General features: G+C 67.5%; 55 protein-coding genes and 1 tRNA gene (1 of these 56 running past the window's edge). 35 read left to right on the top strand and 21 right to left on the bottom strand.

The window, feature by feature from the left end:
* Positions 1–63 precede the first annotated feature (63 nt).
* Positions 64–1,029, top strand: coding sequence for a thioredoxin-disulfide reductase (gene trxB, locus J0A91_RS17235; RefSeq protein WP_069205924.1), 966 nt, complete (start codon positions 64–66; stop codon positions 1,027–1,029).
* 58 nt (positions 1,030–1,087) lie between these two features.
* Here the strand turns inward: trxB and J0A91_RS17230 are convergent, their stop codons facing one another.
* Genes J0A91_RS17230 through J0A91_RS17220 form a run of 3 tightly spaced genes read right to left on the bottom strand, consistent with a single transcriptional unit; the run spans position 1,088 to position 2,821 of the window.
* Entirely contained in the window at positions 1,088–1,861 is a 774-nt protein-coding gene (locus J0A91_RS17230) for a hydrolase 1, exosortase A system-associated (RefSeq protein WP_069207436.1), read from the bottom strand.
* Positions 1,849–2,538 carry a hypothetical protein gene (locus tag J0A91_RS17225; RefSeq protein WP_069205923.1) on the bottom strand — a complete coding sequence of 230 codons (690 nt, stop codon included), beginning with the start codon at positions 2,536–2,538 and terminating at the stop codon, positions 1,849–1,851. The genes J0A91_RS17230 and J0A91_RS17225 overlap by 13 nt, the downstream gene beginning before the upstream one ends.
* Positions 2,539–2,548: 10 nt before the next feature.
* On the bottom strand, positions 2,549–2,821 hold the full coding sequence (locus J0A91_RS17220; protein WP_069205922.1) for an acyl carrier protein: 273 nt from the start codon (positions 2,819–2,821) through the stop codon (positions 2,549–2,551).
* Positions 2,822–2,934: 113 nt separating this feature from the next.
* Here J0A91_RS17220 and J0A91_RS17215 point away from each other — a divergent pair, with 113 nt between their 5' ends.
* From J0A91_RS17215 to J0A91_RS17140, 16 genes are all read left to right on the top strand, one after another.
* Positions 2,935–4,446, top strand: coding sequence for an acyl-CoA ligase (AMP-forming), exosortase A system-associated (locus J0A91_RS17215; protein WP_206365060.1), 1,512 nt, complete (start codon positions 2,935–2,937; stop codon positions 4,444–4,446).
* Complete coding sequence (locus tag J0A91_RS17210; RefSeq protein WP_069205921.1) at positions 4,443–5,702, top strand: pyridoxal-dependent decarboxylase, exosortase A system-associated; 1,260 nt, start codon at positions 4,443–4,445, stop codon at positions 5,700–5,702. The genes J0A91_RS17215 and J0A91_RS17210 overlap by 4 nt, the downstream gene beginning before the upstream one ends.
* A 68-nt stretch (positions 5,703–5,770) precedes the next feature.
* Positions 5,771–6,412: an XrtA/PEP-CTERM system exopolysaccharide export protein gene (locus tag J0A91_RS17205; RefSeq protein ID WP_069205920.1), complete on the top strand. Its 642-nt coding sequence runs from the start codon at positions 5,771–5,773 to the stop codon at positions 6,410–6,412.
* 13 nt (positions 6,413–6,425) lie between these two features.
* Positions 6,426–7,949, top strand: coding sequence for an XrtA system polysaccharide chain length determinant (locus J0A91_RS17200; RefSeq protein ID WP_069205919.1), 1,524 nt, complete (start codon positions 6,426–6,428; stop codon positions 7,947–7,949).
* On the top strand, positions 7,946–8,875 hold the full coding sequence (locus J0A91_RS17195; RefSeq protein ID WP_069205918.1) for a P-loop NTPase family protein: 930 nt from the start codon (positions 7,946–7,948) through the stop codon (positions 8,873–8,875). The genes J0A91_RS17200 and J0A91_RS17195 overlap by 4 nt, the downstream gene beginning before the upstream one ends.
* Positions 8,872–10,473: a hypothetical protein gene (locus tag J0A91_RS17190; protein WP_069205917.1), complete on the top strand. Its 1,602-nt coding sequence runs from the start codon at positions 8,872–8,874 to the stop codon at positions 10,471–10,473. The genes J0A91_RS17195 and J0A91_RS17190 overlap by 4 nt, the downstream gene beginning before the upstream one ends.
* 10 nt (positions 10,474–10,483) lie before the next feature.
* The gene (locus J0A91_RS24895) at positions 10,484–12,178 is read left to right on the top strand and encodes an XrtA/PEP-CTERM system-associated ATPase (protein ID WP_240502056.1); all 1,695 of its coding nucleotides are present in this window, start codon (positions 10,484–10,486) and stop codon (positions 12,176–12,178) included.
* Between the two features lie 8 nt (positions 12,179–12,186).
* Entirely contained in the window at positions 12,187–13,026 is an 840-nt protein-coding gene (locus tag J0A91_RS17180) for an XrtA system polysaccharide deacetylase (protein WP_069205916.1), read from the top strand.
* Positions 13,023–14,096: a FemAB family XrtA/PEP-CTERM system-associated protein gene (locus J0A91_RS17175; RefSeq protein WP_069205915.1), complete on the top strand. Its 1,074-nt coding sequence runs from the start codon at positions 13,023–13,025 to the stop codon at positions 14,094–14,096. Before J0A91_RS17180 ends, J0A91_RS17175 begins: the two co-directional genes overlap by 4 nt.
* Before the next feature lie 3 nt (positions 14,097–14,099).
* A complete protein-coding gene (locus tag J0A91_RS17170; protein WP_069205914.1) occupies positions 14,100–15,302 on the top strand; it encodes a TIGR03087 family PEP-CTERM/XrtA system glycosyltransferase in 1,203 nt (400 codons plus the stop codon).
* On the top strand, positions 15,299–16,837 hold the full coding sequence (gene xrtA / locus J0A91_RS17165) for an exosortase A (protein WP_069205913.1): 1,539 nt from the start codon (positions 15,299–15,301) through the stop codon (positions 16,835–16,837). Before J0A91_RS17170 ends, xrtA begins: the two co-directional genes overlap by 4 nt.
* Positions 16,838–18,733, top strand: coding sequence for an XrtA/PEP-CTERM system amidotransferase (locus J0A91_RS17160; RefSeq protein ID WP_069205912.1), 1,896 nt, complete (start codon positions 16,838–16,840; stop codon positions 18,731–18,733).
* A gap of 50 nt (positions 18,734–18,783) precedes the next feature.
* Positions 18,784–19,323 carry a peptide deformylase gene (gene def, locus J0A91_RS17155; protein WP_069205911.1) on the top strand — a complete coding sequence of 180 codons (540 nt, stop codon included), beginning with the start codon at positions 18,784–18,786 and terminating at the stop codon, positions 19,321–19,323.
* Positions 19,324–19,624: 301 nt separating this feature from the next.
* Positions 19,625–20,950 (top strand): DNA recombination protein RmuC, encoded by a 1,326-nt coding sequence (locus J0A91_RS17150; protein ID WP_420852836.1) that lies wholly within the window; start codon positions 19,625–19,627, stop codon positions 20,948–20,950.
* 1 nt (position 20,951) lies between these two features.
* Complete coding sequence (locus J0A91_RS17145) at positions 20,952–21,257, top strand: AAA family ATPase (RefSeq protein ID WP_206364921.1); 306 nt, start codon at positions 20,952–20,954, stop codon at positions 21,255–21,257.
* A 134-nt stretch (positions 21,258–21,391) separates the two neighbouring features.
* Positions 21,392–21,700 (top strand): AAA family ATPase, encoded by a 309-nt coding sequence (locus tag J0A91_RS17140; RefSeq protein ID WP_206364920.1) that lies wholly within the window; start codon positions 21,392–21,394, stop codon positions 21,698–21,700.
* Positions 21,701–21,736: 36 nt separating this feature from the next.
* Here J0A91_RS17140 and J0A91_RS17135 read toward each other — a convergent pair whose 3' ends face one another.
* The 3 genes from J0A91_RS17135 to J0A91_RS17125 all read right to left on the bottom strand — a co-directional run bounded on the left by J0A91_RS17135 (position 21,737) and on the right by J0A91_RS17125 (position 26,169).
* Positions 21,737–22,261, bottom strand: coding sequence for a GAF domain-containing protein (locus J0A91_RS17135; protein WP_069205909.1), 525 nt, complete (start codon positions 22,259–22,261; stop codon positions 21,737–21,739).
* A 49-nt stretch (positions 22,262–22,310) separates the two neighbouring features.
* Positions 22,311–25,763 (bottom strand): transcription-repair coupling factor, encoded by a 3,453-nt coding sequence (gene mfd, locus J0A91_RS17130; protein ID WP_069205908.1) that lies wholly within the window; start codon positions 25,761–25,763, stop codon positions 22,311–22,313.
* 139 nt (positions 25,764–25,902) lie between these two features.
* Complete coding sequence (locus J0A91_RS17125; protein ID WP_069205907.1) at positions 25,903–26,169, bottom strand: FAD assembly factor SdhE; 267 nt, start codon at positions 26,167–26,169, stop codon at positions 25,903–25,905.
* Between the two features lie 147 nt (positions 26,170–26,316).
* Between J0A91_RS17125 and recG the strand changes: the two genes are divergently transcribed.
* From recG to J0A91_RS17105, 4 genes are all read left to right on the top strand, one after another.
* Positions 26,317–28,374: an ATP-dependent DNA helicase RecG gene (gene recG / locus J0A91_RS17120; RefSeq protein ID WP_069205906.1), complete on the top strand. Its 2,058-nt coding sequence runs from the start codon at positions 26,317–26,319 to the stop codon at positions 28,372–28,374.
* Between the two features lie 14 nt (positions 28,375–28,388).
* Positions 28,389–28,952, top strand: a complete 564-nt coding sequence (locus tag J0A91_RS17115; protein ID WP_240502055.1) for a DOMON-like domain-containing protein — start codon at positions 28,389–28,391, stop codon at positions 28,950–28,952.
* A 55-nt stretch (positions 28,953–29,007) separates the two neighbouring features.
* On the top strand, positions 29,008–30,210 hold the full coding sequence (locus tag J0A91_RS17110; RefSeq protein ID WP_069205904.1) for an exo-beta-N-acetylmuramidase NamZ family protein: 1,203 nt from the start codon (positions 29,008–29,010) through the stop codon (positions 30,208–30,210).
* Positions 30,211–30,327: 117 nt separating this feature from the next.
* Positions 30,328–30,471 carry a hypothetical protein gene (locus J0A91_RS17105; RefSeq protein WP_165388231.1) on the top strand — a complete coding sequence of 48 codons (144 nt, stop codon included), beginning with the start codon at positions 30,328–30,330 and terminating at the stop codon, positions 30,469–30,471.
* Between the two features lie 225 nt (positions 30,472–30,696).
* On the opposite strand, the gene J0A91_RS17100 is transcribed toward J0A91_RS17105, so the two are convergent.
* Both J0A91_RS17100 and J0A91_RS17095 read right to left on the bottom strand, forming a co-directional pair.
* Complete coding sequence (locus tag J0A91_RS17100) at positions 30,697–31,254, bottom strand: CHAP domain-containing protein (RefSeq protein WP_069205903.1); 558 nt, start codon at positions 31,252–31,254, stop codon at positions 30,697–30,699.
* A gap of 98 nt (positions 31,255–31,352) precedes the next feature.
* Positions 31,353–32,192 (bottom strand): methyltransferase domain-containing protein, encoded by an 840-nt coding sequence (locus J0A91_RS17095; protein ID WP_240502054.1) that lies wholly within the window; start codon positions 32,190–32,192, stop codon positions 31,353–31,355.
* Positions 32,193–32,234: 42 nt separating this feature from the next.
* On the opposite strand from J0A91_RS17095, the gene J0A91_RS17090 reads away from it, so the two are divergent.
* The 5 genes from J0A91_RS17090 (at position 32,235) to J0A91_RS17070 (ending at position 34,636) form a co-directional block, all read left to right on the top strand.
* Positions 32,235–32,960, top strand: a complete 726-nt coding sequence (locus tag J0A91_RS17090) for a ComF family protein (protein ID WP_069205902.1) — start codon at positions 32,235–32,237, stop codon at positions 32,958–32,960.
* Between the two features lie 35 nt (positions 32,961–32,995).
* Positions 32,996–33,253 (top strand): glutaredoxin 3, encoded by a 258-nt coding sequence (grxC, locus tag J0A91_RS17085; protein ID WP_069205901.1) that lies wholly within the window; start codon positions 32,996–32,998, stop codon positions 33,251–33,253.
* Entirely contained in the window at positions 33,250–34,071 is an 822-nt protein-coding gene (locus J0A91_RS17080) for a carbon-nitrogen hydrolase family protein (RefSeq protein ID WP_069205900.1), read from the top strand. The genes grxC and J0A91_RS17080 overlap by 4 nt, the downstream gene beginning before the upstream one ends.
* Positions 34,068–34,514 carry a DUF1178 family protein gene (locus J0A91_RS17075; RefSeq protein WP_069205899.1) on the top strand — a complete coding sequence of 149 codons (447 nt, stop codon included), beginning with the start codon at positions 34,068–34,070 and terminating at the stop codon, positions 34,512–34,514. Before J0A91_RS17080 ends, J0A91_RS17075 begins: the two co-directional genes overlap by 4 nt.
* Before the next feature lie 45 nt (positions 34,515–34,559).
* Positions 34,560–34,636, top strand: a tRNA-Arg gene (locus J0A91_RS17070).
* A 51-nt stretch (positions 34,637–34,687) separates the two neighbouring features.
* On the opposite strand, the gene J0A91_RS17065 is transcribed toward J0A91_RS17070, so the two are convergent.
* The 3 genes from J0A91_RS17065 to J0A91_RS17055 form a co-directional block, all read right to left on the bottom strand.
* Complete coding sequence (locus tag J0A91_RS17065; protein WP_069205898.1) at positions 34,688–35,323, bottom strand: hypothetical protein; 636 nt, start codon at positions 35,321–35,323, stop codon at positions 34,688–34,690.
* Positions 35,324–35,447: 124 nt separating this feature from the next.
* A complete protein-coding gene (locus J0A91_RS17060; protein ID WP_069205897.1) occupies positions 35,448–35,729 on the bottom strand; it encodes an SWIB/MDM2 domain-containing protein in 282 nt (93 codons plus the stop codon).
* 212 nt (positions 35,730–35,941) lie between these two features.
* Complete coding sequence (locus tag J0A91_RS17055; protein ID WP_069205896.1) at positions 35,942–38,419, bottom strand: TonB-dependent receptor; 2,478 nt, start codon at positions 38,417–38,419, stop codon at positions 35,942–35,944.
* 226 nt (positions 38,420–38,645) lie between these two features.
* Between J0A91_RS17055 and folE the strand changes: the two genes are divergently transcribed.
* The 3 genes from folE to J0A91_RS17040 all read left to right on the top strand — a co-directional run bounded on the left by folE (position 38,646) and on the right by J0A91_RS17040 (position 40,418).
* Positions 38,646–39,272: a GTP cyclohydrolase I FolE gene (folE, locus tag J0A91_RS17050; RefSeq protein ID WP_069205895.1), complete on the top strand. Its 627-nt coding sequence runs from the start codon at positions 38,646–38,648 to the stop codon at positions 39,270–39,272.
* Positions 39,273–39,277: 5 nt separating this feature from the next.
* Positions 39,278–40,042, top strand: a complete 765-nt coding sequence (locus J0A91_RS17045; protein ID WP_069205894.1) for an SDR family oxidoreductase — start codon at positions 39,278–39,280, stop codon at positions 40,040–40,042.
* A gap of 61 nt (positions 40,043–40,103) precedes the next feature.
* Positions 40,104–40,418 (top strand): dihydroneopterin aldolase, encoded by a 315-nt coding sequence (locus tag J0A91_RS17040; protein ID WP_069207433.1) that lies wholly within the window; start codon positions 40,104–40,106, stop codon positions 40,416–40,418.
* A gap of 34 nt (positions 40,419–40,452) precedes the next feature.
* On the opposite strand, the gene leuA is transcribed toward J0A91_RS17040, so the two are convergent.
* The 7 genes from leuA to miaA form a co-directional block, all read right to left on the bottom strand.
* Positions 40,453–42,114: a 2-isopropylmalate synthase gene (gene leuA, locus J0A91_RS17035; RefSeq protein WP_069205893.1), complete on the bottom strand. Its 1,662-nt coding sequence runs from the start codon at positions 42,112–42,114 to the stop codon at positions 40,453–40,455.
* Positions 42,115–42,319: 205 nt separating this feature from the next.
* Entirely contained in the window at positions 42,320–42,940 is a 621-nt protein-coding gene (locus J0A91_RS17030; RefSeq protein ID WP_069205892.1) for a TMEM175 family protein, read from the bottom strand.
* Positions 42,937–43,563 (bottom strand): YceI family protein, encoded by a 627-nt coding sequence (locus J0A91_RS17025; RefSeq protein ID WP_069205891.1) that lies wholly within the window; start codon positions 43,561–43,563, stop codon positions 42,937–42,939. Before J0A91_RS17025 ends, J0A91_RS17030 begins: the two co-directional genes overlap by 4 nt.
* A 190-nt stretch (positions 43,564–43,753) precedes the next feature.
* Positions 43,754–44,773 carry a ketol-acid reductoisomerase gene (gene ilvC, locus J0A91_RS17020; protein WP_069205890.1) on the bottom strand — a complete coding sequence of 340 codons (1,020 nt, stop codon included), beginning with the start codon at positions 44,771–44,773 and terminating at the stop codon, positions 43,754–43,756.
* 133 nt (positions 44,774–44,906) lie between these two features.
* The gene (gene ilvN / locus J0A91_RS17015; protein ID WP_069205889.1) at positions 44,907–45,422 is read right to left on the bottom strand and encodes an acetolactate synthase small subunit; all 516 of its coding nucleotides are present in this window, start codon (positions 45,420–45,422) and stop codon (positions 44,907–44,909) included.
* 101 nt (positions 45,423–45,523) lie between these two features.
* Entirely contained in the window at positions 45,524–47,281 is a 1,758-nt protein-coding gene (gene ilvB, locus J0A91_RS17010; RefSeq protein WP_069205888.1) for a biosynthetic-type acetolactate synthase large subunit, read from the bottom strand.
* Between the two features lie 81 nt (positions 47,282–47,362).
* Positions 47,363–48,283, bottom strand: a complete 921-nt coding sequence (gene miaA / locus J0A91_RS17005; protein ID WP_069205887.1) for a tRNA (adenosine(37)-N6)-dimethylallyltransferase MiaA — start codon at positions 48,281–48,283, stop codon at positions 47,363–47,365.
* Between the two features lie 105 nt (positions 48,284–48,388).
* On the opposite strand from miaA, the gene serB reads away from it, so the two are divergent.
* Together serB and J0A91_RS16995 are read left to right on the top strand one after the other, a co-directional pair.
* The gene (serB, locus tag J0A91_RS17000) at positions 48,389–49,270 is read left to right on the top strand and encodes a phosphoserine phosphatase SerB (protein ID WP_069205886.1); all 882 of its coding nucleotides are present in this window, start codon (positions 48,389–48,391) and stop codon (positions 49,268–49,270) included.
* A 47-nt stretch (positions 49,271–49,317) separates the two neighbouring features.
* The gene (locus J0A91_RS16995) at positions 49,318–50,589 is read left to right on the top strand and encodes an MFS transporter (RefSeq protein ID WP_069205885.1); all 1,272 of its coding nucleotides are present in this window, start codon (positions 49,318–49,320) and stop codon (positions 50,587–50,589) included.
* Between the two features lies 1 nt (position 50,590).
* Here J0A91_RS16995 and J0A91_RS16990 read toward each other — a convergent pair whose 3' ends face one another.
* From J0A91_RS16990 to J0A91_RS16980, 3 genes are all read right to left on the bottom strand, one after another.
* Positions 50,591–50,989, bottom strand: coding sequence for a cupredoxin domain-containing protein (locus J0A91_RS16990; RefSeq protein ID WP_069205884.1), 399 nt, complete (start codon positions 50,987–50,989; stop codon positions 50,591–50,593).
* Positions 50,990–51,667: 678 nt separating this feature from the next.
* Complete coding sequence (gene rsmD / locus J0A91_RS16985; protein WP_069205883.1) at positions 51,668–52,204, bottom strand: 16S rRNA (guanine(966)-N(2))-methyltransferase RsmD; 537 nt, start codon at positions 52,202–52,204, stop codon at positions 51,668–51,670.
* Positions 52,204–53,406, bottom strand: coding sequence for a pseudouridine synthase (locus J0A91_RS16980; protein WP_069207432.1), 1,203 nt, complete (start codon positions 53,404–53,406; stop codon positions 52,204–52,206). The genes rsmD and J0A91_RS16980 overlap by 1 nt, the downstream gene beginning before the upstream one ends.
* 251 nt (positions 53,407–53,657) lie before the next feature.
* Between J0A91_RS16980 and J0A91_RS16975 the strand changes: the two genes are divergently transcribed.
* From J0A91_RS16975 to J0A91_RS16960, 4 genes are all read left to right on the top strand, one after another.
* Positions 53,658–54,086: a response regulator gene (locus tag J0A91_RS16975; protein WP_069205882.1), complete on the top strand. Its 429-nt coding sequence runs from the start codon at positions 53,658–53,660 to the stop codon at positions 54,084–54,086.
* 107 nt (positions 54,087–54,193) lie between these two features.
* Positions 54,194–54,946, top strand: coding sequence for a hypothetical protein (locus tag J0A91_RS16970; protein ID WP_069205881.1), 753 nt, complete (start codon positions 54,194–54,196; stop codon positions 54,944–54,946).
* Positions 54,943–56,121, top strand: coding sequence for a M48 family metallopeptidase (locus tag J0A91_RS16965; RefSeq protein ID WP_069205880.1), 1,179 nt, complete (start codon positions 54,943–54,945; stop codon positions 56,119–56,121). Before J0A91_RS16970 ends, J0A91_RS16965 begins: the two co-directional genes overlap by 4 nt.
* An 11-nt stretch (positions 56,122–56,132) precedes the next feature.
* A protein-coding gene (locus J0A91_RS16960) for a hypothetical protein (RefSeq protein ID WP_069207431.1) crosses the window boundary here: on the top strand, positions 56,133–56,254 show its 5' end (the start). It continues 508 nt past the right edge of the window; 122 of the gene's 630 nt are visible here — the first part of the coding sequence; its start codon is at positions 56,133–56,135; its stop codon lies beyond the right edge, outside the window.

Raw genomic sequence — 56,254 nt, 5'->3', positions numbered from 1 at the left:
ATCCGGGCCGCTTGCCCCATAGAAGCGCGCCCGAGACGCCCCGTCGCCAAGCTGGAAGCCGATATGACCACGCATACCACCCGCATGTTGATCCTCGGTTCCGGGCCGGCGGGCCTCACCGCCGCCATCTACGGCGCTCGTGCGGGGCTGAAGCCGATTCTCGTGCAGGGCATCCAGCCCGGCGGGCAGCTCATGACGACCACCGATGTCGAGAATTACCCCGGTTTCGCCGACGTGATCCAGGGGCCGTGGCTGATGGAGCAGATGCAGAAGCAGGCCGAGCATGTCGGCACGCAACTCATGTACGACACGATCGTCGAGGTCGATGTCTCGCAGCGCCCGTTCCGGCTGATCGGCGACGGCGGCGATGTCTATGAGGGCGACACGCTCGTCATCGCGACCGGCGCGCAGGCCAAGTGGCTCGGGCTGGACAGCGAGGAAGCGCTCAAGGGCAAGGGCGTCAGCGCGTGCGCGACCTGCGACGGGTTCTTCTATCGCGGCAAGAAGGTCGCGGTGATCGGCGGCGGCAACACTGCGGTCGAGGAGGCTTTGTACCTCACCAACCATTCGCCCGACGTGACGATCATCCACCGCCGCGACCATTTCCGTGCCGAGAAGATCCTCCAGGACCGGCTGTTCGCGCACAAGAACGTGAGCGTGCTGTGGAACAAGGAAGTCGCCGAGTTCGTCGATGGCGGCGGCACGGCGGGCCTGATCGCGTTGGAACTGCGCGACACGGTGACGGGCGAGCTGTCGCGGCTCGACACCGACGGCGGCTTCGTCGCGATCGGCCACCACCCGGCGACCGAGCTGTTCCGTGGCCACGTCGATCTCGACGAGGATCATTACATCAAGGTAGAGACCGGCACTACCAAGACCAACGTGCCCGGCGTGTTCGCCTGCGGTGACGTGATGGACAAGCATTACCGTCAGGCGGTGACGGCCGCCGGCAGCGGCTGCATGGCCGCGCTCGATGCCGAACGCTTCCTCGCGGCGGAGGATTTCAAGGTGGCGGAAGCGGCGGAATAGCGCGCGAAACTTCGTCGCCCGAGACCCCCGCTTGCGTTGGGGCGACGGGTGTTGCGGGTCAGATCGCCTCGAAAATCCGTTCGAACAACCAATCCGCATCGCCTTCGCGCGCGAAGCTGTGCGAGGGGCTGTCGAGCGTTTCGATCGGCGCGGCGAGCGTCGCGGTCTTCATCGCATCGCGAAACGCGAGCGCGGTCGAGTCGCCGTTTGCGAGCAGGATCGTCGCGCGCGCGCCCCAACCCTCCAGCGCGGCGATCAGTCGCGCGGCGAGGCCGTCCTCGCGTGGCGACCGCGCTTGCGTCACTTTGCGCAAGCCCACGACGAGCCTGCGCAGGTTCACCCCGCCGCTGGCCAGCCGGAGCCACTCGCGCGGGTTCTTCACCTTGTCTGCGTAGCGTGCCCGGATCGCGGCGGCGGGCGGCAGATCGTCGGCGTCGTCGATCACCCACGGATTGGCGAGGATCAGCCGGTCGATCCCGGCGCAATGCCCGAACAGCGCGAGCGCGGTCGCGGCGTCGCAATTGCCGAACGCGATGAGACGGCGCACCCCCGTCTCGGCGGTGAAGGTCGCCGCCGCTGCTGCGATATCGGGGGCGGAGGACAGGAAGCCGCCATTTTCGCCGCTTGAATCGCCGACGCCGCGCCGGTCGAAGCGGAACACCGGCACGCCCGCCGCCGCCAGTCGCGCGGCGAGCAACGCCATGCCGCGATGCGCGCCGGCGCGGACTTCATTACCGCCCGAGACGATCAGCAGCCCGGTCTCGCCCGAGGCTTCATCGAGCGTGCCGAGCAGGCGGTCGCCCGCGCAGGGAAACGCGATCAGCCGCCGCATCGCGCGATCCATGCCGCGATATCGTCGGCGAGCAGCGCGGCGAGCGCGGGATCGTTGCCGGGTTCGGCGCGGCGCCAGAGTGGGGCGGCATCCACTTTGCGGTCGGCGGGCTGCGGGTCGCTAACCAGCCGCACCGTGCGCAGCGGTCCGTCCGGCACGGCAACCGCGCCATCGTCGGTCAGGGCATTGAACAGCGGCGGCGCGATACGATTGCCGGCGAGCAGAAGCGGCGGACAATCCGCGCCGGGCTGAACCGGAATCGCCGTGCCGCCGGTCGACGCGGCACGCCGCAATTCGGAGAGCGCCGCCGCGCCGGGAAGCGGCGATAGCCGCCAGCGGCTCTCCAGCCGCGCTTCACCGTCGATCGCGGCGCCGCTGCGCAGTGCGACGCCATGCACGTGCCTGCCGATGTTTCCAGCAGCGGCGGCGAAGGCGGCGCGCCAGTCGTCGAGGCGGGCATCATCGGTCGGCAGCACGCTTTCGCCCTGACCCGGCAGATCGGGCAGCGCGCTCGCCACCTCGCGCGCGGCGAGCGCGCGGCACAACGTCACCACGAACGCGCGCGTGCGGTTGGCTTCTTCGAACAGCGGCATCGCGATCACCACGATCGGGCCGTTCGTCGGCCCGAAGCGCAACATCGCCTCGCGGCCGCCGCGCCAGTCGTAATGGTCGATCAACCGCGCGCGCTCATCGCGGCGCTTTGGCCGCCGCGAACCGGACGAGCGCGCCGAAGGTCTCGAGCATTTCGCCGTCGACTTCGTCGTCTTCGATCAGGATGCCGAGCCGCTCTTCCAGTTCGGTGAGCACGCCCGCGACCGCCATCGAATCGAGTTCCGGCATCGCGCCGAACAGCAACGTGTCGTCGCGCAAGGCGGCCGCGCGCGCTTCGCTCAGCCCCAGCACGTCGCGCAACACCGCGCGCACGGTCGTCTCGATCGTCGAATTATCGTCTGGCAACACTGCAGGCCCATCCTTCCCTTTTCGGCGCGCGTTAGAGAAAGGGCGTGCTTCTGCCAAGGGCCGCGCCTTCGCCCGGGTCTTCACAAGGCGGCGGACTCGGCTATCAGGGCGCGATGATCGCTCTCGATCCCGTGCCTCGCCCGATCGACACGCTGCCGCTCCGCGGGCGGGCGGAGGATGTGGCGCTGGCGTTCAAGAGCGGCGATATCACCTTCGCCGAGCTGGAGCGCCGCACCGGGGGCATCGCGGCCCGGCTTCGGCAGGCGGTCGATGAACCGGGCGCGCGGGTGGCGAGCTGGCTGCCCAAGACGGTGACCGCATGCGTGATGCCGCTCGCCGCGCCGCGTGGCGGGCTGGTGCATGTGCCGGTCAACCCGGTGCTCAAGCGCGCGCAGGTGGCGCATATCCTCGCCGATAGCGGCGCGCGGCTGCTCGTTACGCAGGCGGCGCGCGCTGCCACGCTGGAGCCGGGCGACGTGCCGGGTGATTGCCGGATCGTTCTGGAGGAAGACCTCGCTGGCGACACCGATCCGCTACCGCCATCGCGCGCCGACACCGACGCGCTCGCGGCGATCCTCTACACCTCGGGATCGACCGGGCGGCCCAAGGGGGTGATGCTCAGCCATGCGAACCTGTGGCTGGGGGCGATCAGCGTGGCGCACTACCTCAAAATCACGCCCGCCGATCGCGTGCTGGGCGTGCTGCCGCTGAGTTTCGATTACGGGCAGAACCAGCTGTTTTCGACCTGGGCGGCGGGCGGATCGGTCGCGCCGCTTGATTACCTGACCGCGCGGGACGTGGTGAAAGCGGTCGAGCGGTTCGGCGCGACGACGCTGGCGGGCGTACCGCCGCTATGGGTGCAGTTACTCGATGTCGAATGGCCGGAAGCGACGGCGGCGCGGCTGCGGCGGCTCACCAACTCGGGCGGCGCGCTGACGGTGCCGATCATCGCGGGGCTGCGCGCCAAATTCCCGCAGGCCGATCTCTACCCGATGTATGGCCTCACCGAAGCGTTCCGCTCGACCTACCTCGCGCCCGAACTGGTCGATGCGCACCCGCAAGCGATCGGCCGTGCGATCCCCTTCGCCGAGGTGATGGCGGTGCGCGCCGATGGCAGCCGTGCCGCGCCCGGCGAAGCGGGCGAACTGGTCCATGCCGGGCCGCTGGTGGCGCAAGGGTATTGGCGCGATGCCGAGCGCACCGCCTTGCGCTTCCGGCCCGCGCCCGATTGGGCGGAGAATGGCGGCATGGCGGTTTGGTCGGGCGATACCGTGATGGAGGGCGAGGACGGGTTGTTCCGTTTCGTCGGCCGCGACGACGAGATGATCAAGAGCGCTGGCAACCGCATCAGCCCCACCGAGATCGAGGATGCCGTGTTGCGCGGGCAGGAGGCGGGCGAGGCGGTGGCGATCGGGGTGCCCGACGCGCGGCTCGGGCAGGCGATCGTGGTGGTGGCGCGGGCGCTCGGCGACGCTGCCGTGGCCGAGGCGGCGGTGCGCGCGCGGCTGCGCGCCGAGCTGCCGAGCTTCATGCAGCCCGCGCGCTACGAATGGCGCGATGCGCTGCCGGTCAACGCCAACGGCAAGCTCGACCGCGCATCGCTCCGCCGCGAGGTGACGGCATGAAGCCGATGGGGACGATCCCGGCCGATTTCGCCGGCGCGCCGCTCGTCATCGCCGGGCGCAGCGCGGAGGAATGGGTCGATGTCGCGGGCGACACGCCGCTGTTCGTCTATGATTTCGCCGCCGTCGCGCGGCGGGTGGCGCGCTTCCGGGCGGCGTTCTCCGGCGTCGATCTGCACTATGCGATCAAGGCCAACCCGTTTGCGCCTTTGCTCGCCGCGATGGCGCCGTTGGTCGACGGGTTCGATGTCGCCTCGGCGGGCGAACTCGCGCGCGTGACGAGGCTGAAACGGGGCCATGCGATCAGCTTCGCCGGGCCGGGCAAGCGTCGCGACGAGATCGAGGCGGCGATCCGCGCGGGCATCACGATCAACCTCGAATCCGAAGGCGAGGCGGCCCGCGCGATCGCGATCGGCGACGTGCTCGGGCTGGTCCCGCGTCTCGCCGTGCGGGTGAACCCCGAGATCGAGCTGCGCGGGTCTGGCATGCGGATGGGGGGCAGGGCATCCCCCTTCGGGATCGATTCCGATCGCGCCGCCGCGCTCGCGCGCGAGGTGATCGATTCCGGCGCGGAGTGGTGCGGCTTCCATATCTTTGCGGGATCGCAGGCGCTCGATGAGCAGGCGATCATCGAGACGCAGGCCGAGACGCTGGCGCTGGCGGCACGGCTCAGCGAACAAGTCGGCGTCGTGCCGCCGCTGGTCAACCTCGGTGGCGGGTTCGGCATCCCGTACTTCCCCGGCGAAGTGCCGCTCGATATCGAGGCCATCGGCGCCGCGCTCGTCGAACGGCTCGGTTCGCTGCCGGCCGGGCTCGAGGGCACGCGCTTCGCGATCGAACTCGGCCGCTGGCTGGTCGGCGAGGCGGGCGTGTATCTGACTCGCGTGGTCGATCGCAAACAGAGCCGGGGGGAGACCTTTATCGTTACCGATGGCGGCATGAACCACCAGCTCGCGGCGAGCGGCAATCTCGGCACGGTGGTGCGCCGCAACTATCCGGTCGCGGTCGCCACCGCGCCGGCCCATGCACCGACCGAGGTCGCCAGCGTGGTCGGCCCGTTATGCACCCCGCTCGACCGGCTCGCCGACCACGTCGGAATTCCCGTCGCGCACCCCGGCGATCTGATCGCGGTGTTCATGGCCGGCGCTTACGGACTGTCGGCCAGTCCGGCCGGATTCCTCGGCCACCCCGCGCCGGCGGAAATCCTGGCGGGCGCGCCGGACGTTCCTAACGCAATCTTCACCTCTCCAAAGGCATAGCCCGACCATCGCCGCGGACTTGCACGCCTGACGGAGCGTGCCGGTTGTAGCAGCAGGGAGTTTGGTGGATGCGTACTTCGGGGCTTCTCAAGGGCTGTGTCACGGCTGGCGCGACCGCGCTCGCGCTGAACGGGTGCGCGACGGGCGGCGGCGGGCAATTGCCGCCGGCGGCGTTCGTCGCCACGCAGGAACAGCCGGGCGAGGAATATGTCATCGGCCCGCTCGACCAGCTCAACATCTTCGTGTGGCGCAACCCCGAACTGTCGGCAAAGGTGCAGGTTCGCCCCGACGGCCGCATCACCACGCCGCTCATCAGCGACATGCCCGCTGTCGGCAAGACGCCGGCGATGCTCGCCGACGACATGAAGATCGCGCTGGGCGAATATATCAAAGACCCGGTCGTCTCGGTGATCGTCGAGAATTTCAGCGGCACGTTCAGCCAGCAGGTCCGCATCGTCGGCGCGACCGCCAAGCCGGCGTCGATACCGTACCGCGCCAACATGACATTGCTCGACGCGATGATCGCGGTCGGTGGCCTCAGCGAATATGCCGCCGGCAACCGGGCCAAGCTGATCCGCTACGATCGCGCCACCGGCAAGCAAGTCGAATACAACATCAAGCTGTCCAACCTTCTCAAGAACGGCGATTCGCATGCGAACGTCCGGCTCGAACCGGGCGACGTCATCATCATCCCCGAGAGCATGTTTTGAGAGGGCCGGGCACGTGAACGGTCTTTACGATGAACTGCGGATCGCGATCCACGCGGTCTGGATACGGCGCTGGATCGCGCTCGGCGTGGCATGGGCGGTCGCGATCGTCGGCTGGCTGTTCGTGGCGCAGATCCCGAGCAGCTACGAATCGACCGCGCGCGTGTTCGCGCAGATGCAGACGTTGCTGCCCGCCGCCGTCGGCATCTCGCCGGCGGACCAGCAGAAGAATCTCGACACCGTCCGCCAGACGCTGACCTCGGCCGACAATCTCGAGAAGGTCGTGCGCGGCACCGACCTCGCCAACACCGTCGCCACCGACAAGGACGTGGCGGACCGGGTGGCGGCGCTCCAGCAGGCGGTGAAGATCACGTCCGAGCAGGACAATATCTTCACGATCTCGGTCAGCCAGAAAAGCCCGAAGGTCGCGCGGCAGGTCGTACAGAAATTGCTCGATCAGTTCGTCGAGCAGAACCTCTCGGGCGACAAGGCGGAGACGACACAGACACTCCAGTTCCTCGACCAGCAGCTCGCGCAGAAGCAGAAGCAGCTTTCCGACGCCGAGGCCAAACGCGAGGATTTCCAGAACCGCTATCTCGGCTCGCTGCCCGGCACCGGCTCGGTCGCCGACCGGATGGCGGCGGCGCGCAGCCAGATGGCGCAGGTCGATGGTGATCTCGCCGCCGCGCAATCGGGGCTGGCGGTCATCAACGGTCAGATGGCCGGAACCCCGGCGAGCGTTCCCGGCGCGGGCGGCAGCGCCGGCAGCGCCGGGCCGGCCCGCGCCCGGCTGAACGCGATCCAGGGACAGCTCGCCGATGCGCGCGCGCGCGGCTATACCGAGCAGCATCCCGATGTGATCGCGCTCAAGAGCCAACTCGCCGCCGCACAGGCCGCGGCGCGCAACGAACCTCTGGTCGGTGGATCGGCGGCGGGCGGCGCGTCCAATCCGTTGTATCTCCAGCTTAAGGCCAATCAGGCCGACAAGCAGGCGCAGGTCGCCGCGCTGATGAGCCGCAAACGCCAGCTTCAGGGCGACATCGATACGATCAGCACCAAGCTGACCGGCGATTCGGGCGCGATGCAGCAACAGTCGCAGATCGAGCGCGACTATCAGGTCTTGAAGGACAGTTATGACAAATTGCTGTCCGATCGCGAGGGCGTTCGCCTGCGCGGGCAAGCGCAGTCGCAGACCGATGCGATCAAGTTCAGCGTGCTCGACCAGCCGAGCGCGCCGCGCGTGCCGACCTCGCCCAACCGCCCGCTGCTGCTGACCGGCGTGCTGCTGGCGGCGCTGGTGATGGGGGCGGGCGCCGCGTTCGCGATGACTCAGGTGCAGACAACCTTCCCGACGTCGAAACGGCTCGAAACGGCGACCGGTTTGCCGGTGATCGGCTCGATCGGCGAGACCGTGACGAAGCTCCAGACCGCGCAGCGCCGCCGCCAGCTCGGCTATTTCGGCGGCGGCATGGCGGCGCTGGTGGTCGCGTGGGTGGCGCTGCTCGGCGTCGAGATGCTCCAGCGAGGACTTGCCGCATGAACGACGTGACCTCGCGCAAGCTGGGTGGCTCGCTGATCGAGCGCGCCGCGCAAATCTATGACTTCAATGCAGAGCTGCGCGCGCGCAGCCCGCAACCGCCCGTCACCGCATCGGCACCGCTGCCGCGGGTCGCGCCGGTGGCGGAAGCGCCGCTGGTACCCGACTCCTACGCCGAAGTGTCGCCTCCGGGCGACGTGGCGGTGGTCGATCGCGCGATGCTGACCACCAACGGGCTGCTCGTCCCCGGTGCGCCGGTCGGTGCGCTCGCGGAGGAGTTCCGGCTGGTCAAGCGGCACCTGATGGTGACCGCGCGCACGCTCCGCCAGAAAGACGCGACGCGGGCGCGCACGATCCTGGTCTGCTCGGCCAAGCCCAACGACGGCAAGACCTATTGCGCGCTCAATCTCGCCATCTCGATGGCGGCGGAGCGCGAGGTCGAGGTGATCCTGATCGACGCCGATTTCGCCAAGCCCGACGTGATGAACCGGCTCGGCCTCGCGGATGGGCTGGGGTTGCTCGATGTGCTCGCCGATCCGACGATCGATATCGAAACCTGCGTGGTACGCACCGACATCCCGCAATTGAGCGTGCTGCCCGCCGGCACCAAGTCGCACGACGACACCGAATTGCTGGGCAGCGCACGCACCGCCGCGATCATCTCGGCGTTGCTCGCCGCCGATCCGCGCCGCGTGCTGATCTTCGATTCACCGCCGGTGCTGGCCGCGTCGCCCGCCGCCGTGCTCGCGCATCATGCTGGGCAGACCGTGCTGGTGGTGCGCGCCGACCGCACCGTCGAGAGCGATCTGCGCGAAGCGGTCGCGCTGCTCAGCGGCTGCGAAGACATCCAGTTGCTGCTCAACGCGGTGACCTATGCGCCCGGCGGCCGCCGCTTCGGCAGCTATTACGGGCAGGAGGACTCGAAATGAAGCGGATGCTCCTGACGGGGGCCGCCTGTGCGACGCTGCTTGCCGCGCCCGTCCATGCGCAGGATCGGCACAAGTCGATCTCGCCCTATATCGAACTGAGCCAAGTCGCCGTCGCCGATCTGAGCGGCGACAACGACGTGCTGACCTATTCGACGGTCGCCGCCGGGGTCGACGCCGATCTGCATACCAACCGCGCCGACCTTCAGGTGAGCTATCGCTACGAACGCCGCATCGCGTGGAGCAAGCGTGTCGGTGACAGCGACGTCCACAGCGGCCTCGCACGCGCGGCGGTGAAGATCGCGCCGGGCGTCAGCCTCGACGGCGGCGCGCTCGCCACGCGCTCGCGCTACGACATTCGCGGCGCGGCGCCGGTGAACCTCGCCGGCAATGTCGACAACATCAGCCAGGTCTATTCGGCCTATGCCGGCCCGACGCTCGCGACCAACGCCGGCCCGGTCGCGATCAACGCGGCATATCGCTACGGCTACACCAAGGTCGAATCGCCCGGTTCGACCGGCGTCGCGCCCGGTGCGCAGCGGCTCGACGTGTTCGACAGCGCGCAGAGCCACGTCGCGACCGCGTCCGCCGGCGTGAAGGCGGGCGAGGTTCTGCCGGTCGGCGTGACGGTGAGCGGCGCGTACGAGCGCGACACCGCCACCCAGCTCAGCCAGCGCTACGAGGGCAAATACGGCCGCGGCGACGTGGTGCTGCCGGTCACGCGCACGCTCGCGCTGCGCGGAGGCGTGGGATATGAGAAGATCAAGATCACCCAAAAGGACGCGCTGCTCGACGCGGGCGGCAATCCGGTGATCGACCGCAACGGTCGCTACGTCACCAATCAGGCGTCACCGCGCCGGATCGCCTATGAGACCGACGGGCTGATTTACGACGCCGGCGTGATCTGGCGTCCGTCGCCGCGCACCTTGCTGACCGCCAATGTCGGCAAGCGCTACGGCGGCGTGAGCTATACCGGTTCGTTTTCCTATTCGCCGTCACGTGCCGTAAGCTTCCAGCTTGGCGTATATGACTCGGTGACGACCTTCGGGCGCCAGTTGCAGGACGGCATCTCGCGGTTGCCGACCAGCTTCATCGATCAGCGCGATGCGTTCGGCCAGCAGTTCGGGGGATGCACGTTCGGCAACACCGCAGGTTCGGCGGGCGGGTGCCTCAACGGCGTGTTCCAGTCGATCTCGTCCTCGTCGTATCGCGCGCGCGGCGTCGATGCGATCCTGTCGGCGAACCGGGGTCCGTTCAGCTACGGCATCGGTGCGGGCTATGCCAACCGCAAGTTCTTCGCGCCCGAGGGCGAGCAGTTCACCGTCGATGGCGTCGAAGACGAGAGCGTCTATGCGCAGGCTTTCGCCTCGGTCACGCTCGATCGTGTTTCCAGCATCAGCGCGGACGTGATCGCGAATTACTATAAGAGCGGTATCGCCGGATCGCGCGGCATCTACAGCGAGGGCGCGACGGCGACCTATTACCGAAGCTTCGGCCGGTTGGGGGCGACGGCGACCGCCGGCATCTACAATTTCAGCCAGCAGGGGCTGCGCGACCAGACTTCGGCCCAGGGCCAGGTCGGGATGCGGTATCAATTCTGAGGGTGTTGCCATGTACGACGACCATTATGGATTGAACGGGCGGCCGTTCCAGCTCACGCCTGATCCGCGTTTCTGGTTCGATACCGCCACGCACCGCAAGGCGATGGCCTATCTCGGCTATGGACTGAGCCAGGGCGAGGGCTTCATCGTCATCACCGGCGATGTCGGCGCGGGCAAGACCACGCTGGTCGGGCATCTGATGGCGACGATCGACCGAGACCGCTTGCAGGCGATCAAGATCGTCTCGACCCAGATCGAGGCGGACGACTTGCTTCGCATGGTCGGCAACGGGCTCGATCTCCACACCGACGGGATGACCAAGGCGCAACTGCTCACCGCGATCGAGCGCGGGCTGCACGCCACCGCACGCAGCGGACGGCGCACGTTGCTGATCGTCGACGAAGCACAGGCGCTGCCGGTTTCCGCGCTTGAAGAATTGCGGATGCTGTCGAACTTCCAGGCGGGCGGCCATGCGTTGCTCCAGATCTTCCTGCTCGGCCAGCCCGAGTTCCGGGAGCGGCTGCACGGTTCCGACCGGCTCGAGCAGCTCCGCCAGCGCGTGATCGCGACTCATCACCTCGAACCGATGGAGCGCGAGGAAGTCGCGCCGTACATGAAGCACCGGCTCGGCGTGGTCGGCTGGACTGGCCGTCCGCACTTCACCGACGATGCGTTCGCGGCGCTCTACGCTGGCTCCGATGGCGTGCCGCGCCGGCTCAACCAGCTTGCCGGGCGCGTGCTGCTGTTCGGCGCGATCGAACAGCTCGATACGGTCGACGCGGAGGTGGTGAACACGGTGCTGGCGGACATTTCGAGCGACGCGCCCGAGAAGTCCGAGCCGCTGCCAATCGTCAAGGCGGCCGAGCCGACCACCGCGCCGCGCCCGATCCGGCATCTGCCGTCCGAGGATGCCGAGCCGGATGCCGAGTTGCTCGCCCGCATCGCCTCGCTCGAATCGCGGGTCGAGGAACCCGCCGCGCCTGACCAGTCGCTGATGCAGGCGATCGCCTCGATCGAATCGCGACTGGAGAATGTCTCGGCCGGTCCGCGTGTCGATCGCGGCATCCTCGCGCGGCTGACCTCGCTTGAGGCGCGGGTCGAGACCGCACCGAAGGTCGATCCCGCGCTGGCCGAGCGGCTCGCCTTGGTCGAGGGGCGTACCGACCAGATCGCGGTCGCCGTCTCGGATGTCGATCAGACGGTTCGCGACGAACTGGCCGCGCTCGGTGCCGCAGTCGAGCAGACGGCGGCGCGCCTCCCCGAGATCGATGCGGCGGGCAGCGAACGGCTCGCGGCGCTCGAAGCGCGGATCGACCAGCTTGCCGCGCGCGAGCCCGAGGCGGACCCGGCCATCGCCGCGCTCGAAGCCCGGCTCGATGAGGTCGCGTCGCGCGGACCGCAAAGCGACCCGGCCGTCGCCGATCACCTCGAATCGCTCGAAGCCGCGATGGAGCAGCTCGCCGCCCGGCCGACCGATCTCAACCCGGCACTCCTGGCGCGGCTCGATGCGCTGGAGACCCGGATCGACGAGGCATTGGTCGCGTCAACGGCAGGCGATCCCGCCAGCCGCGCTCGCATCGCCTCGCTTGAGGCGCGCATCGAGGAACAGGACGCCGCACTGCGCCGTGTGCTGACGTTGCTGGTCGATTGGGTCGAGGGTGATGGATCGCACGATACGACGGCGCTCCGCCGCGACCTGCGCTGAGCCGGAGCATGCCCCACGCGCTGTCGGTCGATATCGAGGAATGGTTTCAGGTCGGCGCGTTCGAGCGGGTGATCGACAAGGTCGATTGGGATTCGCTCGAATCGCGGGTTGAGTACAACACGGACGCGGTGCTGGCGCTGTTCGCCGAAACCGGCGTGAAGGCGACGTTCTTCACGCTCGGCTGGGTCGCCGCGCGCCATCCCGCGCTGATCCGCCGGATCGTCGCGGCCGGGCACGAACTGGCGAGCCACGGCTGGGCGCACCAGCGCGTCTTCACGATGCAGCCGGACGTTTTTCGCGCCGATATCGAGCGCGCGCGCAGGACGCTGGAGGATGCTGGCGGCGTGCGCGTCACCGGCTACCGTGCGCCGAGCTTCTCGATCGACGCGCGCACGCCCTGGGCGCATCCGATCCTCGCCGATGCGGGCTATGCCTATTCGTCGAGCGTCGCGCCGCTCAGGCACGATCATTACGGCTGGCCGGAAGCGCCTCGCTACGCCTTCCGCCCCGTCGCCGATTCGCCTCTGATCGAGGTGCCGGTGACGGTCGCCGCGTTCGGCAAGCGCCGCATGGCGACGGGCGGCGGCTTCTTCCGGCTGTTTCCGGCGGCGCTCACCAACCATGCGGTGCGGCAGGTTTCGGCTGAAGGCCAGCCCGCCGTCTTCTACTTCCACCCGTGGGAGATCGACCCCGACCAGCCGCGCATCGCCGCCGCGCCGTTCACGTCGCGGCTGCGCCACTACAGCCGCTTGGGCGCGATGGCGGGCAAATTGCGCGGGCTGATCCGCCGCCACCGTTGGGACCGGATGGATTCGATCGTCGCCGAGATGAAAAGCGCTATGGCGTGACCGTGCCTTTGCTTTCGCCCCTGCTCGGCCTGCGTACCGCCGATCTGAGCGATGCCTCCGAAGCCGCGCGCATCGCCGATTTCGTTCGCGCGCATCCAGCGGGGACGCCGTTCCATCTCCCGGCGTGGAGCCTTGCCGTCGCGCAAGGGTGCGGCCAGCGCAGCCACACGCTGATCGCCGAGCGTGGCGACGGGACGATCGAAGGCGTGTTGCCGATGACGGAGGTTCGCTCGCGCTTGTTCGGGCGCGCTTTGGTCTCGAACGGCTTCGCGGTCGGCGGCGGCATCCTTGCCGACAGCGATACGGCGGCGACCGTGCTGGCCGAAGCGGGTTGGGCGCTGGCGCTGAAACTCGGCTGCCCGAGCCTCGAATTGCGCGGCGGCGGCGTGCCCGAGGGCGACTGGATCGCGGAGGAGGGGGCCTATCTCGGCTTCACTCGCCCGCTCGCCGTCTCGGACGAGGCCGAACTCACCGCCATCCCCCGCAAGCAGCGCGCCGAGGTGCGCAAGGCGCTCGCACTCGATCTCGACGTGACGGTCGGCAGCGGCGCCGAGGATATGAAGGCGCATTACGCCGTCTATGCCGAATCGGTGCGCAACCTCGGCACCCCAGTGTTCCCGGCCAAGCTGTTCCGCAGCGTGCTCGCGACGTTCGGCGACGATGCCGATATCCTGACGATCCGCTCGGCCGGCACGCCGGTCGCGAGCGTGCTGAGCCTGTATCACGCGGGCACGGTCTATCCCTATTGGGGTGGCGGCACGCTTGCGGCGCGCGCGCTTCGCGCCAATGATCGCATGTATTTCGCGCTGATGAGCCATGCCCGCGCGCGCGGCTGCACGCGGTTCGATTTCGGGCGGTCTAAGGTCGGCACCGGGCCGGCGGCGTTCAAGAAGAATTGGGGTTTCGAAGGGGTGCCGCTGCGCTATGCCAAGCGCGTGAAACCCGGCGACACCCCGCGCGAGATCAACCCGCTCAGCCCCAAATATCGGCTGCAAGTCGTCGTGTGGAAGAAACTTCCCCTGGGGATCGCGAACCTGGTCGGTCCGCTCGTCTCCAAGGGCCTTGGCTGATCGATGGGCGACATCCTGTTCCTGGCGCATCGCGTTCCCGATCCGCCCGATCGCGGCGACAAGATCCGTGGGTTCCACATTCTCAAGCATCTATCCGCACACACGCGCACCCACCTCGTCGCCTTCGCCGACGATCCACGCGACCTGAACCGTGCCGGCAGCCTGCCGTGGCTGACGGGCGAGCGCGCGGTGGTGTGGCGGGGCAAACCGCGATGGCGTGCCGCCGCCGAAGCGCTGGTGCGGGGGCGGCCGGTCTCGCTGACGTCGTTCGACGATGCGGCGGTGCGGGCCAAGGTCGATGACCTGCTCGCGCGCTATCCGATCGGCACGATCTACGTGTTCTCGGGGCAGATGGCGCAATATCTGCCGGCCAAGCCCCACCAGCGCGTCGTGATGGATTTCGTCGATATGGATTCGGCCAAGTTCGCCGACTATGCCGCCGCGGCGCACGGCCCGTCGCGCTGGATGATGGCGCGCGAGGCCCGGCTGCTGCAGGCATTCGAGTGTGATGTCGCCGCGCGCGCCGACGCCAGCCTGTTCGTCAGCACCGCCGAGGCCGTACTGTTCCGCAAGGCAACCGGCGCGGCGCGGGTCCAGGCAATCGAGAACGGCATCGACACATCGGTCTTCGATCCCGCCGCCAGCTTCGAGCGCTTCGCGGCGGAGGGCGACCTGATCGTCTTCACCGGCCAGATGGATTATCGCCCCAACATCGACGCGGTGACGTGGTTCGCGAACGATATCCTGCCGCTGATCCGTGCCGCATACCCACAGGCGCGATTCGCCATCGTCGGTCGCGCGCCGTCCGAGGCGGTGAGAGCGCTCGCCAGCCGTCCGGGCGTGATCGTCACCGGCGAGGTCGCCGACGTGCGCGGCTGGCTTGCCGCCGCCGCAGTGGTGGTCGCGCCCTTGAAGCTGGCGCGCGGCATCCAGAACAAGGTGCTGGAGGCGATGGCGATGGCGCGGCCTGTGGTCGCCTCCGCGCCTGCTGCCGAGGGGATCGACCATGCCGGCACGATCCGCGTCGGCACAACCGCCGCCGAGATCGCGCAGGCGACCAGCCTGCTGCTCGACGACAAACCCGCCGCCGCCGGGATCGGCGCAGCCGCGCGCGCGCAGGTGCAGCGCCGCTATAGCTGGGAGGCGTGCCTCGCACCGCTCGATGCGATACTGGCCGATCACCGGACGGAACGCGTCGCGGCATGACCTACGCATTTCCATCTGCCGACTTCGCGCCCGCCACCTCTACGCAAGGGGCGTGGCGTCGCCATCTCGCGGCGCTGGCGGCCGTCGCGGCCATCATCGTCGCGACGTTCTGGCGCGACGTGACGACGCTCGCGCATCTGTGGTGGACGAGCACGACCTTCGGGCATTGCCTGTTCATCGGCCCCGTTCTCGCATGGCTGGTGTGGGCGCGCCGCGCCGATCTCGCCAAACTGACGCCGGTCGGCTGGGCGCCGGGGCTGGCGATCGTCGCATGTGGCGGTCTGGGCTGGCTGCTCGGCGATGCCGGCGGGGTCGCGCTGGCGCGGCAACTCGGGCTGGTGATGATGCTGCAAGGCGCGGTCGTCACCCTGCTCGGGCCGAACGTCGCGCGCGGGCTGCTGTTTCCGCTGTGTTATGCGGTCTTCCTCGTGCCGTTCGGCGAGGGGATGGAAGGGCCGCTCCAGACCGTCACCGTCGCGCTGACGATGCCGATGCTCCACCTGTTCGGCGTGCCGGCGCAGGTCGACGGCGTGCTCATCACCATCCCCAACGGCTATTTCGAAGTTGCCGAGGCGTGTTCGGGCGCCAAGTTCGTGATCGCGATGATCGCCTACGGCACGCTCGTCGCCAACGTGTGCTTCGTGTCGTGGGGCAGGCGGGCGGCCTTCATGGTGATGGCGCTGATCGTGCCCGTCGTCGCCAACGGCATCCGCGCGTTCGCGACGATCTATGCGGCGTATCTCACCTCGGTCGAGGCGGCGACGGGCTTCGACCATATCCTGTACGGCTGGATCTTCTTCGGGCTGGTGATGGCGGCGGTGATCGCGATTGGCTGGCGCTGGTTCGATCGCGCACCCGATGCCCCGGCGTTCGATGCGGCGAAGCTTCAAGGCACGCCGCGCATGCGGCTCGACACGCTGCTCGCGGCGGCGTTGGTGCTGACGACGATCGCGGTGTTCCCCATGTGGAGCGCGGCCATCGCCAATCGCGCGCAAGCCTTGCCCGGCCGTATCGCGCTTCCCGAGGTGCCCGGCTGGCACCGCGTGCCGATGAGCACGCGCGCGCCGTGGGCGCCCAATTATCCGGGTGCCGACCATTATCTGATCGGGCGCTATGCCGATGCGAGCGGCGATCCGGTCGATCTCGCCATCGCGGTTTATGGGTCTCAGCAAGAGGGGAAGGAGATCGTCTCGTTCGGCGTGGGCGCTTTGCGTGAGGATGACGTGTGGGTGCGGATCGAGGATCTGCCCGATCTCGCCGGCGGCTCGGTGATCCACGTCACCGCACCCGGCCCCGTCGAGCGCGAGATCGCGACCTGGTATCGCGTCGGCGACATCGTCACGCACAGCGGCGCACGGCAGAAGCTCGCCACCCTGCAGGCCAAGCTGCTTGGCGGCCCGCAGCGCGCGGTGGCGGTGCATGTCTCGGCCGAGGTGTTGCCGGGCCGCGATCCGCGCGCGGCGATGCAGCGCTTCCTGAAGGCGCTCGGCCCGATCGACGTGGTGGCGGATCGCGCCGCCGGGATGTCCCGTTAGATGTGCGGGATCGCTGGCATCTTCTATCCGGCCATGCCCAAGCCGGTCGATCCGGTGCGGGTGCGCGCGATGACCGACGTGCAGGCGCATCGCGGCCCCGACGGCGGCGATGTGTGGACCGCTCCCGGTGTCGGCCTCGGCCACCGCCGCCTGTCGATCATCGATATCGCCGGCAGTCCGCAGCCGATGCGCAGCGCGGACGGATCGCTGACCGTTACGTACAACGGCGAAATCTATAATTTCGTCGAACTGCGCGCCGAATTGCAGGCCAGGGGTGCGCGTTTCGTCACCTCTGGCGATACCGAGGTGCTGCTGCACGGCTGGGCGGCGTGGGGGCCGGCGCTGCTCGATCGCTTGAACGGCATGTTCGCCTTCGCGATCCACGACGCGGCGCGCGGCTGTCTGTTCCTCGCGCGCGACCGGATGGGGGTGAAGCCCCTCCATTATGCCGAGCTTCCCGATGGTGCGGTGGTGTTCGCCTCCGAACTCAAGGGGCTGCTCGCACACCCGCTGCTGCGCCGCACGCCGCAGATCACCGCGATCGAGGACTATCTCGCGTTCGGTTATGTGCCCGACGACACCTCTATCGTCGCCGGTGTGAAGAAGCTTCCCGCCGGGCATTTCCTGCTGATCGAACGCGGCAAGCCCGTCCCCGCGCCATCGCGCTGGTGGGACGTGGATTTCTCGCGCCGCGCCACCGGCAGCCGCAGGGCGCTGGAGGAGGAACTGGTCGAGCGGATGCGCGCCGCCGTCACGCTGCGGATGGTCGCCGATGTGCCGCTCGGTGCGTTCCTGTCGGGCGGGGTGGACAGCTCGGCGGTGGTCGCGCTGATGGCCGAGGCTTCGCCACGCGCGGTGAAGACCTGCACGATCGGCTTCGACGTGGCCGGGGTGGACGAGCGCGGCTACGCCGACGTGATCGCCAAGCGCTTCGCCACCGAGCATCGCGAGCGGATCGTGTCGGCGGACGATTACGCGCTGATCGACACATTGGTCGCTGCGTTCGACGAACCCTTCGCCGATGCCTCGGCGCTCGCCACCTACCGGGTGTGCGAACTGGCGCGCGAGACGGTGACGGTCGCGCTGTCGGGCGACGGCGCGGACGAAGCGTTCGCGGGGTATCGCCGCTACAAGTTTCAGGCGGCGGAGGAGCGGGTGCGCGCACTATTGCCGGCATCGCTGCGCTCGCGCGTGTTCGGCACGCTCGGCCGGCATTATCCCAAGGCCGATTGGGCGCCGCGCGGCTTTCGCGCCAAGACGACCTTGCTCGCGCTCGCCGAGGATGGCGCCGAGGGCTATGCCCGCTCGGTCGGGGTGACGACGCCGGCGCTTCGCGCGGCTCTGCTCACCGACACCGCCCGCAAGGCGCTCGGCGGGCACCGCGCCGAGGACCGCTACGTCCGCGCGATGCGCGACGCGCCGGCACGCGATGCGCTCGATCGCGCGCAATATGCCGATTTCCAGCATTGGCTGCCCGGCGACATCCTCACCAAAGCTGATCGCACCAGCATGGCGGTGAGCCTCGAAGCGCGCGAACCGCTGCTCGACTACAAGCTCGTCGAATTCGCCGCGACCTTGCCCGATGATCTGCGGCTGCGCCACGGGCAGGGCAAGTGGCTGATGAAGAAGGCGATGGAGCGCTATCTGCCCAAGGACATTCTCTATCGCCCGAAAATGGGGTTCGTCACCCCGGTCGGGGCATGGTTCCGGGGGAGCCTCGCCGATGAAGCGGCGGCGCTGGCGCGTTCGCGCACGCTGATCGGCAGCGGCTGGTTCGATCCGCGCGCGATCGAGACAATCGCCGCCGATCATCGCGCCGGCCGCGCCGATCATGGCCGGACCTTGTGGCAATTGGTGATGCTCGAACGCAGCATGGCGCGGCTGTTCGGCGCGTGATCGGGGCGGTCCGGCTTGACGAACGCCGGCGCGCTTCCTAGCTCGCCGACATGGCCATCATGGAAATCCTCGAAGTCCCGGACCCCCGGCTGAAGAAGCACGCGAAGCCCGTCGATGTGATCGACGACGGCGTGCGCAAGATCGTGTCCGACATGTTCGACACGATGTACGACGCGCGCGGCATCGGTCTCGCCTCGATTCAGGTCGGGGTCGAGCAGGCGATCGTGGTGATCGATCTTCAGGAAGACGAGCCGCCGCTCGAAGAGGGCGGCGAACCGCGCCCCGGCCGGCAGCCGCGCGTGTTCATCAACCCGGAGATCCTGTGGCAGAGCGACGATCTCGCGGTGTACGCCGAAGGGTGTCTGTCGATCCCCGAGAATTACGCCGATGTCGAGCGCCCCGCGCGGTGCCGGGTGAAGTGGCTCGACCTCGACGGCAACGCACATGAGGAAGAGTTCGACGGGCTGATATCGACCTGCGTCCAGCATGAGATGGATCACCTCGCCGGCATCGTCTTCATCGATCACGTCTCGCGGCTGAAGCGCGACATGATCCTCAAGAAGCTCGCGAAAGCCCGCAAGGCGGCCTAATCACCGTTTGTCGCAGCGCGGTTGATCGCGTCGACCGGAGGCGATAGGTTCGCTCTTCGTTCCGGGGAGCAGGCGTTTGGACGGGTTTTTCGCGATTATCGTCATCGTGGCGCTGCTATGCGGCGTGGCGCTGGGCTGGTTCCTCGGGCAGCGCGGAACGGCGGCGATCCAGTCCGAGCGCGACGCGCGCGAGGCCGATTTCAAGCGTGCGATCGTCGATCTCGCCAGCGCCGAGGAGCGCGCGCGCGCGGCGTTCGGCTTGCGCGAGGAACTCGCCGAAGTGCGCGCCGAGCTTTCCGAGATGCGCGAGGATCGTGACCGCGTTCGGCTGGAGAATACCGCGCTCAAGACGCACGCCGCCTCGTTCGAGCATCGCCTTTCCGAGCGGTTGGCGGAAGAAGAGGCGCGGCTCAAGATGGCGCATGACGCGCACGAGGCGCGCGAACGTGCGCTGCGCGAGGCGTTTCAGGCGCGCGAGCAGACCAGCACCGAGACGTATGAAGCGCGAATCGCCGGGCTGCTTCACGCCAAGGATCTGCTCGCCACCCAGTTCGCCGAAGTCTCCAACAAGCTGCTGACCGAGGCGCAGGAGAATTTCCTCAAGCGCGCCGACGAACGTTTCCGCCAGTCCGAGGAGACGGCGGGGCAGAACCTCAAGTCGATGCTCCAGCCGGTCAGCGACCGCCTGCTGCGCTACGAGGAAACCGTCACCAAGGTCGAGGCCGAACGGCTGAGCGCGTTCGACCAGTTGAAGGGGCAACTCGAAGGCCTGCGGGTCGGGCAGGAGAAGGTCTCCACCGAGGCGGCCAAGCTGGTCAATTCGCTGCGCAATGCGCCCAAATCGCGCGGGCGCTGGGGCGAGCAGCAGTTGAAGAACGTGCTCGAAACCTGCGGCCTGTCCGAACATACCGATTTCCAGACCGAGGTGAGCATCGCCGGCGGTGACGAGGGCGGGCGGCTTCGCCCGGACGCGATCGTCAAGGTGCCAGGCGGGCGCAGTCTGGTCATCGACGCCAAGGTCTCGCTCAACGCCTATCAGGATGCGTTCGGTGCGGTCGACGAGGCAGAGCGCAAGCGCGGGCTCGATCTCCACGCGGCCTCGATGCGCGCGCACGTCAACGGCCTCGGCAACAAATCCTATTGGAGCCAATTTCCCGACGCGCCCGACTACGTCATCATGTTCGTACCCGGAGAACATTTCCTGTCGGCGGCGTTGGAGCATGACCCGACCTTGTGGGATTTCGCGTTCGACAAGCGCGTGCTGCTGGCGACGCCGACCAACCTGATCGCGATCGCGCGCACCGTCTCGGCGGTGTGGCGGCAGGAGAAGCTGGCCGCCGACGCGCGCCGGATCGGCGAACTCGGCAAGGAGATGCACGATCGTCTCGCCGTCGCGGCCGAGCATATGCGTGTGGTCGGCAGCGGGCTGGGCAGTGCCGTCAACCGGTACAATGATTTCGTCGGCTCGTTCGAGCGCAACGTGCTGAGTACGGGCCGCAAGTTCCGCGATCTCAACATCGAATCGACCGCCAAGGAAATCCCGTCGCTGCAACCGGTCGAAGCGCTGGCGCGCTACGGCGACGCCGCGCCGGCGCTTGCCGCGCCGGTGGACGAAGCGGCGGAGTAACGTGGCGAAGGGGCGCGCTACGACCCTGCCGCCGCCCTATCTGAAACGCGTCTGGCTTGATCCTGACAAGACCGTGGATCGGAGCGCGTATCCTTTCTGTTTGCCGCTGTTTCGTGGCGATTTCGAGATCGCCTTCGATACTGCCGTTACGATCATCGCGGGCGAGAACGGCGTCGGCAAATCCACGATGATCGAAGCCATCGCGGTTCTCGCCGGGTTCGACGAGGATGGTGGTGGCCAGGCTACCGGGCGGTCGATCATTCGCGCGCGCGTGAAGAGGGCGGCGGTGCGCTCTCCACGGCGTTGAAGGCGAGTTGGCTGCCCAAGGTCGGGCAGGGCTGGTTCTTCCGCGCGGAAAGCTTTTTTTCGGTAGCCCGCTATCTCGACGAAAGCGGCAGCCCGTTTGCGGACTTTTTGTCGCACTCGCATGGCGAAGGGTTTATGCGCTTTTTCGAGGAACGCTGCACGCGACCCGGCATCTTCTTCTTCGATGAGCCGGAATCGGCGCTATCGCCGAACCGTCAGTTCGAGTTCCTGAAGCTCCTGCGGCGGATGCAGTCGGGCGGGCAATCGCAGGTGATCATGGCGACGCACTCGCCGATCCTGATGGCGCTTCCCGACGCGGCGCTGCTGCGGATGAATCGTTATGGTCTGGAGCCTGTAGCGCTCGAAGAGACCGACCATTTCCGGATCTTCCGCGAATTCGTGTCGGACCGGCACGGTTTCGTGTCGGCGATGCTGGACGAATAGCGCCAGCGTCGTTCCGACGGGGGTGAGCGTGAAAGCCTACGCCGCCCGCTTGCCCGCGCTCTCGGCCTGCTCCAACACCTCGAACATCTCGATCGCCGCGCCAAGCGCGCGTGCGAGAGCGGCCAGTAGCGCGACCGTCTCGTCGTCGATCTGGCGGGCCTCGCGCCAATAGGCACCAATCGCGCCGACGGGTTCGCCCAGCCCGACCGGGAACACGGCGACACTTTCGGCGAACGTCGCGAGATAGGCGTTTTGCGGCACGTCATCGGCGAGCCGAACCTCGGGGATGATGATCGGCCGCTTCTGCAGGATAGCGTACCCCGCCAGGCATTCGGTGATCGGGAAGCGCCGCCCTTCCCAAAAGGGCATCGGCGCATCTTCCGCCACATAGACGGTTTCATCGCCCTCGCGGCGAACGATCGTCACGCCATCCGCACCGATCACCCGGCGCGCGCAGGTGCGCAACATCGCGGTGGCGTCAATCTGTGTGGCCGATCGCGAGAGTCGATGAACCGCCTCGGCCAGCGCGTGCCAACGATCGATCGGCGTCCCGTCCGACATGCCTCTTCTCCCAGGGCGTCATTTCCTGACGACCCGGGAGAACAGTATATCACCCCGCCGCTTTCGCCAGCCCCTTCGCCAGTTGCAGCGCGCCGTGGAGCCGCGCCTTGGGGTCGGCCCAGACGCGCGTCACCACCAGCTTGCTGTCGGGGCGCAGTTTCGCCACATCGCCGACGCGTTTGAGCCACGCCAGCAGCCCATCGATATTCGGCGGCTTGTCATCGTGGAACGCCACCAGCGCGCCGCGCGGGCCGACGTCGATCTTGGCGACGCAGGCCTTCTTGGCGTGCAGCTTGATCTCGATGATGCGGATGAGGTTCTCGGTCGGATCGGGCAGGGGGCCGAACCGGTCGATCAGTTCGGCGGCGAACGCCTCGACCTCGCCGGTATCTTCCAAATCGTTGAGGCGGCGGTACAGCCCCATGCGAAGGTCGAGGTCCGGCACGTAATCCTCGGGGATGAGGATCGGTGCATCGACGGTGATCTGCGGCGAGAAATTCTTCGGGCGCATGCGCTCACCGCCCGCCTTCGCCTCCATGATCGCCTCTTCGAGCATCGACTGGTAGAGTTCGTAGCCGACCTCCTTGATATGCCCCGATTGCTCGTCGCCGAGCAGATTGCCCGCGCCGCGGATGTCGAGATCATGGCTGGCGAGCTGGAAGCCAGCGCCGAGGCTGTCGAGATCGGACAGCACCTTCAAACGCTTCTCCGCGGTTTCGGTCATGATGCGATCGGGCGGGGTGGTGAGATACGCATAGGCGCGCGTCTTGGAGCGGCCGACACGTCCGCGAAGCTGATAAAGCTGCGCGAGCCCGAACCGGTCGGCGCGGTGGAGGATCATCGTGTTGGCGCTCGGGATGTCGAGCCCGCTTTCGACGATCGTGGTCGAGACGAGCACCTCGAACTTCTTGTCGTAGAACGCCGACATGCGCTCCTCGACCTGGCTCGGCGCCATCTGGCCGTGCGCGACCACATAGCGAATCTCGGGCACGCCTTCGCGCAGGAAGTCCTCGATCTCGGGCAGATCGGCGATGCGCGGCGTGACGAAGAAGCTCTGCCCGCCGCGATAATGTTCGCGCAGCAACGCCTCGCGCAGCACGACGGGGTCCCACGGCATGACATAGGTCCGCACCGCGAGCCGATCGACCGGCGGGGTCTGGATCACCGACAGTTCGCGCAAGCCCGACATCGCCATCTGGAGCGTGCGCGGGATCGGCGTGGCGGTGAGTGTGAGGACGTGGACGTCGGTCTTGAGCGACTTGAGTCGCTCCTTGTGAGTCACGCCGAACCGCTGCTCCTCATCGACGATGACGAGGCCGAGCCGTTTGAACTCGATGCCCTTGGCGAGAATCGCGTGCGTGCCGACAACCACGTCGATCGTCCCGTCGGCGAGGCCCTCCTTGGTCGCCTTCATCTCGGCGGCGGTGACGAGGCGCGAGAGCCGCCCGACCTTGATCGGAAACCCCTCGAACCGGCTCGCGAAATTGTTGAAATGCTGGCGCGCGAGCAAGGTCGTCGGGCATACGATCGCGACCTGCTTGCCCGCCATCGCCGCCGCGAACGCACCGCGTAGCGCGACCTCGGTCTTGCCAAAGCCGACATCGCCAACGACGAGCCGGTCCATCGGCGTGCCCTTGGCGAGATCCTCCAGCACCTCGCCGATCGCGCGCTCCTGATCGTCGGTTTCCTCATAGGGGAAGCGATCGACGAACTCGGCATAGCCGCTGTCGGCCTCGATCACGTCGGCAGGATGAAGCGCACGCTCGGCGGCGGTTGCGATCAGCTCGCCGGCAATCTCGCGAATCCGCTCCTTCATGCGGCTCTTGCGCCGCTGCCACGCCTCGCCGCCGAGCCGGTCGAGGCTCGCGCCCTCGCTGTCCGAGCCGTAGCGCGAGAGCACGTCGATATTCTCGACCGGCACGAACAGCTTGTCGCCGCCCGCATAGGAGAGCGCTACGCAATCGTGCGGGCTCTTGCCGACCGGAATCGAGGTCAGTCCCTCGTAGCGGCCGATGCCGTGATCGACATGGACGACAAGGTCGCCCGGCGTGAGCATCGCCAGTTCGGCGAGGAACGCGTCGGCGGATTTCTTGCGCTTGGCGCGCCGCACCAACCGGTCGCCGAGCATGTCCTGTTCGGTGAGCAGCGCGACATCGGGCGTGGTGAAGCCGTGATCGAGCGGCAGGATGATGAGCGATACGCCGCTATCGGCTTTGCCAAGCGCCTCCTGCCAGGTCGCGACCTTGGTCGATGCCTTGAGGCCATGATCGGCGAGCAACGTCGCCAGCCGCTCGCGCGAGCCGCCCGAATAGCTGGCCAGCACCGGCTTGCGCCCCTGCCGGCGCAGCTTGGCGATATGTTCGACGACCGCTTCGTACACGTTGACGCCGCCGGCGCGCTCGGGCGCGAAATCGCGTGGGCCATCGACCTGGAAGTCGAGCACCGTCGCACTCTCGGGTTCGTGGAACGGCGTGACGAGGTGCGCGGGGGCGGTTTGCAGCGCCTCGGCGAACTCCTTGGCGGTGAGGTACAAGGCGCTCGGCGGCAGCGGGCGATAGCTGCCGGGCTCGTTGGTCAGCGCCTTGACGCGGTTGGCGTGATAATCGTTGATCGCCTCGAAACGCTGCTCGGCCGCCGCCTGCACGCCGGAATCGCGCACGATCACCGCGTCGCCGCCAAGATGGTCGAACAAAGTGACCAACTTGTCTTCGAACAGCGGCAGCCAATGCTCCATGCCCGCGAGCCGCCGCCCGTCGCTGATCGCCTGATAGAGCGGATCGCCGGTCGCGGTCGCGCCGAAGCGCTCGCGGTACCGGCTGCGGAAGCGCTTGATGCTATCCTCGTCGAGCAAGGTTTCCGAGGCGGGAAGGAGGGTGAAGCCGTCGATCCGGCCGGTGGTGCGCTGGTCGGCGGGGTCGAAGGTGCGGACTGACTCGATCTCGTCGCCGAAGAAGTCGAGCCGAAGTGCCGCCTCGGCGCCGCTCGGGAACAGATCGACCAGGCCACCGCGCACCGCGAATTCGCCCGAATCGGCGACGGTCTCGACGCGGACATAGCCGTTGGCCTGAAGCTGCGCTGCAAGGCGGTCACGCCCGATCCGCTCGCCCGGCGCGAGCTTGGCGACGAGCTGGCGGATGCGGAACGGCGTCAGCGTGCGCTGCGCCAGCGCGTTTGCGGTGGTGATGAGCAGTTGCGGCGCCTTGGTCGGCTGCTGGAGCCGGTGAAGCGTCGCCATCCGCTCGGCCATCACGCGCAGCGTCGGCGAGGCGCGATCATAGGGCAGGCAATCCCACGCCGGGAACATCAGGATTTCGAGATCGGGCGCGAACACCGGCGCGGTCGCCGCGACCGCACGCATCGCCGCTTCGTCCGACGCGACGAACACCGCGCGCGACGGTGCCGCGCGCGCGAGATCGGCGAGCAGCCACGGCGCGAAACCGGCGGGTACGCCGGCGAGGGTGAGCGGGGTCTTGGCGGCGAGGATGGTCTTCAGGTTGGGCATTTTGTCTTTCTTCTCCCTCTCCCCGCTTGCGGGATAGGGTGGCCGAGCCGCAGGCGAGGTCGGGAGAGGGGCAGTTCGAAACGCTATCGCTCCGTACGGCCCTCTCCCCGACCCTCTCCCGCAAGCGGGGAGAGGGAGATCAGCGTGCGATCGGCACGTAGTTGAGCACCTGCATCGCCTCGATGATCGGCCCGGCATAGCGCGCTGGCGGTGTTTCGGTGCCGATCGCCCAGGCCATGATATCGACGTCCTGCTCTTCCAGCAGTTCCTCGAACAGGGCGATCTCGTCGTCGTTCCACTCAGCCCCACGCGCATCGAAGAAGCCGCCGATCAGGAGATCGGCTTCCTTCACGCCACGGTGGTGCGCGCGGAAGTGCAGGCGTTTCAGGCGAATGTCGCGGTCCATGTCACTCCAACGGCGATTGGCCGACGGCAAGATGTGCCGCCAGCGAGGGTATAATCAGACCGTTCGTGCGGAGCCTGTCCGAAGCCCGTGCGCGAAACACGCCCTTCGACAAGCTCAGGACGAACGGATAACAGACGCCAGATAGTCATGCGTCCCGATATCCTCAATCCATTGTTCGCCGAAGTCACCGCCCTGAAGGGCGTGGGGCCGGCGCTCGCCAAGCCGCTCGACCGGCTCGGCCTTGCGCGCGTCGTCGATGTCGCGTTCCATCTGCCGACTGGCTTCATCGACCGGATCGCGCGCGACGAACTCGACATGGCCGATGCCGGCCGCACCATCGTCATCACGCTGACACCGCGCGAAATCCGCTCCGGCAACGGGCGCGGCCCGACTCGGGTGCAGGCGACCGATGCGGCGGGCAACTACGTCAGCCTGCTCTATTTCGGTGGCCATCCCGGCTGGGCGAAGAAGCTGCTGCCGATCGGCGAGCCGCGCCGCGTGTCGGGCAAGCTCGAGATGTACGGGCAGGATCTCCAGATCGTCCATCCCGATTACGTCCTGCCGCTCGAAGAGGCCGAGCCGGGCGGGCGCGAGGCGATCTATCCCTTGTCCGAAGGGCTGACCTCGCGCCGGATGGGGCAACTGGCGGCGCAGGCGGTCGAGCGGGCGCCCGATTTGTCCGAGTGGATCGAGCCGGGGTTGCTCGCGCGGAAAGGCTGGCCGGGCTGGCGCGAGGCGCTGGCGCGCGTTCATTCCGACCCCTCCGACGCACTCGCGCGGACGCGGCTTGCCTATGATGAACTGTTCGCCAACCAGCTCGCGCTGATGCTGGTGCGGCAATCGTCGCGCAGCCGGCGGGGCAGGGCGCTGGCCGGCGACGGGCGGCTGCGCGACATGCTCAAGCTGCCCTACAATCTCACCGGCGCACAGGCGCGCACCGTCGCCGAGATCGAAGGCGATCTCGCGCAGGCGCAACCGATGCTCCGCTTGCTGCAAGGCGATGTCGGCGCGGGCAAGACGTTGGTCGCGGCGCTCGCGATGCTCGTCGCGGTCGAGGCGGGCGCGCAGGCGGCGTTGCTCGCGCCGACCGAAATCCTCGCGCGCCAGCATCTCGAATCGCTGCGGCGGCTGTTCGCCGGCTTGCCGATCGAGATCGCGGTGCTGACCGGGCGCGACAAGGGCAAGGTTCGCGAGAGCGTGCTGATGGGGCTGGCGGACGGATCGATCCATATCCTGATCGGCACGCACGCGATCTTCCAGCAGGCGGTGACGTATCGCGATCTCGGTCTGGTCGTGGTCGACGAGCAGCACCGCTTCGGTGTCGCGCAGCGCATGATGTTGCAGGCCAAAGCGGCGACCGCGCCGCACCTGCTGGCGATGACCGCGACGCCGATCCCGCGCACGCTGACGCTCGCCAATTATGGCGAGATGGACGTCAGCCGGCTCGACGAGATGCCGCCCGGCCGCCAGCCGATCGAGACCCGCGTGATCTCGCAGGACCGGCTCGCCGATGTGGTCGAGGCGCTCGGCCGGCATATGTCGGACGGCGGGCAGGCGTATTGGGTGTGCCCGCTGGTCGAGGAGAGCGAGAAGAGCGACCTCGCCGCCGCCGAGGATCGGGCCGCGACGCTGAAGGCGCGGTTCGGCGAGCGGATTGGCCTCGTCCATGGCCGCATGAAGGGGTCGGAGAAGGACGCGGTGATGGCGACGTTCTCTTCGGGCGCGCTCGGCGTGCTGGTCGCGACCACGGTGATCGAGGTCGGCGTCGACGTGCCCAACGCGACGCTGATCGTGATCGAACATGCCGACCGCTTCGGCCTCGCCCAGCTCCACCAGTTGCGCGGGCGGGTCGGGCGCGGCACGGGCAAGTCGAACTGCCTGCTGGTGCGCAGCGGCGCGCTCGGCGAGACGGCGCGCGCGCGGCTCGCGCTGATGCGCGAGACCAATGACGGCTTCCGCATCGCCGAGGAGGATTTGCGGCTGCGCGGCAGCGGCGAGTTGCTCGGCACGCGCCAATCAGGCGAGGAGGGCTTCCGGCTGGCGACGCCCGAGTTGCTGAGCGAACTGCTGCCGGTCGCCGCCGACGACGCGCGGCTGCTGATCGACCGCGACGGCGGCCTCAGCGGCGCGCGCGGCACGGCGGCGCGGCTGGCGCTGTATCTGTTCGAGCGCGATGCCGGTGTCGCGCTGCTGCGATCCGGCTGAGGGGGGGGCGCGAGGTGCAAACGAGAGCATTCGCGTTGGTGGCGCACCCGGACTTTCCGAGCCGCGCGATCGATGGCATCGAGGTTACGCTGGAACGTCATGGCGATCGTCTCGATCTGCGCTTCGTCGTGGTCGGCGCGATCGACAACGTGGTCTGGCCGGGCGACCGAATCGATGGCGCATTGCCAGCGGAGCACGCCGACCAGTGTCGCGCCCACGATCTCTGGCGGCATAGCTGCTTCGAGGCGTTCGTCGCGCCGGCAGGGGCGCCGGGATATCGCGAGATCAACCTCGCGACCTCGGGGCATTGGGCTGCCTATGCGTTCGATGGCTACCGTGCGGGCATGCGCCAGGCCAGCGACGTTCGCCTCACCCAAGCGGGCTGGCGATTCGACGATAGGCGCGCCGAGGTGTCGCTCTCGATCGCGGTGTCCCACCGGCAGGCGGATTGGGCGCTCAACATCACCGCGATCATCGAAACCAGCGATGGCGGCAAATCCTATTGGGCGCTCGCACACCCGCCCGGCGCACCCGATTTCCACAACCGCGACGGGTTCGTCGCGATCCTCCCGGCTTGACCGGCATCGCCTCTGCGGGTGAAGCCGGGCGACAGATGACACACGGAACCCTGCCATGAATTTCGGGATCGACCGCCTCCTCGCCGACGCCGCCTTGCGCAAGCCGCTGGAGGGCAAGCGCGTCGCGTTGCTCGCGCATCCGGCCTCCGTCACCGAGGATCTCACCCACAGCCTCGACGCGTTGGTCGCGGCGGGGGTGACCGTGTCGGCGGTGTTCGGGCCGCAGCATGGCGTGCGCGGCGATCTTCAGGACAATATGATGGAGTCGCCCGACTTCACCGATCCGACCTACGGTATGCCCGTGTTCAGCCTCTACGGCGAAGTGCGCCGGCCGACCGAAGCGTCGATGGCGACGTTCGACGTGATGCTGGTCGATCTGCAGGATCTCGGCACGCGCATCTACACCTTCATCACGACGCTGCGTTACGTGCTGGAAGCCGCCGCCGAGCACGGCAAGGCGGTGTGGGTGCTCGATCGCCCCAATCCGGCGGGTCGCCCGATCGAGGGACTCACGCTGCGCCCCGGCTGGGAGAGCTTCGTCGGCGCGGGCGCGATGCCGATGCGGCACGGGCTGACGATGGGCGAACTCGGCCATTGGTTCATCCGCACGCTCGGGCTCGACGTCGACTACCGGGTGATCGCGATGGAAGGTTGGGCGCCCGAGGCTGCGCCGGGGTTCGGCTGGCCGGTCGAGCGGCTGTGGATCAACCCAAGTCCCAACGCGCCCAACCTCAACATGGCGCGTGCCTATGCCGGCACGGTGATGCTCGAGGGAACGACGCTCTCCGAAGGGCGCGGCACCACCCGTCCGCTCGAACTGTTCGGCGCGCCCGACATGGACGCCAAGGCGGTGATCGCCGAAATGCGCCGGCTCGCGCCCGAATGGCTGGCGGGCTGCGCGTTGCGCGACATCTGGTTCCAGCCGACCTTCCACAAGCATGTCGGGCAGCTCTGCAACGGCGTGCAGATTCACGCCGAGGGCCGCTTCTACGATCACGCCGCGTTCCGGCCGTGGCGGGTGCAGGCGCTCGCCTTCAAGGCGATCCGCGCGTTGATGCCGGACTATCCGCTGTGGCGCGATTTTCCCTATGAATATGCGTTCGGCAAGCTCGCCATCGACGTCATCAACGGTGGCCCGGCGCTGCGCGAATGGGTCGACGACTCGGCGGCGACTCCGGGCGATCTCGACGCGCTGATTCGCCCCGATGAAGCGGCGTGGGCGGCGGAAAGCCGGGATTTTCGGCTTTATCCAGGTTAATATGGCGATTTGCCGCGCCGCAGCGCCATTTTGTCACAAAAGCTTATGACTTTGCCCGTTAAAAGCGCAGCACCGGGGGCATCCAGAACATACGGTCGCGAGGGCGGGTCAGCTATCATGGAGTCAAACCTTCACTATTATACGCGGCGTGCCATGCAGGAGCATGTCGCCGCGCGCACGGCGGTGACCGAGGAGGCGCGCAAGCGCCGGCTCGAGTTGGCGCAGATGTTCGAGGCGAAGCTCGTCGCCTGCCGAGGCTGAGCAAGCCGCTTCGATAATCGCGAAGGTCGTCCTGCCGGCGAGCGCTGGCGTCGCCGGCACGACTTGGGCCGTCACGGGAACTCCGGCCTTCGCGTGAAACCAAAGCGCGGTGGGTGCGTGCGGGCGTTTTCGCACTGGTTTGCTCGCGCGGTGCTGGCGTTGATGTTGCAGCGATCTGGCAGGATCAGCGCCGCGTCAGGCAGTGCGCCTCCGTCGGTGCTCCGGTTATTTATACGAGTCGATCAGCGCGCCGACATAATCGGGGTCGCGGCCGGTCAGTTCGGGCGCGGGATGCGGCGGCGGGGCGCCGTCGACCGGCGTCGAATAGATGAAGCCCGAGATCGGATAGGTCGTGCCGCCAAGCCCGACCATGTCGCGATACCAGACTCGCACCTCGCTCCAGTCGTTGCCGGGCGAAACATCGGTCAGCGTCACATCCTGCTCGGCATGCCCGCGTTCGCCGTTCTGGCGCGACCAATTGGCGTGAGTCACCATCACGACGCGCGGATCGACGATGCGGCTGATGACCGCGACGTGGCCGTAGGGCAGCCGCGATGTCCGCGAGAAGACGACGACCGAGCCGACGCGGGGAAGCTCGCCGCGGCGATAATGGCCGGCCGCCTTGTCCCACCAGGTCCAGGCGTCGCCATAGATCTGGATGCCGGACGCGGCCCGCGCGAACGGAACGCACTCCCCGACATAGTTGAGGAGCGATCCCGCATGAAGCGGACCAGCCGCATAAAGCGCGGCGGAAAGAGCCAAGAGGCGAAATACAACTCGCATACAGGCACCGTTTAAAGGGCGCCCCCCGAACCCGGGGTAATCGAGAATGGTTTAAGACTTCGTTACCATGATCGTAAACACCGCGACGGGCCGTGATCTCAGGCTTGCGGCAGCTTCAGCGCAGCCGCGAGCGAAGACGTCGCGCTGCCGCGGCGCGCCGGTTTCGGCTGGTCGGGCGAGGGTGCCCAGCCGGTCATGAAGATGATTTCGAATTTCTCCGGCACCCGCCCGTCCGGGTCGGCAAGATCGGCGAACGCCTGATAGGCGCGCGCGAGCGTGTCGCGCCGCAACGGGCGGCGGCCGTTGAGCGCGTTGGTGGCGGCCATGCCGCGCAGATCGCGCAGCAGCCCGCCGAGATCGCCATAGCGGACGTTGAGCGTCTCGCCGTCGGCGACGGGCAGAGCGAAGCCCGCACGCATCAGCAGGTCGCCGGCCGAGCGCACGTCGATCTGCGGGTGGAGCCGCGCCGCCGGCCGGTCGCCCTCCGCGACTCGCAATGCGGCGCGCAGGCTCGCCAGCGAACCCGCACCGACGAAGGCGGCGAGGAACAGCCCGTCGGGGCGAAGCGCCCGCCGCGCCTGGATCAGCGCGCCGGGCAGATCGCTGACGCTGTCGAGCACACCCGCCGAGACGATCAGGTCGAAGCTTGCTTCGGCGAAGGGCAAATGGTCTTCCTCCGCGACGATCCCGCCCGCGCTGGCGGCGAAGCGCGGCCCCGCGTCGCTCCGCACGATCCGCGCGCCCGGCGGACCGGCAAAGCCGCCGTCGAAACAGCCGAGATCGAGTACGTCGGTGAAATCGCGCTTCACGCTGTCGAGCCGCTCCTGAAGCCCATCGAGCATCGTCGCGCGCAGAAAATCATATTGCGCGAAATCGGGAGCCGCGCGGTCGCGGTAGCGGCGCCGGGCGGCGCGATCGAAGATGTCGGGAACGCTCACGCGCCGGCTTGTGCCGTGTCGCCGCGCCAGCGACAAGGGGGTGTGTCGCCGCTCGCCGCGCCCTTGCAGTTCGTCGCCGGTCTCGCGCTGCCGCCGCGCTGCCCGGGCTGCGGCGCGGTGACGGGCGAAGACCATCGTTTCTGCGCGACGTGCTGGGGCGCGCTGCGTTTCCTCGCCCCGCCGTGGTGCGCGACCTGTCAGGTGCCGTTCGAGCATGAGTACGGCATTTCGGAACAATGCGCCGATTGCCTCGCGGCGCCGCCCCGCCACGCCGGCGTGTTCGCGGCGGTCGCCTATGGCGATATCGCCCGCACGGTCGCGCTGCGGCTCAAATACGGCGGGCGGATCGCCTTCGCCGAGACGGTCGGGCGGCAGATGGCGCGGCTGATGCCGGCGGGCGCGGACCTGATCGTGCCGGTGCCGCTTCACCGCTGGCGGCTGTGGTCGCGCGGGTTCAATCAGGCGGCGCTGATCGCCACATCGCTCGCCCGCGCCAGTGGCGTACCCACCGATCCGCTCGCGCTGAGACGAACGCGCGCGACGCCGATGCTGCGCGGGCTTGGCGTCACCGCGCGGGCGCGGGCGGTGAAGGGCGCGTTCGCGGTGTCGCGGCCTGAACGGGTGGCGGGCAAGGCCGTCGCGCTGGTCGACGATATCTACACCAGCGGCGCCACCACCGACGCCTGCACCGCTGCACTGCTGGCGGCGGGAGCCACCTCGGTCGCGATCTTGTGCTGGGCGCGTGTGCTTGATTCGGACGGCACGTGATTGACAAGCGCCGGGCGACTGCACACGTTTGGGTGATGGCAAAGACACAAATCTACACCAAAGCCTTCTGCCCCTATTGCACGCGCGCACTCCGGTTGCTCGCGTCGAAGGGCGTCGAGGTCGAGGAATTCGACATCACGATGGGCGGCCCCAAGCGCGCCGAAATGCTCGATCGCGCCAACGGCCGCACGACCGTGCCGCAAATCTTCATCGGCGATACGCACGTCGGCGGGTCTGACGATCTCGCCGCGCTCGAGCGTACCGGCAAACTGGACGAACTGCTCGCGGCATGAAGATCGCGCTGCTCCAGATGACCAGCGGGATCGATCCGCAGGCGAACGCGCGTACCATCGTCGATGCGGTGGCTGAGGCGGCGGCGGGCGGCGCGGCGATGCTGTTCACGCCGGAGATGTCGGGACTGATCGATCAGAACCGCGGGCGCGCCAAGCCGCATCTGCGCGCCGAGAGTGATGATCCCGTGCTCGCCGCCACACGCGCAGCGGCGAAGGAACACAAGCTCTGGGTGCATCTTGGCTCGCTCGCGGTTCACGGTGAGGACGGGCGGCTCGCCAATCGCGCTTTCGTGATCGACGATCAGGGCGAAATCCGCGCGCGCTACGACAAATTGCATCTGTTCGACGTCGATTTGCCGAGCGGCGAAAGCTGGCGCGAATCCGCCTCCTATGCGCCGGGCAAGGGCGCGGTGGTGGTCGATACGCCGGCCGGTCATCTCGGTCTGGCGATCTGCTACGATCTGCGTTTCGCCGATCTCTTCCGCGCGCTCAGCAACGCGGGCGCGACCGTGCTGGCGATTCCGGCGGCGTTCACTCGCCCCACCGGCGCGGCGCACTGGCATATCCTGCAACGCGCCCGCGCGATCGAATCGGCCGCCTATGTGGTGTCCGCCGCGCAGACCGGAACGCACGAGGACGGCCGTGCCACCTACGGCCATTCGCTCGTGATCGACCCGTGGGGGACGGTCCTGCTCGACATGGGCGAGGAGGCCGGCCTCGGTTTCGCCGAGATCGATCCCGCGCGCATCACCGACGTGCGCGCGCGCGTGCCCGTCATCACGCACCGCCGTGCGATACCCGACGTCACGTCGGCATGATCGTCTTCGATCTGCGCTGCCCGCAGTCGCACGTGTTCGAAGCCTGGTTCGGGTCGAGCGCCGCCTATGAGGACCAGCGCACGCGCGGCCTGCTCTCATGCCCGGTGTGTGGCGATGCCGAAATCGTCAAGGCGGTGATGGCGCCCAACGTCTCGCCCAAAGGCAACAGCCGCGCCGTTGCCAAGAGCGACGAGCCGCCGACGCCAGCCGCGATCAAGGCGGCGATGAAGGCGCTCGCCCAGGCTCAGGCCAAGGCGCTGGAGAAATCCGAATGGGTCGGCGCGGCGTTCCCGGAGCGCGCCCGCGCGATGCATGCCGGCGATGTGCCTGCGGCACCGATCCACGGCCAGACCTCGCTCGCCGAGGCCAAGTCGCTGATCGAGGAGGGCGTGCCCGTCGCGCCTTTGCCCTTGCCGATCGTCCCGCCCGATGCCGTCAACTGACACCGCTTGAGCGTGGGCTCTCCTGTCGGTACAGGGTGAGCGATTGGTTCCGTAGCTCAGCAGGATAGAGCGCCACATTCCTAATGTGGGCGTCGGGGGTTCGAGTCCCTCCGGGACCACCATTTCTCCAACATCGCGCGGATCGGGCGCCGGACCACCGGCGCCCAACCGTCTTATTGCTGCTGCGACGTGGTGACGCTGGTCGTGGTCTTCTCGACCGTGCGCGCTCTCGGCGTGGTCGATTTGCGCACGACGCGGCGATGCACGGCCGGCGTGGCGACGGCCTGCTTGGTCGTCTCGGTGGTGATCGTCGTGGTCGGCGTCGGGGTGGGCGCGGCGACGACAACTGGAGGTGCAGCGCGGGCGGCTGCGGCATCGGCGGCGGCTGCCGCAGCCTGCTGTTGCGCTGCGTCGGCGCGCTCGTTTGCCGCCTGAGCCTGCTGCTGGGCCTGCGCCGCCGTGGCCTGAGCGTCGGCCTGTTGTGCGCTTGCCTGTGCGTTGCGCGCCTGCTGCGCCGCGCCGAGCGCGGTGTCGGCGAGTTCCGACGCGTGGAGTGCGTCGGCGATGGCTTCGTCCTTCTTGCCGCGCGCGAGTTCTTCCTCGGCGGTGCGAAGCGCGGCCTGCGCTTCGGCCTGAAGGCGCGGCGCATCACCGGCGACGCCGACCTTGTTGGCGGCATCGATCTTGCCACGCGCTTCGGCGATGGCGGCGCGGGCGCGATCGGCCTTGCCCTGCGCGAGCGCTGGCGAGCCGGCGAACATCAGCGCGGTGGCGCCGATCGTTGTGGCGATGAGATTGGAGCGTTTCATGACGGCCTCTCGATTGTGAAATCTTAAGGCGCGAAACGAACGTCGCTGGATCATAGTTCCGAAATGGTCGGAATCAGCCAAAGTCGCGGGGCGCCGACGTATCCGCCGGCGCCCGCAAGACCGTTCAGGCCTTCATGTGGCCCGCGAGGTGCTTGTTCATTTCGAACATCGTCACCTTGTCTTTGCCGAAAATTTTCTTCAGCTTCTCGTCGGCGACGATTTCGCGCTTGTTTTCAGGGTTTTGAAGGTTGTTCGCCTTGATGTAATCCCAAACCTTCTTGATGACTTCGCTGCGCGGCAGACGATCGTTGCCGACGATCGCGGCGAGATCTTCCGAGGGCTGGATCGGCGCGTGGATGCCGCCGGTCTTGGGCGCGGCTGCGGCGGCGGTCGGGGTTTTTGCCATTGTGAGTCCTTCCTGCTGTGTGTCGTTCGGGCCGACATCGGTGTTACGCTGCGGGCAGCGCGGCGACGTGTGTGCGCCGCCTTTCCTCCGATGTCACCTTGCCCGAGCGGCAAAAAGCCCGTTCGTTTCGGAAGCGGGCCGGGCGCGCTCGATACTGGCGCTTCCACGCAGATGCAAATGCTGATCGTAAGCGCGGCATTAACGGTTCCGGCTCAGAATGCCTTGCGGATCGTTGCGCCGTAGGTGCGCGGCTGCTGGATATAGCCGCTGTAGCTGCCGTCCTGCGCGGTTGTCGGGAAGGTGCTGACGATCGCTCGGTCGTCGGTCAGGTTGCGTGCCCACAGCATCACCTCCAGCTTGGCGGCCGCGACCGTCAGCCCCATGCTGGCGTTGAGGATGTGATAGCCCCAGGTCGCGACATCGGGCGGCGAGCTTTCGGTCTGGTAGGTCGGGCTCATGTAATCATATTCGGCGCGCAGATAGCCGCCGATGCCGGGCGCGAGATCGCGCGACAGCGTCGCCGATCCCGAAGCGCTCCACTCGGCGATGCCGGCGGGGCGCTGGCCGGTCAGGTCGCGGAAGGGCGGCGTCAGCCCGGTGTTCGGATCGATCGGGCAGCGCACCGGATCATAGCTGACGCACGCCGCACCCGTGAAGGAATCGTACTTCGCGTCGAGATACGTCATCGATCCCGCCAGCGACAGCATCCTGACGGGCGCGTAAGCGGCATCGACCTCGAATCCCCTGACCGATTCTTGGCCCGCGTTGACGAGCGCATAGCCGAACCCCTTGAAGATGTTGGATTGGAAGCCCTTGATGGTCTGCTTGAACACCGCGAGGTTGAGATAGCCGCCGCGAAACGCACCCTTCACCCCCGCTTCGTACAGCGTGACGTTCTCCGGCGCGGCGGTGCGGCCGACGCCGGTCTGGTCGGGCGGGCGGCTGTCCGACGAGAGGTTGATCGCGCCCGCCTTCCAGCCGGTCGCATAGGTGACATAGGTGCTGACCGGCCCGAAATCATAGGCGATGCGGGCGGAGTAGGTCACCTTGTCGCCGCTGAGCACACCACTTTCGCGGCCGTTGGGGAAGTTGACCGGCGCGTGGCCGGGTGCGTTGGCGTAGAAGAACTGCAGCGCGGTGAGCGGGCTGAACAGGTTGGTCGGGATCGTCGCGCCGGCGGGGGCGGCGGGGTTGAGGATCGCCAGCGGCAGCAGCCCGAGTTCGCGCACGTTGGCGAGATCGAGCGCCGAGAACGGGTCTTGCAGCGACACGAACGAGCGCGCCGCCTTGCGATCGTTCATGTACGAAACGCCGCCGCCGATCTTGAGCCGCTCGGTCAGTTTGAAATCCGCGTCGGCAAACAGCGAGAAGGCGCGCTGGGCGAGCGTATAGCGGTCGGAGATGCCCTGACCGGGCTGGAAATAGGTGCGGCCCGGCACGATGGCCGGATTGACGAGCGATTGCAGCGTTTCGAGCTGCCCGATCGCGCCGCCCGAAAGGCCATCGGCGAAGGGGCGGGCGTCGCGGCCGAAGCGAACGTCGCGGCCGGTCTCGACATGCTCGTCCTGATAGAAGCCGCCGATCAGCCAGGTCAGCCGACCCGTGCCGGTCGAGGCGAGGCGGAGTTCCTGCGTGAAGGTCTTGATGTGGTTGGCGGCGGCATTGGTGACGATGTCGGCGCCGGTGAAATCGACATCCTGCTTCGATTGGTTGATCTGGTCGCGGTATGCGGTGATCGATGTGAGCCTGGCGAAACCCAGGGTGTAATCGGCCTGTGCGGATACGCCCTTGCCGATCAGCCGGTTGGTCGGATCGGTGTTGCTGACCGAGGTGCGTGCGAAGACATCCGCGGCATCGCCGACCGGCTTGCCGAGGCCCAGGGGCGGCGGGGCGGCGATGAGCTGCGTGGCCGGGCCATTGCGCACCGACGCGACGCCGCAGCACAGTTCGGCGATGCGGTTGTAATCGCCGATCACCCGCAGCGAAAAATCCGCGGTCGGCTGCCACAGCACGTCGCCGCGTACCGAGACGCGGTGGCGGTTGTTGATGTCCTGCCCCGTCGTGAGGCTATGGATGTAGCCGTCGCGCTCGTCGACCGCGCCTGATAGCCGAACCGCCACCGTGCGCCCCAGCGGTGCGTTGACGCTCGCCTTGCCCTGCATCAGGCCGTAATTGCCGACGCTCAGTTCGGCCTTGCCGCCCCATTCGAACTCGGGCCGCTTGGTGACGATGTTGATCGCACCCGCCGACACGTTCTTGCCGAACAGCGTCGATTGTGGCCCGCGCAGCACCTCGATCCGCTCTACCTCCGGCAGGTCGTCGATCGCCGCCGAGGTGCGCGTGCGGTACACGCCGTCGACGAACACGCCGACCGAGCTTTCGATCCCGTCATTGCCGTTACCATTGCCGAAGCCGCGAATCAGGAAGTTGGTCTGCCCGACCGCGTTGAACTGCTGTACTTTCAGCGACGGGACCACCGACTGCAGATCGATCAGATCGACGATGTGCGCCCGCGCGATCGTCTCGGCGGACGTCACGGAGACCGACAGCGGCACCTGCCGCAGCGTCTCGTCGCGCTTGGTGGCGGTGACGACGATATCGTCCCCGCTCTGGGGGATGTCGTCCGCCGCCCAAGCCGGCGCCGCAGCCGTCAACGCCATTGCGGAGGCCGCAAGCAGCTCATATCTCATCGTGAATGACGACCCTTTTTGCGCGCCCGCCCGTCCGGCTGGTCACTGTTCTTGTTTCCCATAGTCGGGGTAGCGCGCCAGCGATTTACGCGTCAATGGACCAGAAGAGGACCGCCACGAAAGTCCGATATCGTTGAATATGAGGTACTATTTCGTTCGCAATGGTTGAAATGGTCGACTTGCCGGCGGGGGGCGGAACTATGTCGGGACTTATGAAGGATTTAGGATGAGTGAGCGGGCCGAGATAGCGATTTCGGGCGATCGATTTGAACTTGATGGCAAAATCGCGGTTCCCGACGACGTCGCCGACGCGGTGCGGACGTTGATCCGCTGGGCGGGTGACGATCCCGCGCGCGAAGGTCTGATCGACACGCCCAGACGCGTCGCGCGCGCCTGGAAGGAATATTGCGCCGGCTATGCCGATGATCCCGCGCATCACCTTTCGCGCGTGTTCGAGGAGGTCGGCGGTTATGACGAGATCGTCTTGCTCAAGGACATTCCGTTCCAGTCGCACTGCGAGCATCACATGGCGCCGATCATCGGCAAGGCGCACATCGCCTATCTGCCCGGCAATTACGTGGTCGGCATCTCCAAGCTCGCGCGGGTGCTCCACGCGTTCGCGCGCCGCCTGCAAGTCCAGGAACGGCTCACCGCCGAGGTCGCCGATTGCATCTGGAAGAATCTCAAACCGCTCGGCGTCGCGGTGGTGATCGAGGCGAACCACGCCTGTATGTCCGCGCGCGGCGTGCGCACCCCCGGCGTGACGATGACCACCAGCCGGATGATGGGCGTGTTCCGCGACGACGAGCGCAGCCGCGAGGAAGTCCTGTCGCTGATCGGCTTCAAGGCCTGATCGCGATGCTCCGAACCGTGCTGGTGACCGGCGCCGCGCGGCGGATCGGCGCGGCGATCGCCCGTCGGCTCGCGGCCGGCGGGCACCGCATCGTGCTCCACCATTTCCATTCGACCGACGACGCCCAGGCGCTCGCCGCGGAACTTCGCGAGGGCGGGGCCGAGGTATCGCTTCTCCACGGCGACATTTCCGATGATCCGAACCGCCTGTTCGCCGAGGCGCGCGCGGCGGCGGGCGGCGTGATCGACGAGCTGGTCAATTGCGCCTCGCTGTTCGATTTCGACCGCCCCCCGCATGAGAATGCCGATCTGTTCGCGACGATGATGCGCACCAACCTCGCCGGGCCGGTCGCGCTGGCGACGGCGCTGGCGCGGCAGGACGGGTTGGAGGACGGCGCGGTGGTCAACGTGCTCGACCAGAAGGTCGCCAACCTCAACCCCGATTTCTTCTCCTACTCGCTCAGCAAGACCGCGCTCGAAAGCGCGACCGTGATGCTCGCGCAGGCGCTCAGCCCCCGCGTTCGCGTCAATGCGGTGTCGCCGGGGCTGACGATGACCAGCCACGATCAGTCGCCGCAAGAATTTCACGCGGTGATGCGCGACAATCTGCTGCGCCGCCCGGTTGCGGTCGAGGATATCGCCGGCACGGTGGCGTGGCTGCTGGAGTGCCCGAGCATCACCGGGCAGAACGTGTTCGTCGATTGCGGCCAGCGCTTCATCACCCGCGACAGCGACGTGATGTTCGCGACGCGGGAGCGCGCACTTGACTGATTTCGGGGATATCGGCGGGGGCAGGGCGACCTACACCGTGCTGCTGGAGGCGCTTGAGGTGATGATCGGCCTCGGCATCCACCCGGTCGAGCGCGCGGGGCCGCAGCGTGTGCTGGTCAGCGTCTGGTTGCACTGCGACTATGGCGAGGCGGCGCCCGAGGATCGCATCGAGGCGGTGGTCGATTACGATTTCCTGCGCGAGCGCATCCTCGCGCTGGCCGCGTCGCGCCATTTCGAATTGCAGGAAACGCTCTGCGACGAGATCGCCGCGCTCGCGCTGGTGGATTCGCGCGTCGCCGCCGTGCGCGTGCGGACGATGAAGACCGACATCTACCCGGACGCGCGTATCGGGTGCGAGGTTACGCGGCGGCGCTAACCGTCGCCCCGGCCTGCGCCGGGGCGACGCCAGCTCAGGCCCGGTTCGCCGCGCTCAGCACTGCGCGGACCGACGCCGTGGCGATATCCTCGTCGATACCGACGCCCCACACCGTCCGCCCGTCACCCGTGCGGCATTCGACATAAGCGGCAGCGCGCACGTTAGCGCCCTTGCCGATCGCGTGCTCGACATAATCCGCGACTTCGAGATCGACCGCGAACTCGTCGCGGATCGCCGCGACGACGCTCGAAATCAGGCCGTTGCCGCGCCCGCTTACCGAATGATGCTCGCCCGCCACTTCGATATCGCCGGCGAAGATGCGGTCGCCGTCAGGCGCGCGCGTTTCGTCGTATGCGCCGAGCACGAAGCGGTCGTCCGGCTTCGCCAGATAGCTCTTCTCGAACTGCCCCCAGATATCGGCGGCGTTGAGTTCGCGGCTGGTCTCGTCGGCGAGCGCCTGGACGTGGCGGCTGAAATCGGCCTGGAGCCGCTTCGGCAGCTTCAGCCCCTTGTCCTGTTCGATCACCCAGGCGACGCCGCCCTTGCCTGACTGCGAATTGACGCGGATCACCGCCTCGTAGCTGCGGCCGAGATCGGCGGGGTCGATCGGCAGATAGGGGACTTCCCACAGTTCGTCGTTGCGCGCTTCCTGCGATGCGAAGCCCTTCTTGATCGCGTCCTGATGGCTGCCCGAAAAGGCGGTGAACACCAGATCACCCGCATAAGGCGTGCGCGGATGCACCGGCAGTTGCGTGCAATAGGTGACGGTATTCACCACCTCGTCGATGTCCGACAGGTCCAGCCCCGGCGACAGCCCTTGGGTGTACATGTTGAGCGCGACCGTCACGAGATCGCAATTGCCGGTGCGCTCGCCGTTGCCGAGCAGACAGCCTTCGACGCGGTCGGCGCCGGCCATCAGCCCCAGTTCGGCCGCAGCGACGCCGGTGCCGCGATCATTGTGCGTGTGCAGGCTGATCGCGATCGAATCGCGGTTGCGGATATGCTTGCCGAACCATTCGATCTGGTCGGCATAGACGTTGGGCGTCGCGCACTCGACCGTGGCGGGCAGGTTGAGGATCAGCTTGTGCTCGGGCGTTGGGCGCAGCACGTCCATCACCGCCTCGCAGACCTCGACCGAGAAATCGAGTTCGGCGGTCGAGAAGGTCTCGGGGCTGTATTCGAAATGCCAGTCGGTGTCGGGCTGCGCGGCGGCGCAATCGCGCAGGATCTTGGCGCCGTCGATCGCGATCTGCTTGATCTCCTCGCGGCTCAGCCCGAACACGATCTTGCGCCACGCCGGGCTGACCGCATTGTAGAGGTGGACGATCGCCTTGGGCGCACCGCGCAGGCTCTCGAAGCTGGTCTGGATCAGGTCGCGGCGTGATTGGGTCAGCACCTGCACCGTCACGTCGTCGGGGATTCGCCCGGTCTTGACCAACCCGGAGATGAAATCGAACTCGGTCGCGCCCGCGCTCGGGAAGCCGACCTCGATCTCCTTGAGGCCGACCTTGACGAGCAGATCGAACATCCGCGTCTTCTTCTCGGCGTCCATCGGGTCGATGAGCGCCTGGTTGCCGTCGCGCAGATCGGTCGAGAGCCAGCGCGGCGCCTTGGTGATGGTGCGCGAAGGCCATTCGCGGTTGGGCAGGTCGATCTGCGGAAAAGGTCGGTATTTGGTCGAAGGATCGCGCAGCATGCTGTTTCTCGCTGGCTGAAGGGACGGGATGGCTTTGGCCCTCAGGCGCGCTGTGCGTAGGGCGAAGCCCGCGCACGGTGACGGTCGCGCCTAAGGGCGCGTAAGTCGAAGCAGCAGGGCGATCCCGATCGTCATCGTCTGGCCCGATAGCGTGGGGGCGGGGACGCTGTCCAGCCTCATCATGCGAAATTCGCGCGCGCGGTCGTCAGACGCGCGGCGCGAACAGCGCGTCGATCCGGCTCTGTGGCAGAAACCACAGCACCGCGACCAGCGCGGCGCAGCCGATGCCGAGCCACGGCGATATGAAGGTGAGCGGCACGCCCAGCGCGTAGATCAGCGCCGCGACCCAGCCCTTGCGCGTGCTCGCGGCATAGAAGCGCTCGGCGGCGGGGCCGCGCTGGCCGGTGCGGCGCACGGTCGCCTGCACCCACGCATAGGCGATCGACGGCAGCAGCATCGTCGCGAGGTACAGCAAGGTCGCTTCGCGGTTGAAATGATGCTCGCCCAGGTACGAGGTCGAGAACGGCACCAGCGACAGTGCGAACAGCAGCAGGATGTTCGACCACAGCAGACCGTTTGTCACATGCGTGGCGTGGCCGAACAGCCGGTGATGGTTGACCCAATAGATCGCGACATAGGCGTAGCTCAGCACATAGGCGAGAAACACCGGCCACAAGGTCCAGAGCTTCGCCATTCCTTCCGAAACCGGTGGATGAAGCTCCAGCACCATGATCGTCACGATGATGGCGATGACGCCGTCCGAAAAGGCTTCGACGCGGCCGACGCCGGGCCGGCCCTCGGTCTCTTCGGACGGCGTATCGGTCATTGCAGTTCGAACGCCGCGTTGATGACGAGCACGGTCTGGTCGGACACCAGCGGCACATACTTGGTAACGCCGAACTCGGAGCGGTTGATCGACATGCGGCCGAGGAAACCGACCGAGGGCTTCTTGCTCATCGGGTTGGTCGCCGCGCCGAAGAAGCGCGCCTCGATCACGGCGGGCTTGGTGACGCCGTGAAGCGTCAGATCACCCTCGACCCGGGCGCTGTCGGGGCCGATCGCGGTCACCTTGGTCGAGCGGAAGGTTGCGGTCGGGTATTTCGCCGCGTCGAACCAGTCGGCGCTCTTCAGTTCCTCGACGAGCTGGCCACTGGTGGTCTGCACGCTGGCGATCGGGATGGTGACGTTGAGCGTGGTCGCGTCGAGCTTGGCGGGATCGAGCTTGAGCGAGCCGCTCGCGCCCGAGAACCAGCCGGCGAACGGCGAGATGCCCATGTGGCTGATGCTGAACGCGACCTGCGTATGGTTGGACTCGACCGCATAGGTGCCGGCCTTCACCTCGGCGGGTGCGCCCGCGCCGTGGAGCATGTCGGGGCGGTGCATCTGCGCCGCGAGCGGCACGGCCACCGCGCTGGCGGCGAGCGAAAGGGCAAGGACGAAACGGCGCATCACAAGTGTCTCCTGTTGAGGCCGCGACCCTGATCTTCCGCGCTTCGCCCGTCAAAGCCCAACTCGGCAACGAATCGTTTCACGAATGTGCTGCCACTCCCGTTCGTCCCGAGCGAAGTCGAGGGACAAGCCCCACGCGCGCTGCGCGGGGTGTCTCGATTTCGCTCGACACGAACGGGCGGCGGTTCGCTTAGTTCTTCGCCTTGTCGACCAGCGCGTTGGCGCCGATCCACGGCATCATCGCGCGCAGCTTGGCGCCGGTTTCCTCGATCGGGTGGCGCTGGGCGAGGCCGCGTGCCGCCTTCAACTCAGGCTGGCCGGCGCGGTTGTCGAGCACGAAGTCCTTCACGAAGCGGCCCGACTGGATATCGGCGAGCACGCGCTTCATTTCCTTCTTGGTCTCTTCGGTGATGATGCGCGGGCCGGTCTTGATGTCACCGTACTCGGCGGTGTTCGAGATCGAGTAGCGCATGTTGGCGATGCCGCCTTCATACATCAGGTCGACGATCAGCTTGAGTTCGTGGAGGCACTCGAAATACGCCATTTCCGGGGCATAGCCGGCCTCGACCAGAGTCTCGAACCCGGCCTGCACCAGCGCGGTGGTGCCGCCGCACAGCACGGCCTGCTCGCCGAACAGATCGGTCTCGCATTCCTCGCGGAAGTTGGTCTCGATGATGCCCGACCTACCGCCGCCGACGCCGCTCGCATAGGCGAGGCCGATGTCGTGCGCGTTGCCGCTCTTGTCCTGGTGGATCGCGATCAGGCAGGGCACGCCGCCGCCGCGCACATATTCGCTGCGAACGGTGTGGCCCGGGCCCTTGGGCGCGATCATGATGACGTCGAGGTCTTCGCGCGGCTCGATCAGGCCGAAGTGGATGTTGAGGCCGTGCGCGAACGCGATCGTCGCGCCCTGCTTGAGATTGGCATGGAGATCCTGCGCATAGATCGCGGCCTGATGTTCGTCGGGCGCGAGGATCATCGTGATGTCGGCCCATGCCGCGGCTTCGACGGTCGGCATCACCTTGAAGCCGGCGTCGGTCGCCTTCTTGGCGCTCGGCGAACCCTCGCGCAGCGCGATGGCAACCTCTTTCACGCCCGAATCGCGCAGGTTCTGCGCATGGGCATGGCCCTGCGAGCCATAGCCGACGATGGCGATCTTCTTGTCGGAAATCAGGTTCAGATCGGCGTCGCGATCGTAATAGACACGCATTGGTATTCCCCTTGCTTCAAGATCGTCATGCCAGCGCACGCTGGCATCTCTTGCGGCAAGGGCGGCGCGCCCCAACCGGGAGATCCCAGCTTACGCTGGGATGACGACGGTGGTTGTCGTTCAATAGGTAAAGTCAGGCGGCTTCCTTGCCGCGCGAGATCGCGACGATGCCGGTACGGGCGACCTCGATCAGCCCGACCTCGCTCATCAGCGACACGAACTTGTCGATTTTGTCGATGCCCCCCGTCACCTCGAACACGAAGCTGGAGATGGTCGCATCGACGACCCGCGCGCGGTACACTTCGGCGAGGCGCAGCGCTTCGATGCGGTGGTCGCCGGTGCCGCGCACCTTGACCAGCGCCAGCTCGCGCTCGACGTGGTCGCCCTCCGCCGTCAGGTCGCGAACCTTGTGGACGGGCACCAGCCGGTCGAGCTGCGCGACGATCTGTTCGAGCACCGGGGGGCTCGCCGAGGTGACGATGGTGATGCGGCTGACCGCCTTGTCCTCGGTGATCTCCGAGACGGTGAGGCTCTCGATATTGTAGCCGCGCGCGGTGAACAGCCCCGCGATCCGCGCGAGGATGCCGGGTTCGTTATCGACGATGACGGCGAGCGTGTGCCGTTCTGCGGTTTGTTGCTGAATGTGCATTTGGCGTCATCCCAGCGAAAGCTGGGATCTCCCTGTTACGAAGCGTGCGCGTGCCGCACGAGACCCCAGCTTTCGCTGGGGTGACGAAGCGCAAAGCGCCATCACACCAGCGCCTTCGCGCGGTCGTCCATCTCGCCCGACACTTCGCTCGAATAAAGCAGCATGTCGGTATGCGCGGCACCACTCGGGATCATCGGGAAGCAGTTGGTGAGCTGCGCGACGCGGCAATCGACGATCACCGGGCCGTCATACGCCAGCATGTCGGCGATGCCGTCGTCGAGCTGGTCCGGTCCTTCGATGAGGATGCCCTTCCACCCGTAAGCCTCGCCCAGCCGCACGAAATCGGGCAGCGCGTCCGAATAGCTTTCCGAATAGCGGCTCGAATAGGTCAGTTCCTGCCACTGGCGGACCATCCCCATATATTGGTTGTTGAGGATGAAGATCTTGACCGGCAGCCGGTATTGCGTGGCGGTGCCAAGCTCCTGGATGTTCATCTGGATCGAGGCTTCGCCGGCGATGTCGATGACGAGCGCGCCCGGATTGCCGAGCTGCGCGCCGATCGCGGCGGGAAGGCCATAGCCCATCGTGCCGAGGCCGCCGCTCGTCAGCCACTTGTTCGGCCCCTCGAAATCGAAGTGCTGCGCCGCCCACATCTGATGCTGGCCGACCTCGGTGGTGATGATCGGGTTGCGATGATGCGTCGCCGCCCACAGCGAGCGGATCGCCTGCTGCGGCATGATCTCCTTGGTCGAGGCCGGGAAGCCGAGGCTCTTGACCGCGCGCCACGTTTCGATGCGCTGCCACCAGTCGGCCAGATCGGGCTTGGGATGCCGCCGCGCCTTATAGACGCGCACCAGATCCTCCAGCGCGCGACCGGCATCGGCGACGATCGCGAGATCGACGCGGACGTTCTTGTTGATCGACGAGCGATCGATATCGATGTGAACCTTGCGGCTCTTGGGACTGAACGCGTCGAGCCGCCCGGTCACGCGGTCATCGAAGCGTGCGCCGATGCACAGGATCAGGTCGGCCTGGTTCATCGCGTGATTGGCTTCGTAGGTGCCGTGCATCCCGAGCATGCCGAGCCACTGCGGCGAGGAGGCGGGCAGCGCGCCCAGCCCCATCAACGTCGAGGTGACCGGCGCGCCGGTGATCCTGGCGAGTTCGCGCAGCAACTGGCTCGCGCCCGGCCCGGCGTTGATGATGCCGCCTCCCGTGTACAGGATCGGCCGCTCCGCCGCGGCCAGCATGTCGACCGCCTGCTCGATCAGCGTCGGGTCGGCCTTGACCTGCGGGCGATAGGTCTTGTGGACCGTCGCGCTGGTGGTGGCGGGTGCCTTGACGTAGCGCGCGGTGGCGACCTGAACGTCCTTGGGGATATCGACCACGACCGGACCGGGACGGCCCGAGGTGGCGATGTGGAACGCCTCCTTGATGGTTTCCGCCAGCTTGGCCGGGTCTTTCACGAGGTAATTGTGCTTCGAGCAATGCCGCGTGATGCCGACCGTGTCGGCCTCCTGGAAGGCATCGGTGCCGATCAGCGCGGTCGGAACCTGTCCGGTCAGCACGACCATCGGGATCGAATCCATCAGCGCATCGGTGATGCCGGTGACGGCGTTGGTCGCGCCCGGCCCAGAGGTGACGAGCACGACCCCGCACTTGCCGGTCGAACGGGCATAGCCCTCCGCCGCATGCGTCGCCGCCTGTTCGTGGCGGACCAGGATGTGCTTGATCCGGCCGGAGCGGAACATGGCATCGTAAATCGGCAACACCGCTCCGCCCGGGTAGCCGAACACGATCTCCACACCGAGATCGCACAGCGTCTCGATCAGGATATCGGCTCCACTTTTCTCGGCCACGGCAGGTCTCCTTTGCGGCGTTCCGCATAGCATCGTCGGAGTGGCGCTGCTAATCGCATGAAACATACGCGTCAACCGCTATCATTGTAATAAAGTTGCTAATTGTGCGACCTGCACGGATATTTCTGTCTCATCGGTACGAATCCAGCGTTCGGGTGGCTGATTTCGGAACCAGGTGTATTGCCGCTTGGCGTATTGCCGGGTCGCGGTGGCGCCCGCCGTGGCGGCGGTGGCGGCGTCGATGTCGCCGCCGAGCATCGCCGCGATCTCCGGCACACCGATCGCACGGCGCACCGGCGCATCGGCAGGCACGTCGTCGCGGGCGAGCAACGCGGCGACCTCGTCCGCCCCGTCGCGCACCATCGCTGTGAAGCGCGTGTCGATGCGCGCGTTGAGCCATGCCCGATCGGGCAGCAGGATCAGCGCGGCAAGATTGATACGGTCGCCGATGCCGCCGTGCTTGTCTGCGCGCCAGTCGCCGATCGAGCGCCCGGTCGATCGCACCACCTCGAGCGCGCGGGCGACGCGGGTGGTGTCGGCGGGGTTGAGCGCGACCGCCATCGCGGGATCGAGCGCGGCAAGCTGCGCATGCGCTTCCGCCACGGGCAGCGCACGCACCTCGGCGCGGATCATTGGATCGATTTCGGGAACCGGCGCGATCCCGTCGAGCAATGTGCGCAGATACAGGCCAGTACCGCCGACGAGGATCGGCAGCGTGTTCGCCGCATGCGCCGCATCGATTTCCGCGCGCGCCTCGGCTGCCCAGCGCGCGGCGGAATAGCTGGAATCGGCACCATCGACATGGCCGAACAGCCGGTGCGGCGCGCGTGCTTCCTCCTCGAGTGAGGGGCGTGCCGAGACGACGCGCAGGTCGCGATAGACCTGCGCCGAATCGGCGTTGATGACCACGCCGTCGCGCGCTTCCGCCAGCGCCAGCGCCAGCGCAGACTTGCCGCTTGCCGTCGGCCCTGTAATGAGCGCCACCTTCGGGAGTTCGGTCATGCGACCATCTCTCCCCGTTCGCCCTGAGCCTGTCGAAGGGCGTGTCGCGGAACACGTGCTTCGACAAGCTCAGCACGAACGGGGGAGGGAAGTGAAGGGTAACGAATGTTCATCGCGACGTTGATAGCACCGGGCCGCCTCACCGCAGGCGATATTTCCGAAGCCCGCGACCGGCTCGACGCCGCCGGCTGTTCGAGCGTGGCGGGAGGCTGGATCGATGATGGCGACGCCGCCGATCTCGCCTTCACGCTCTCGCCCGATGCCGCGCGGCAGGCGCTCGAAGGCGCGTTCGCCGGGGTCGATGTGGTGGTTCAACCCGCCGAAGGCCGCCGCAAGCACCTGCTCGTTGCCGATATGGATTCGACGATGATCACGGTCGAATGCATCGACGAACTCGCCGATTACGCGGGCATCAAAGCCCAGATCAGCGCCGTCACCGAGGCGGCGATGCGCGGCGAGCTCGATTTCGAATCGGCGCTCGATGCGCGCGTCGCCTTGCTCAAGGGGCTCGACGAGGGCGTGATCCAACGTTGCCTCGACGAACGCGTCGCGATCATGCCCGGTGCCGAGGCGCTGGTGAAGACGATGCGCGGCTGGGGCGCGACCGCGATCCTCGTCTCGGGCGGGTTCACCCGCTTTGCCGAGCCGGTCGCCGCCAAGATCGGCTTCCATCGCGCGATCGCCAACCGGCTCGAAATCGCCGAGCGCGTGCTGAGTGGCACCGTCACCAAGCCGATCGTCGGCGCGCAGACCAAGCTCGACACGCTGCGCGCCGCCACCGCCGAATTCGGCCTGCCCGACGCCGCGACGCTCGCGGTGGGGGACGGCGCCAACGACCTGGCCATGATCGGCGCGGCCGGGCTTGGCGTCGCCTATCACGCCAAGCCGATCGTCGCGGCGGCGGCGGCGGCGCGGATCGACCACGGCGATCTCACCGCCTTGCTCTACGCACAGGGCATCCCGCGCGCGGCGTGGGCGACCGTCTGACTCCGCACCCGTCTTGACCGCTCGCCGCGTGCGGGCGATCAGGCGGGATGCCTCGCCATACGATGACCGCGCACACGCGCGTATTGCTCGCCAGCCTGACCGGCACCACGGTCGAGTTCTACGACTTCTACATCTATGCGACCGCCGCCTCGCTGGTGTTCGGGCCATTGTTCTTCCCGACCGCCGACAAGGCGGTGCAATTGCTGTCGTCCTACGCCGTGTTCGGCGTGGCCTTCATCGCGCGGCCGGTCGGCGCGGCGCTGTTCGGCCATTTCGGCGATCGCATCGGGCGCAAGTCCACGCTCGTCGCCAGCCTGATGCTGATGGGCGGATCGACCGTGCTGATCGCCTTCCTGCCGACCTACGCACAGGTCGGCTGGGTCGCGCCGGCGATCCTGTGCGTGCTGCGCTTCGGGCAGGGGCTTGGCCTCGGGGGCGAATGGGGCGGAGCGTCGCTGCTCGCGGTCGAGAATGCGCCCAAGGGCTGGGAGATGCGCTACGGCATGTTCCCGCCGCTCGGCGCGCCGGTCGGGTTCGTTGCTGCGAACGGCTTCTTTCTGATCCTCGGCAGCGTGATGAGCGATGCGGATTTCCTTGCCTGGGGCTGGCGGCTGCCGTTCCTGACCAGCGCGGTACTGGTGCTGCTCGGGCTGTGGGTGCGGCTCAAGCTCACCGAAACGCCGGCGTTCCTGGAGGCGGAGGCGAAACACGCGATCCCGCCGGTGCCGTTCGCCGAACTGCTGCGCGATCACCTCAAGCCGGTGCTCGCGGCGACCTTCTGCGTGGTCGCCTGCTATGCCTTGTTCTATCTCTCGACCGCTTTCGCGCTCGGCTATGGGACGAGCGTGCAGGGGCATGGCCGGCAGGCGTATCTCGCGATCGAGATGGCGGCGGTGCTGTTCCTCGCGCTCGGCGTGATTGTCGCGACCGTGCTGGCGGACTGGTACGGCGTGCGGCGGGTGATGGCGTTCGGCTTCCTCGGCTGCATCGTCGCCGGGTTGACGATCGCGCCGGGGCTGGGCGCGGCGTCGCTGTTCGGGGTGTGGGTGTGGCTGGCGGCGGCGTTGTTCGTGATGGGCTTTACCTACGGGCCGCTCGGCGGCTTCATTCCCGAACTGTTCCCGGCTGGTGTGCGCTATACTGCGGTGAGCCTCGCGTTCAGCATGGGCGGGATCATCGGCGGCGCGTTAACGCCGATGGGCGCGTCCGCGCTCGCCAAGAGCGACGGACTATGGGCGGTGGGCATGCTGCTGGTCGCGGCCGGCGCGCTCAGCCTCGGCGGGCTGGCGATGGCGCGGCGCGCGACCAGCGCGCGCTGACTCACCGTATCACGAACACGCCTTTGTAATCGTCGCTCGCATCGGCGAGCGTCGTGCTGCTGAACTGATAGGTGCCGCCGCGCCGCGTGACCGGGGCGAGGAATCGCACCGTTACGCGCTCTCCCGAAGCCAGCACGATCTGCCCGTCACGCGTCTCGCCACGATCCTCCGGGCGCACGCGAGCGGCGGCGAAGAACGCCTTCTGCGTGAGGTTGTGCCCCTTGTCGGAGCGGTTGGTGACCCGCAGCACATAGGGCGCGCCCTGCCGCAGCGCGATCCGGCGCGGCACGAAACCGTGATCGGTCATGGTGATCGATATCGGCTGCGCCTTCGCCCAATTGGGCGCCTGCGCGGCGGCGGGAGTGGCCAGCACGGCCAGCGAGAGGATCAAGGCTTTCATCGGGGAATCTCCGGTTGAATGTCGGATATGCCAATGAGGGAGCGCGCACTTCGTTCCGCTGGCGTTTCAGGATCGCTGAAGGGCGGCGGGTGATGAAAGCGGGCGCGCGGAACCGGGGTTCCCGCCCCGGCTAAGGTACCGACTTCGAAGTCCGTCCGTCTTGCCGCTTATTCTCCACGTTTCAAGCGGTCGACTCGGCGTTCGATACGCCACGGGCCTTTGTCCCGGATCATCCGTCGCCCGCACCCCTTGCAGCGGGAGAAATCGACATTTCCCACGCTGCGCACGCGCCTGCTGTCGCGCCTATGGTCGCCAGCAAGACATTTCATCAAAAGAAAGAAATTCAAGGCCCCCACCTTCGTTGAACTCGATTCCGGGGGCTCGCTAATCACTTCGTTACGCCTGCGCAATAGTTATATCTCAGATGCAAATGCGGCGTTTTTGTTACGCTGGACGACGACCTTCGGGGCGGCCTCCGGGATACATGGCGCGGCCTGGCCGCAGTCGATCAGCCGACCGTAAACGCCGCCTGTCAGGATCGACGGGGTACGTCTTCTACCGCGAAAAGCGGACACCAGCCGACGGCCCACATCCAATGATGACGAGCGCAGTCGACGCGCGTTGGTTCGGTGCGGGGTGGCGCTATTCGCCTGTTGGCCCGTGCCGGGCAGGCGACTTCTACCCCCGCCGCAGCAGCGTGATCCGCCCCTTGCCGAACACGCGGCTCGTATCCTCGACGAAGCCCGCGACTTCCAGCGGCTCACGCTTGGCGGTCTCGACACTCACCCATGTCGCCTCGTTGACCCAGCCGAGCCGCGCCAGCTTGTCGAGCGCGACCGCGCCCGCGCCGCTGTCATAGGGCGGGTCCATCAGGATCACGTCGAGCGGCTTGGGCGCGACGCCGAGCGCCAGCACCGATTGCGCGCGCACATCGGCTTTCGCGCCGAGCTTGGCGATGTTGATGCGCAGCGCGTCGAGCGCTGGCTTGTCCTGTTCGACGAACAGGCACGAGGCGGCGCCGCGCGACAGCGCTTCCAGCCCGAGCGCGCCCGAGCCGGCGAACAGATCGGCGACCGCAAGCCCCTCGAAACTGCCGAGGCGACTGGTCAGCATCGAGAACAACGCCTCGCGGACCCGGTCTGCGGTGGGGCGGGTAGCTTCGCCCTTGGGCGCGATGAGCGCGCGACCGCGCCATTCTCCAGCGATGATGCGCATTACTTACGGGTCCGTGTCGGGCGGGGTTTGGACGGGCGCGCCGGGCCGCGTGGCGGCGTCGGGCGGTCGGTGGGAGCGCCTTCGCGTTTGGGGCGCGGGTCGGTCGCGGTGCGGCGCGCGCGCGAGGTGCCTTCGCCGCGTGCCGGGGCAGGGGCGCCGGCCTTGGGCTTGGCATCGTAGAAGCGCTTCGGCTTGATCGGGGCGGGGCTCGCGGTGCGCTCCTCGGCGGGGCGGCTGTCGCGTGGCGACCAGGTCGACTCGCGTGCCGGACTGGTTGTGGCGTCGCGTCGCGTGGTTGGCTTCGCGGCGTCGCGTGGCTGGCTCGCGGGGGTCGCCGGCCGTGCGCCCGGCTTACGGACCGGGCGCGCGTCGGCGAAGGCGGCGCGGTCGGCTCTGGCGGCGGTTTCGCGGGTGATGCGCGGTGCGGCGGGGCTGCGACTCTTTGGCGCCGCAGACGCGGCGTGCCCCTCGCCTCGGGCACGCGGCGCGGGCTTCACGGCATCGTACACCGGCTCCGCCGAGCGCGATCGCGCCGGTTGCGGCAGGTCGAGCCGGGTCGGGTTCTTGCGGAACGAGGCGACATCGTGCCCACGCACTTCGCCAACCGCGCCGGGGGCGAGATCGCCCAGCACGAACGGGCCGTAGCGCGTGCGGATCAGCCGCGAGACCTTCAGCCCGAGATAATCGAGCACGCGCCGCACCTCGCGGTTCTTGCCTTCGGTCAGGATCATCTCGATCCACACGTTCGCACCGGTGCGCCGCTCCAGATTGGCGTCGATCGAGCCGTAGCGCACGCCTTCGATCTCGACGCCGTGGATCAACTCCTCAAGCTGTTGCTGGGTAATCGGACCGTAGGCACGCGCGCGATAGGCGCGCTGCACCCCGGTCGCGGGCAGTTCTAGCTGGCGCTTCAACTCGCCGTCGGTGGTGAGCAGAAGCAGCCCTTCGGTGGCGAGATCGAGCCGCCCGACCGGCATTACGCGCGGCAGCGTGTTGGGCAGCCGATCATAGATCGTCGGCCGGCCGGCGGGATCATGCTCGGTGACGAGCAGCCCTGGTGGCTTGTGATACAGGAACAGCCGCGCCGGCGCGGGCGCCTCTACGGCCACGCCATCGACGGTCACCCCGTCGAGTGTGGTGAGAATCGTCGCGGGCGTGTCGATGACGGTGCCGTTGATGGCGACTCGGCCGTCGGCGATCATGCGTTCGATCTCGCGGCGCGAGGCGATGCCCGCGCGGGCGAGCAGCTTGGCGATGCGCTGGTCGGAGCGCGGTTGCGAGTCCGAGGGCGTTTTGGAAGTAGGGCGTTGCACCGCGATCCTATAGCGAATTTCGCTGTGTGCGCGCGCAAAATTTCTTGCGACCGATTCGGACGCGGCGCGTTAAGAGACGCATCCGTAACGAGGACGCGTCAACCGCGTCGATGCGGTCAGGGAAGGTGGGACAACCGGACATGCTGTTCGGACGGAAAAAGCGGCGGATCAGTCGGTTGCTCATTGTCGAGGACGAGCCGCTCGTCGCCTTCGATACCGAGCATTTCCTGCGTGAGGCCGAATTCGAGATCGTTGCGACGGTCGATCGCGTCGCCGACGCGCTCGCTGTGTTGCGGCGCCCGCAAGATGTCGATCTGGTGCTGGTCGATGTGCGGTTGTCGGACGGCAGCGGCATCGATGTCGCGCGCGTCGCGCATCAGGCTGGTGTGCCGGCGATGTTCGTGACCGGCGAATGCCCGATGGGCGGGCAGGCGGTGGCGGTGGGCTGTCTCGCCAAACCCTATGCGCAGCGCGATCTGCTCGGCGCGATCAGCGCGATCGAGATGCTGATCGAGGGCAATAGGCCAAAGCGCCTGCCGGCCGGGTTCACGTTGTTCGGGGCGGATTGAAGTCGACTTCACCGCGTGGCGTGTATTCGTCGAAGGCCGTTGCAGACGCCATGATGATCTCGTAAGTTCCCCGGGCGATGTGGGGACATCGCGATCCGGGGGGATGCATGCGACATACACTGTTCGCGGCGGTAGCCGTTCTTTGCCTGCTCGCGTCATCGACTGCGGTCGCACAGGAGAAATCGGGCAACAAGCCCGGTTTCACCTTGCGTCCCGGCTCCGCCAAGATCCTGCTGATCCGCCCGACCATCAGGGTCGGCGCGCAATCGACCGGCGGCCTGTTCGAGCCGAATGCCGATTGGACCGCGCAGGCGCGCGACAATCTCGGCGCGGCGTTGGCTGTGGCGCAACAGCAACTCGGCAATCAGGTGATCGACGCGGAGGAGCCGATCGGTCCGGCCGCCAAGACCTTCGCCGGCTACCGCGCGTTGTTCTCGGTACTGGCCGATTCGGTGATCGAATATCAGTTCTTCCCCGGCAATCGCCTGCCCACCAAGAAGCGCAAAGGCAGTTTCGAGTGGACGATGGGGCCGGGCGTGGCCGAGATCGGCAGGGGCACGGGCTGCGATTACGCGCTCTTCATCTTCGATGAGGACCAATACGGCTCGACGGGTCGCAAGGTCTTCCAGGTGTTCGCGGCGATGGCGTCTGTGTCGGTCAAATCAGGCGAACATCGCGGCTACGCAGGGCTGGTCGATCTGCGCAACGGCGACCTCGTCTGGCTCAATGCCGATCAGGCGATGGGCGGCGATGTCCGCACGGTCGAGGGCGCGCAGAAGCGCGTGCGCCAGTTGCTCGAGGATTTTCCGGGCAGCACGCCGCCCGCCGCGCCGGTAGTTGCGTCGGCCACGGGCCAATGACGCCACGCCTGCGCCGGCTCGCGCTACTCGGCGTGGCGGCGGTGTTCGGTGTCGCGGCGAGCGCGCCGAAGGAACCGCTACCGCCGTATAGCGGCGCCTACGAGCCGCAGACGGTCGATGAGCGCGGGCTGTGGATGCAACTCGACGAGGCCGAGCGCACGCTGCGCGACTCGGCGTTCGTGCTGAAGGAGCCGGGACTCACGGACTATGTGCGCGCGGTGCTGTGCCGTACCGTCGGCGCGGATCGGTGTCGCGGCATCCGCATCTATGTGATGCGTGATCCCGAGTTCAATGCGAGGATGGCGCCGAACGGCATGATGGTGGTCAACTCCGGGCTGTTGATCCGCGTGCACGACGAGGCGGAACTGGCCGCGGTGCTCGGGCACGAGTTCGCGCATTTCGAACAGCGGCACAGTCTGCATCGCTTCCAGCACGACCGATCGATGACCGATGTGGTGGCGTGGATGAGCGTGATCGCCGCGAGCGGCGCCTCCTATCAGGTCCGCCGCAGCGCCGTAGATGTGGCCAACTCAGCGGTCGGGTCGATGTTCGCATTCGGTCGCGACGAGGAACGCGAGGCCGATCTGCTCGGCGCGAAATACATGCTCGCTGCGGGCTATGATCCCAATGCGCTGCCCGACATCTGGAACCGCGCGATGGACGAGGCCGATGCCACCGCGTTCGGGCGCAAGCAGAAGAGCCACCGCTACGATCGCCTGTCGTTCTTCGCCAGCCATCCCACCAGCCTCGAACGCGCGACCTATTTGCGCACGCTCGTCGCCGGGATGGGGCAGGGGGATGCCGGCCGCGATGCGTTGCAAGGGGCGGTCAAGCCGCTGCGCGGCGCGTTCCTCGCCGATCAGATCAAGCTCAACGATTTCGGCGGCACCGAATATCTGTTCGGCCAGCTCGCTGGTGACACCTGGGATGCCGAACTGCTGTGCGCGCGGGGCGACCTGTACCGCACGCGCGGCAACCCGCGTGATCTCGTCTCGGCGGCCGGGTTCTACGCGCAGGCGATCGCGCTCGATCCCACCAATGCCGATGCGTATCGCGGCCTCGGCCTCGCGCAGCTTCGCGGCGGCGATTCGCACGGCGGCGATGCGCTCAAACGCTATCTCGCGCTGCGCCCCGACGCGCCCGACCGCGCGATGATCCAGACCCTGCTGCCATGAAGGCCGGAACCATGACCTTGAGAAAAGCCGTATCTGCGCTGATGGCATCGGCGCTGCTGATGTGCGGCGCGCCCGCCAGCGCCGGCAACACGCTGATCGCCAAGGGGCAGGCCGTCGCCGTCGCCAAATCGGC

This window comes from Sphingomonas panacis (genome assembly GCF_001717955.1).
Taxonomy (GTDB): domain Bacteria; phylum Pseudomonadota; class Alphaproteobacteria; order Sphingomonadales; family Sphingomonadaceae; genus Sphingomonas; species Sphingomonas panacis.
Note: the sequence above shows the minus strand (reverse complement) of the source record. Positions and strands in the feature narration are given on the sequence as shown.

Bases quoted from the DNA above. Each gene is read 5' to 3' on its own strand.
- trxB (WP_069205924.1), top strand. From the start codon at position 64: ATGACCACGCATACCACCCGCATGTTGATCCTCGGTTCCGGGCCGGCG.
- J0A91_RS17230 (WP_069207436.1), bottom strand. From the start codon at position 1,861: ATGCGGCGGCTGATCGCGTTTCCCTGCGCGGGCGACCGCCTGCTCGGC.
- J0A91_RS17215 (WP_206365060.1), top strand. From the start codon at position 2,935: ATGATCGCTCTCGATCCCGTGCCTCGCCCGATCGACACGCTGCCGCTC.
- J0A91_RS17210 (WP_069205921.1), top strand. From the start codon at position 4,443: ATGAAGCCGATGGGGACGATCCCGGCCGATTTCGCCGGCGCGCCGCTC.
- J0A91_RS17205 (WP_069205920.1), top strand. From the start codon at position 5,771: ATGCGTACTTCGGGGCTTCTCAAGGGCTGTGTCACGGCTGGCGCGACC.
- J0A91_RS17195 (WP_069205918.1), top strand. From the start codon at position 7,946: ATGAACGACGTGACCTCGCGCAAGCTGGGTGGCTCGCTGATCGAGCGC.
- J0A91_RS17190 (WP_069205917.1), top strand. From the start codon at position 8,872: ATGAAGCGGATGCTCCTGACGGGGGCCGCCTGTGCGACGCTGCTTGCC.
- J0A91_RS24895 (WP_240502056.1), top strand. From the start codon at position 10,484: ATGTACGACGACCATTATGGATTGAACGGGCGGCCGTTCCAGCTCACG.
- J0A91_RS17180 (WP_069205916.1), top strand. From the start codon at position 12,187: ATGCCCCACGCGCTGTCGGTCGATATCGAGGAATGGTTTCAGGTCGGC.
- J0A91_RS17170 (WP_069205914.1), top strand. From the start codon at position 14,100: ATGGGCGACATCCTGTTCCTGGCGCATCGCGTTCCCGATCCGCCCGAT.
- xrtA (WP_069205913.1), top strand. From the start codon at position 15,299: ATGACCTACGCATTTCCATCTGCCGACTTCGCGCCCGCCACCTCTACG.
- J0A91_RS17160 (WP_069205912.1), top strand. From the start codon at position 16,838: ATGTGCGGGATCGCTGGCATCTTCTATCCGGCCATGCCCAAGCCGGTC.
- def (WP_069205911.1), top strand. From the start codon at position 18,784: ATGGCCATCATGGAAATCCTCGAAGTCCCGGACCCCCGGCTGAAGAAG.
- J0A91_RS17150 (WP_420852836.1), top strand. From the start codon at position 19,625: ATGCGCGAGGATCGTGACCGCGTTCGGCTGGAGAATACCGCGCTCAAG.
- J0A91_RS17140 (WP_206364920.1), top strand. From the start codon at position 21,392: ATGCGCTTTTTCGAGGAACGCTGCACGCGACCCGGCATCTTCTTCTTC.
- J0A91_RS17135 (WP_069205909.1), bottom strand. From the start codon at position 22,261: ATGTCGGACGGGACGCCGATCGATCGTTGGCACGCGCTGGCCGAGGCG.
- mfd (WP_069205908.1), bottom strand. From the start codon at position 25,763: ATGCCCAACCTGAAGACCATCCTCGCCGCCAAGACCCCGCTCACCCTC.
- J0A91_RS17125 (WP_069205907.1), bottom strand. From the start codon at position 26,169: ATGGACCGCGACATTCGCCTGAAACGCCTGCACTTCCGCGCGCACCAC.
- recG (WP_069205906.1), top strand. From the start codon at position 26,317: ATGCGTCCCGATATCCTCAATCCATTGTTCGCCGAAGTCACCGCCCTG.
- J0A91_RS17110 (WP_069205904.1), top strand. From the start codon at position 29,008: ATGAATTTCGGGATCGACCGCCTCCTCGCCGACGCCGCCTTGCGCAAG.
- J0A91_RS17105 (WP_165388231.1), top strand. From the start codon at position 30,328: ATGGAGTCAAACCTTCACTATTATACGCGGCGTGCCATGCAGGAGCAT.
- J0A91_RS17100 (WP_069205903.1), bottom strand. From the start codon at position 31,254: ATGCGAGTTGTATTTCGCCTCTTGGCTCTTTCCGCCGCGCTTTATGCG.
- grxC (WP_069205901.1), top strand. From the start codon at position 32,996: ATGGCAAAGACACAAATCTACACCAAAGCCTTCTGCCCCTATTGCACG.
- J0A91_RS17080 (WP_069205900.1), top strand. From the start codon at position 33,250: ATGAAGATCGCGCTGCTCCAGATGACCAGCGGGATCGATCCGCAGGCG.
- J0A91_RS17075 (WP_069205899.1), top strand. From the start codon at position 34,068: ATGATCGTCTTCGATCTGCGCTGCCCGCAGTCGCACGTGTTCGAAGCC.
- J0A91_RS17065 (WP_069205898.1), bottom strand. From the start codon at position 35,323: ATGAAACGCTCCAATCTCATCGCCACAACGATCGGCGCCACCGCGCTG.
- J0A91_RS17060 (WP_069205897.1), bottom strand. From the start codon at position 35,729: ATGGCAAAAACCCCGACCGCCGCCGCAGCCGCGCCCAAGACCGGCGGC.
- J0A91_RS17055 (WP_069205896.1), bottom strand. From the start codon at position 38,419: ATGAGATATGAGCTGCTTGCGGCCTCCGCAATGGCGTTGACGGCTGCG.
- folE (WP_069205895.1), top strand. From the start codon at position 38,646: ATGAGTGAGCGGGCCGAGATAGCGATTTCGGGCGATCGATTTGAACTT.
- J0A91_RS17045 (WP_069205894.1), top strand. From the start codon at position 39,278: ATGCTCCGAACCGTGCTGGTGACCGGCGCCGCGCGGCGGATCGGCGCG.
- J0A91_RS17040 (WP_069207433.1), top strand. From the start codon at position 40,104: ATGATCGGCCTCGGCATCCACCCGGTCGAGCGCGCGGGGCCGCAGCGT.
- leuA (WP_069205893.1), bottom strand. From the start codon at position 42,114: ATGCTGCGCGATCCTTCGACCAAATACCGACCTTTTCCGCAGATCGAC.
- J0A91_RS17030 (WP_069205892.1), bottom strand. From the start codon at position 42,940: ATGACCGATACGCCGTCCGAAGAGACCGAGGGCCGGCCCGGCGTCGGC.
- J0A91_RS17025 (WP_069205891.1), bottom strand. From the start codon at position 43,563: ATGCGCCGTTTCGTCCTTGCCCTTTCGCTCGCCGCCAGCGCGGTGGCC.
- ilvC (WP_069205890.1), bottom strand. From the start codon at position 44,773: ATGCGTGTCTATTACGATCGCGACGCCGATCTGAACCTGATTTCCGAC.
- ilvN (WP_069205889.1), bottom strand. From the start codon at position 45,422: ATGCACATTCAGCAACAAACCGCAGAACGGCACACGCTCGCCGTCATC.
- miaA (WP_069205887.1), bottom strand. From the start codon at position 48,283: ATGACCGAACTCCCGAAGGTGGCGCTCATTACAGGGCCGACGGCAAGC.
- serB (WP_069205886.1), top strand. From the start codon at position 48,389: ATGTTCATCGCGACGTTGATAGCACCGGGCCGCCTCACCGCAGGCGAT.
- J0A91_RS16995 (WP_069205885.1), top strand. From the start codon at position 49,318: ATGCCTCGCCATACGATGACCGCGCACACGCGCGTATTGCTCGCCAGC.
- J0A91_RS16990 (WP_069205884.1), bottom strand. From the start codon at position 50,989: ATGAAAGCCTTGATCCTCTCGCTGGCCGTGCTGGCCACTCCCGCCGCC.
- rsmD (WP_069205883.1), bottom strand. From the start codon at position 52,204: ATGCGCATCATCGCTGGAGAATGGCGCGGTCGCGCGCTCATCGCGCCC.
- J0A91_RS16980 (WP_069207432.1), bottom strand. From the start codon at position 53,406: ATGATCGCCGACGGCCGAGTCGCCATCAACGGCACCGTCATCGACACG.
- J0A91_RS16975 (WP_069205882.1), top strand. From the start codon at position 53,658: ATGCTGTTCGGACGGAAAAAGCGGCGGATCAGTCGGTTGCTCATTGTC.
- J0A91_RS16970 (WP_069205881.1), top strand. From the start codon at position 54,194: ATGCGACATACACTGTTCGCGGCGGTAGCCGTTCTTTGCCTGCTCGCG.
- J0A91_RS16965 (WP_069205880.1), top strand. From the start codon at position 54,943: ATGACGCCACGCCTGCGCCGGCTCGCGCTACTCGGCGTGGCGGCGGTG.